The organism is Pseudomonas sp. TE3786 (assembly GCF_054057335.1).
Genome location: NZ_JBSRZF010000012.1, coordinates 1 through 57,440, shown reverse-complemented (window position 1 = coordinate 57,440; position 57,440 = coordinate 1). Strand labels below are relative to the sequence as shown.

General features: G+C 61.1%; 51 protein-coding genes and 1 pseudogene (1 of these 52 running past the window's edge). 17 read left to right on the top strand and 35 right to left on the bottom strand.

Annotated features, from left to right (window positions below):
• From ileS to murJ, 3 genes are all read right to left on the bottom strand, one after another.
• Positions 1-2,115: the 5' portion of an isoleucine--tRNA ligase gene (ileS, locus tag ACVW0Y_RS14415; protein WP_457439004.1), read on the bottom strand. 717 nt of this gene lie to the left of the window's left edge; the window shows 2,115 of its 2,832 coding nt (coding positions 1-2,115); the start codon lies at positions 2,113-2,115; its stop codon lies off the left edge, out of view.
• Between the two features lie 10 nt (positions 2,116-2,125).
• Positions 2,126-3,064 carry a bifunctional riboflavin kinase/FAD synthetase gene (ribF, locus tag ACVW0Y_RS14410; protein ID WP_457439003.1) on the bottom strand — a complete coding sequence of 313 codons (939 nt, stop codon included), beginning with the start codon at positions 3,062-3,064 and terminating at the stop codon, positions 2,126-2,128.
• A gap of 110 nt (positions 3,065-3,174) precedes the next feature.
• Positions 3,175-4,719 (bottom strand): murein biosynthesis integral membrane protein MurJ, encoded by a 1,545-nt coding sequence (murJ, locus tag ACVW0Y_RS14405; protein WP_457439002.1) that lies wholly within the window; start codon positions 4,717-4,719, stop codon positions 3,175-3,177.
• 255 nt (positions 4,720-4,974) lie between these two features.
• Here murJ and rpsT point away from each other — a divergent pair, with 255 nt between their 5' ends.
• Complete coding sequence (gene rpsT / locus ACVW0Y_RS14400) at positions 4,975-5,253, top strand: 30S ribosomal protein S20 (RefSeq protein WP_108098636.1); 279 nt, start codon at positions 4,975-4,977, stop codon at positions 5,251-5,253.
• A 111-nt stretch (positions 5,254-5,364) separates the two neighbouring features.
• Here the strand turns inward: rpsT and ACVW0Y_RS14395 are convergent, their stop codons facing one another.
• The 5 genes from ACVW0Y_RS14395 to rplU form a co-directional block, all read right to left on the bottom strand.
• On the bottom strand, positions 5,365-5,808 hold the full coding sequence (locus tag ACVW0Y_RS14395; RefSeq protein ID WP_457439091.1) for a CreA family protein: 444 nt from the start codon (positions 5,806-5,808) through the stop codon (positions 5,365-5,367).
• A gap of 46 nt (positions 5,809-5,854) precedes the next feature.
• A complete protein-coding gene (gene proB / locus ACVW0Y_RS14390) occupies positions 5,855-6,973 on the bottom strand; it encodes a glutamate 5-kinase (protein ID WP_457439001.1) in 1,119 nt (372 codons plus the stop codon).
• A gap of 91 nt (positions 6,974-7,064) precedes the next feature.
• The gene (gene cgtA / locus ACVW0Y_RS14385) at positions 7,065-8,288 is read right to left on the bottom strand and encodes an Obg family GTPase CgtA (protein WP_457439000.1); all 1,224 of its coding nucleotides are present in this window, start codon (positions 8,286-8,288) and stop codon (positions 7,065-7,067) included.
• A gap of 160 nt (positions 8,289-8,448) precedes the next feature.
• Entirely contained in the window at positions 8,449-8,706 is a 258-nt protein-coding gene (gene rpmA / locus ACVW0Y_RS14380; protein ID WP_122450171.1) for a 50S ribosomal protein L27, read from the bottom strand.
• A 37-nt stretch (positions 8,707-8,743) separates the two neighbouring features.
• The gene (gene rplU / locus ACVW0Y_RS14375; protein ID WP_108098632.1) at positions 8,744-9,055 is read right to left on the bottom strand and encodes a 50S ribosomal protein L21; all 312 of its coding nucleotides are present in this window, start codon (positions 9,053-9,055) and stop codon (positions 8,744-8,746) included.
• Positions 9,056-9,298: 243 nt separating this feature from the next.
• Here rplU and ACVW0Y_RS14370 point away from each other — a divergent pair, with 243 nt between their 5' ends.
• Positions 9,299-10,267, top strand: coding sequence for a polyprenyl synthetase family protein (locus ACVW0Y_RS14370; protein ID WP_457438999.1), 969 nt, complete (start codon positions 9,299-9,301; stop codon positions 10,265-10,267).
• A 142-nt stretch (positions 10,268-10,409) separates the two neighbouring features.
• A complete protein-coding gene (locus tag ACVW0Y_RS14365) occupies positions 10,410-10,652 on the top strand; it encodes a PA4570 family protein (protein ID WP_457438998.1) in 243 nt (80 codons plus the stop codon).
• 92 nt (positions 10,653-10,744) lie between these two features.
• On the opposite strand, the gene ACVW0Y_RS14360 is transcribed toward ACVW0Y_RS14365, so the two are convergent.
• The 4 genes from ACVW0Y_RS14360 to ACVW0Y_RS14345 all read right to left on the bottom strand — a co-directional run bounded on the left by ACVW0Y_RS14360 (position 10,745) and on the right by ACVW0Y_RS14345 (position 15,149).
• Positions 10,745-11,371 carry an FKBP-type peptidyl-prolyl cis-trans isomerase gene (locus ACVW0Y_RS14360; RefSeq protein WP_457438997.1) on the bottom strand — a complete coding sequence of 209 codons (627 nt, stop codon included), beginning with the start codon at positions 11,369-11,371 and terminating at the stop codon, positions 10,745-10,747.
• A gap of 86 nt (positions 11,372-11,457) precedes the next feature.
• Positions 11,458-11,946, bottom strand: a complete 489-nt coding sequence (locus ACVW0Y_RS14355; protein ID WP_457438996.1) for a TIGR00645 family protein — start codon at positions 11,944-11,946, stop codon at positions 11,458-11,460.
• Between the two features lie 224 nt (positions 11,947-12,170).
• Positions 12,171-12,512, bottom strand: coding sequence for a PA4575 family protein (locus ACVW0Y_RS14350; RefSeq protein ID WP_457438995.1), 342 nt, complete (start codon positions 12,510-12,512; stop codon positions 12,171-12,173).
• Positions 12,513-12,701: 189 nt separating this feature from the next.
• Positions 12,702-15,149: a Lon protease family protein gene (locus ACVW0Y_RS14345; protein ID WP_457438994.1), complete on the bottom strand. Its 2,448-nt coding sequence runs from the start codon at positions 15,147-15,149 to the stop codon at positions 12,702-12,704.
• Between the two features lie 143 nt (positions 15,150-15,292).
• Between ACVW0Y_RS14345 and ACVW0Y_RS14340 the strand changes: the two genes are divergently transcribed.
• Both ACVW0Y_RS14340 and ACVW0Y_RS14335 read left to right on the top strand, forming a co-directional pair.
• Positions 15,293-17,146, top strand: coding sequence for a DUF7840 domain-containing protein (locus ACVW0Y_RS14340; protein ID WP_457438993.1), 1,854 nt, complete (start codon positions 15,293-15,295; stop codon positions 17,144-17,146).
• Between the two features lie 174 nt (positions 17,147-17,320).
• Positions 17,321-17,677, top strand: coding sequence for a hypothetical protein (locus ACVW0Y_RS14335; RefSeq protein WP_457438992.1), 357 nt, complete (start codon positions 17,321-17,323; stop codon positions 17,675-17,677).
• Between the two features lie 6 nt (positions 17,678-17,683).
• Here the strand turns inward: ACVW0Y_RS14335 and ACVW0Y_RS14330 are convergent, their stop codons facing one another.
• From ACVW0Y_RS14330 to ACVW0Y_RS14240, 19 genes are all read right to left on the bottom strand, one after another.
• Entirely contained in the window at positions 17,684-18,826 is a 1,143-nt protein-coding gene (locus ACVW0Y_RS14330) for a lipase family protein (protein ID WP_457438991.1), read from the bottom strand.
• Positions 18,827-18,874: 48 nt separating this feature from the next.
• Entirely contained in the window at positions 18,875-19,279 is a 405-nt protein-coding gene (locus tag ACVW0Y_RS14325) for a DUF6795 domain-containing protein (RefSeq protein ID WP_457438990.1), read from the bottom strand.
• A gap of 343 nt (positions 19,280-19,622) precedes the next feature.
• The gene (ettA, locus tag ACVW0Y_RS14320; RefSeq protein WP_271198032.1) at positions 19,623-21,290 is read right to left on the bottom strand and encodes an energy-dependent translational throttle protein EttA; all 1,668 of its coding nucleotides are present in this window, start codon (positions 21,288-21,290) and stop codon (positions 19,623-19,625) included.
• 231 nt (positions 21,291-21,521) lie between these two features.
• Positions 21,522-22,142 (bottom strand): TetR/AcrR family transcriptional regulator, encoded by a 621-nt coding sequence (locus tag ACVW0Y_RS14315; protein ID WP_108098620.1) that lies wholly within the window; start codon positions 22,140-22,142, stop codon positions 21,522-21,524.
• Positions 22,139-22,852, bottom strand: coding sequence for a TetR family transcriptional regulator C-terminal domain-containing protein (locus ACVW0Y_RS14310; RefSeq protein ID WP_457438989.1), 714 nt, complete (start codon positions 22,850-22,852; stop codon positions 22,139-22,141). The genes ACVW0Y_RS14315 and ACVW0Y_RS14310 overlap by 4 nt, the downstream gene beginning before the upstream one ends.
• Positions 22,849-24,171: a TRZ/ATZ family hydrolase gene (locus tag ACVW0Y_RS14305; RefSeq protein ID WP_457438988.1), complete on the bottom strand. Its 1,323-nt coding sequence runs from the start codon at positions 24,169-24,171 to the stop codon at positions 22,849-22,851. The genes ACVW0Y_RS14310 and ACVW0Y_RS14305 overlap by 4 nt, the downstream gene beginning before the upstream one ends.
• 9 nt (positions 24,172-24,180) lie before the next feature.
• Positions 24,181-25,272: an endonuclease/exonuclease/phosphatase family protein gene (locus ACVW0Y_RS14300; protein WP_457438987.1), complete on the bottom strand. Its 1,092-nt coding sequence runs from the start codon at positions 25,270-25,272 to the stop codon at positions 24,181-24,183.
• Positions 25,273-25,351: 79 nt separating this feature from the next.
• A complete protein-coding gene (locus tag ACVW0Y_RS14295; RefSeq protein WP_457438986.1) occupies positions 25,352-26,335 on the bottom strand; it encodes a S1/P1 nuclease in 984 nt (327 codons plus the stop codon).
• A gap of 48 nt (positions 26,336-26,383) precedes the next feature.
• Entirely contained in the window at positions 26,384-27,100 is a 717-nt protein-coding gene (deoD, locus tag ACVW0Y_RS14290; protein WP_457438985.1) for a purine-nucleoside phosphorylase, read from the bottom strand.
• 1 nt (position 27,101) lies between these two features.
• Entirely contained in the window at positions 27,102-28,343 is a 1,242-nt protein-coding gene (locus tag ACVW0Y_RS14285; protein WP_457438984.1) for a phosphopentomutase, read from the bottom strand.
• Entirely contained in the window at positions 28,340-29,662 is a 1,323-nt protein-coding gene (gene deoA / locus ACVW0Y_RS14280; RefSeq protein WP_457438983.1) for a thymidine phosphorylase, read from the bottom strand. The genes ACVW0Y_RS14285 and deoA overlap by 4 nt, the downstream gene beginning before the upstream one ends.
• Positions 29,662-30,438, bottom strand: a complete 777-nt coding sequence (gene deoC / locus ACVW0Y_RS14275) for a deoxyribose-phosphate aldolase (protein ID WP_457438982.1) — start codon at positions 30,436-30,438, stop codon at positions 29,662-29,664. Before deoC ends, deoA begins: the two co-directional genes overlap by 1 nt.
• A gap of 25 nt (positions 30,439-30,463) precedes the next feature.
• On the bottom strand, positions 30,464-31,723 hold the full coding sequence (locus tag ACVW0Y_RS14270) for a NupC/NupG family nucleoside CNT transporter (RefSeq protein ID WP_457438981.1): 1,260 nt from the start codon (positions 31,721-31,723) through the stop codon (positions 30,464-30,466).
• A gap of 76 nt (positions 31,724-31,799) precedes the next feature.
• Positions 31,800-32,219, bottom strand: coding sequence for a cytidine deaminase (locus tag ACVW0Y_RS14265; protein ID WP_457438980.1), 420 nt, complete (start codon positions 32,217-32,219; stop codon positions 31,800-31,802).
• The gene (locus ACVW0Y_RS14260; RefSeq protein ID WP_457438979.1) at positions 32,216-33,937 is read right to left on the bottom strand and encodes a bifunctional metallophosphatase/5'-nucleotidase; all 1,722 of its coding nucleotides are present in this window, start codon (positions 33,935-33,937) and stop codon (positions 32,216-32,218) included. Before ACVW0Y_RS14260 ends, ACVW0Y_RS14265 begins: the two co-directional genes overlap by 4 nt.
• A gap of 17 nt (positions 33,938-33,954) precedes the next feature.
• Complete coding sequence (locus ACVW0Y_RS14255) at positions 33,955-34,596, bottom strand: MotA/TolQ/ExbB proton channel family protein (RefSeq protein WP_457438978.1); 642 nt, start codon at positions 34,594-34,596, stop codon at positions 33,955-33,957.
• A gap of 60 nt (positions 34,597-34,656) precedes the next feature.
• Positions 34,657-36,993 carry a TonB-dependent receptor family protein gene (locus ACVW0Y_RS14250; RefSeq protein ID WP_457438977.1) on the bottom strand — a complete coding sequence of 779 codons (2,337 nt, stop codon included), beginning with the start codon at positions 36,991-36,993 and terminating at the stop codon, positions 34,657-34,659.
• 50 nt (positions 36,994-37,043) lie between these two features.
• Positions 37,044-37,802: an energy transducer TonB family protein gene (locus ACVW0Y_RS14245; protein WP_457438976.1), complete on the bottom strand. Its 759-nt coding sequence runs from the start codon at positions 37,800-37,802 to the stop codon at positions 37,044-37,046.
• 3 nt (positions 37,803-37,805) lie between these two features.
• Positions 37,806-38,213 carry an ExbD/TolR family protein gene (locus tag ACVW0Y_RS14240; protein ID WP_457438975.1) on the bottom strand — a complete coding sequence of 136 codons (408 nt, stop codon included), beginning with the start codon at positions 38,211-38,213 and terminating at the stop codon, positions 37,806-37,808.
• A gap of 433 nt (positions 38,214-38,646) precedes the next feature.
• Between ACVW0Y_RS14240 and aphA the strand changes: the two genes are divergently transcribed.
• On the top strand, positions 38,647-39,288 hold the full coding sequence (gene aphA, locus ACVW0Y_RS14235) for an acid phosphatase AphA (protein WP_457438974.1): 642 nt from the start codon (positions 38,647-38,649) through the stop codon (positions 39,286-39,288).
• Positions 39,289-39,303: 15 nt separating this feature from the next.
• Here aphA and rutR read toward each other — a convergent pair whose 3' ends face one another.
• Positions 39,304-39,978, bottom strand: a complete 675-nt coding sequence (rutR, locus tag ACVW0Y_RS14230; RefSeq protein WP_457438973.1) for an HTH-type transcriptional regulator RutR — start codon at positions 39,976-39,978, stop codon at positions 39,304-39,306.
• A 274-nt stretch (positions 39,979-40,252) separates the two neighbouring features.
• Here rutR and rutA point away from each other — a divergent pair, with 274 nt between their 5' ends.
• The 7 genes from rutA to glyA all read left to right on the top strand — a co-directional run bounded on the left by rutA (position 40,253) and on the right by glyA (position 49,742).
• Positions 40,253-41,344, top strand: a complete 1,092-nt coding sequence (rutA, locus tag ACVW0Y_RS14225; protein ID WP_457438972.1) for a pyrimidine utilization protein A — start codon at positions 40,253-40,255, stop codon at positions 41,342-41,344.
• Complete coding sequence (gene rutB, locus ACVW0Y_RS14220; RefSeq protein ID WP_457438971.1) at positions 41,344-42,078, top strand: pyrimidine utilization protein B; 735 nt, start codon at positions 41,344-41,346, stop codon at positions 42,076-42,078. Before rutA ends, rutB begins: the two co-directional genes overlap by 1 nt.
• Before the next feature lie 2 nt (positions 42,079-42,080).
• Positions 42,081-42,467: a pyrimidine utilization protein C gene (gene rutC, locus ACVW0Y_RS14215; protein ID WP_457438970.1), complete on the top strand. Its 387-nt coding sequence runs from the start codon at positions 42,081-42,083 to the stop codon at positions 42,465-42,467.
• Positions 42,468-42,482: 15 nt separating this feature from the next.
• On the top strand, positions 42,483-43,259 hold the full coding sequence (gene rutD / locus ACVW0Y_RS14210) for a pyrimidine utilization protein D (RefSeq protein WP_457438969.1): 777 nt from the start codon (positions 42,483-42,485) through the stop codon (positions 43,257-43,259).
• 17 nt (positions 43,260-43,276) lie between these two features.
• Positions 43,277-43,789: an NADH-dependent FMN reductase RutF gene (rutF, locus tag ACVW0Y_RS14205; protein ID WP_457438968.1), complete on the top strand. Its 513-nt coding sequence runs from the start codon at positions 43,277-43,279 to the stop codon at positions 43,787-43,789.
• A 278-nt stretch (positions 43,790-44,067) separates the two neighbouring features.
• Entirely contained in the window at positions 44,068-48,303 is a 4,236-nt protein-coding gene (locus ACVW0Y_RS14200) for a bifunctional diguanylate cyclase/phosphodiesterase (protein ID WP_457438967.1), read from the top strand.
• 185 nt (positions 48,304-48,488) lie between these two features.
• Entirely contained in the window at positions 48,489-49,742 is a 1,254-nt protein-coding gene (gene glyA / locus ACVW0Y_RS14195; RefSeq protein WP_457438966.1) for a serine hydroxymethyltransferase, read from the top strand.
• Between the two features lie 195 nt (positions 49,743-49,937).
• Here glyA and yjiA read toward each other — a convergent pair whose 3' ends face one another.
• From yjiA to ACVW0Y_RS14180, 3 genes are all read right to left on the bottom strand, one after another.
• Positions 49,938-50,915 (bottom strand): GTPase, encoded by a 978-nt coding sequence (yjiA, locus tag ACVW0Y_RS14190; protein WP_457438965.1) that lies wholly within the window; start codon positions 50,913-50,915, stop codon positions 49,938-49,940.
• 75 nt (positions 50,916-50,990) lie between these two features.
• Positions 50,991-51,194 (bottom strand): YbdD/YjiX family protein, encoded by a 204-nt coding sequence (locus tag ACVW0Y_RS14185; RefSeq protein ID WP_271196936.1) that lies wholly within the window; start codon positions 51,192-51,194, stop codon positions 50,991-50,993.
• A 63-nt stretch (positions 51,195-51,257) separates the two neighbouring features.
• Positions 51,258-53,324 (bottom strand): carbon starvation CstA family protein, encoded by a 2,067-nt coding sequence (locus tag ACVW0Y_RS14180; RefSeq protein ID WP_457438964.1) that lies wholly within the window; start codon positions 53,322-53,324, stop codon positions 51,258-51,260.
• Between the two features lie 648 nt (positions 53,325-53,972).
• Between ACVW0Y_RS14180 and ACVW0Y_RS14175 the strand changes: the two genes are divergently transcribed.
• The 4 genes and pseudogenes from ACVW0Y_RS14175 to ACVW0Y_RS14160 form a co-directional block, all read left to right on the top strand.
• Positions 53,973-55,541: a ShlB/FhaC/HecB family hemolysin secretion/activation protein gene (locus tag ACVW0Y_RS14175; RefSeq protein WP_457438963.1), complete on the top strand. Its 1,569-nt coding sequence runs from the start codon at positions 53,973-53,975 to the stop codon at positions 55,539-55,541.
• Between the two features lie 36 nt (positions 55,542-55,577).
• A pseudogene (locus ACVW0Y_RS14170) lies at positions 55,578-55,709 on the top strand (ESPR domain-containing protein); the annotation flags it as partial.
• Between the two features lie 24 nt (positions 55,710-55,733).
• On the top strand, positions 55,734-56,102 hold the full coding sequence (locus tag ACVW0Y_RS14165; RefSeq protein ID WP_457439090.1) for a two-partner secretion domain-containing protein: 369 nt from the start codon (positions 55,734-55,736) through the stop codon (positions 56,100-56,102).
• Between the two features lie 26 nt (positions 56,103-56,128).
• The coding region (locus ACVW0Y_RS14160) for a hemagglutinin repeat-containing protein (RefSeq protein ID WP_457438962.1) at positions 56,129-57,440 on the top strand (1,312 nt) is incomplete at its 3' end.

Genomic DNA, 57,440 nt, shown 5'->3' with positions numbered 1-57,440 from the left:
CAGCTCGTTTTGCAGCAGCAGGGCACGGTCTACCGCCCAACGGTCCAGGGCCAGCATGTCTTCAGCGGGCAACAGATCGGTGGCCGGGTTGAAGCCGCTCAGGTTGGAGAGCAGGAAGCGGGCGGTGTTGCGGATACGGCGATAGGCATCGGCGCTGCGCTGCAGAATCTGCTCGGAAACGGCCATTTCGCCGGAGTAGTCGGTGGCCGAAACCCACAGACGCATGATGTCGGCACCCAGGGTGTCGTTGACCTTTTGCGGGGCGATGACGTTGCCGAGCGACTTGGACATCTTGCGACCGCTCTCGTCCACGGTGAAGCCGTGGGTCAGCAGTTCGCGGTACGGGGCGTGGTCGTCCAGCATGCAGCCGGTGAGCAAGGAAGAATGGAACCAACCGCGGTGCTGGTCGGAGCCTTCCAGGTACAGGTCGGCACGCGGGCCGCTTTCGTGGCCCATCGGGTGCGAGCCACGCAGCACGTGCCAGTGGGTGGTACCGGAGTCGAACCACACATCCAGGGTGTCGCTGATTTTGTCGTAATTGCCGGCTTCGTCACCGAGCAGCTCGGCGGCGTCGAGTTTGAACCAGGCTTCGATGCCTTCCTGTTCAACGCGTTTGGCCACTTCTTCCATCAGCTCGACGGTGCGCGGGTGCAACTCGCCGGTGGCTTTGTCGAGGAAGAATGGGATTGGCACGCCCCAGTTGCGCTGACGGGAGATGCACCAGTCCGGGCGGTTGGCGATCATCGAATGCAGACGCGCCTGGCCCCAGGCTGGCACGAACTGGGTGTCTTCAATGGCTTTTACCGCGCGCTGACGCAGGGTGTTGCCGGTGCTTGGCTGCTTGTCCATGCCGACGAACCACTGCGCGGTGGCGCGGTAGATCAGCGGGGTTTTATGACGCCAGCAGTGCATATAGCTGTGGCTGATGGTTTCGGTGTGCATCAGCGCGCCGACTTCGCTGAGCTTCTCAACGATGGCCGGGTTGGCTTTCCAGATGAACTGGCCGCCGAAGAATGGCAGCGATTCGACGTACACACCGTTGCTCTGTACCGGGGTGAGGATGTCGTCGTTGACCATGCCGTAGCGCTTGCAGGTGACGAAGTCGTCCTCGCCGTAGGCTGGTGCGGAGTGCACCACGCCGGTACCCGCGCCCAGCTCGACGTACTCGGCCAGGTACACCGGCGAGAGACGGTCGTAGAACGGGTGACGGAAGTTGATCAGGTCCAGCGCCGCGCCTTGGGCAGTGGCGATGACCGAGCCTTGCAGGCCGTAACGGGTCAGACAGGCTTCTACCAGCTCTTCAGCCAGGATCAGCAGCTTGTCGCCGACGTCGACCAAGGCATAAGTGAATTCCGGGTGAACGTTAAGCGCCTGGTTGGCCGGGATGGTCCACGGGGTGGTGGTCCAGATCACGATGGCAGCAGGCTTGCTCAGCGACGGCAGACCGAAGGCGGCGGCCAGTTTGGCTTCGTCGGCAATCGGGAAGGCGACGTCAATGGTCGAGGACTTCTTGTCCTGGTATTCGACTTCGGCTTCAGCCAGGGCCGAGCCACAGTCGAAGCACCAGTTAACCGGCTTCAGACCTTTGAAGACGAAACCGCCTTTGACCATTTCGGCCAGGGCGCGGATCTCGCCGGCTTCGTTGGCAAAATCCATGGTTTTGTACGGGTTGGACCAGTCGCCGAGCACGCCCAGGCGGATGAACTCGACCTTCTGCCCTTCCACCTGCTCGGCAGCATAGGCGCGGCACAGCTCGCGGGTTTTGTCGGCGGGCAGGTTCTTGCCATGGGTGACTTCGACCTTGTGCTCGATCGGCAGACCGTGGCAGTCCCAACCCGGCACGTACGGCGCGTCGAACCCGGAGAGGGTTTTCGAGCGCACGATCATGTCTTTGAGAATCTTGTTTACCGCGTGACCGATGTGAATATTGCCGTTGGCATAGGGCGGGCCGTCGTGCAGCACGAACTTGGGCCGATCCTTACCAATCTCGCGCAGCTTCTGATACAGGCCAATGCTGTCCCAGCGCTGCAGAATCTGCGGTTCGCGCTGTGGCAGGCCGGCCTTCATTGGGAAGGCTGTATCGGGAAGGTTCAGCGTGGCTTTGTAGTCGGTCATCTCAGGCTCTTCACTTAAGCGGTTGACCCTGCCATAGGGCACGGGCGGCGGCGACATCCGCGTGTATCGCCGTCTTCAGCGCCTCCAGGGAGGCGAAACGCTGCTCATCGCGCAGCTTGTGGTGGAATGCCACCGTCAAACGTCGGCCATACAGATCGCCGACAAAATCTAAAAGATGCACTTCCAGGTGTGCGCTACCGTCGCCCTGCACCGTCGGCCGCACGCCAATATTGGCGACGCCGGGCCAGGGTTGGCCATCGAGTTCGACGCTGACCAGGTAGACCCCGGTGAGCGGCACACGACGGCGCTTGAGTTGTACGTTGGCCGTCGGCGTACCGAACTGGCGGGCCAGCTTCTGCCCGTGCAAAACCCGTCCGGAAATCCGGAAGGGTCGTCCCAGCAGACGCTCGGCCAGTGGGAAGTCGGCGGCTGCCAGCGACTCACGAACCCGGGTACTGCTTACCCGCAGGCCGTCGATTTCAACGGTGCTGGCCGCTTCCAGGGTAAAACCTTCGACCACCGCAGCTTGCTGCAGAAAGGCGAAATCACCGGCCCGGTCACAACCGAAGCGGAAATCGTCGCCGACTTCCAGATGCTGCACACCGAGGCCTTGCAGCAGTACCGTGTGGACGAACTCGGCAGCGCTGAGCTCACGCAAACGGCGATTGAAGGACAGACACAACACACGATCCACGCCGGCAGCGGCGAACAAGGCGAGCTTGTCGCGCAACCGCGTCAAGCGCGGCGGCGCGGTATCAGGACCAAAGAATTCACGCGGTTGCGGCTCGAAAATAACCACACAGCTGGGCACGCCCAATTCGTCCGCACGCTCGCGCAGCCGCGCCAGGATGGCCTGGTGGCCACGGTGCACGCCGTCAAAATTGCCGATAGTGGCAACGCAGCCCCGATGCTGGGGCCGCAAGTTTTGAAGCCCTCGAACCAGCTGCATAGGACGCTTCTTGCTCACAAAGTGGCCGATTATACGCACACCCGACGCCGGACAACAGGCGACAGCCGTCGTGTATGTAGCGGTTAAAAAATGATCGACTTCGCCCGCGATCAGGCCAACGAACGGCGAGCGAAATCACGCAAGCGAAAGCCCAACATCAACAGCACACCGAAATAGGCGGCAATGCCCACCGCTACCAACGCGCCCAGACGCAGCAGACGAATCAACATGCCACCCTGATCCCAGGCCGGCATCACATACATCAGGCCCAGCAACACCGCCGCCATTACCAATACCGCCACCACCAGCTTGGCGAGAAACACGCCCCAGCCCGGTTGCGGGGTGAACAGCTGTTGCTTGCGCAATTGCCAGAACAGCAAACCGGCGTTTAGGCAGGCCGCCAGGCCGATGGACAGCGCCAGGCCCGCGTGGGGGTATGGCAGGGTAAAAAAGAACAGCAGGTTCATCAGCTGAGTAGCGGCCAGGGTTATCAGGGCGATGCGCACCGGCGTGGAAATGTTCTGCCGCGCATAGAAGCCCGGCGCCAGCACCTTGACCAGGATGATGCCGAGCAGGCCGACCGTGTAGGCGATCAAAGCGAACTGGGTCATTTGCGCGTCATGGGCGCTGAATTTGCCGTACTGGAACAACGACACCGTCAACGGCTCGGAAATGATCGCCAGGGCCAGTGCGCAAGGCAGTGCCAGCAGGAAGCACAGGCGCAGCCCCCAGTCCATCAGGCGTGAATACTCTTCGGTGTTTTTGCTCGAAAAACTGCGCGACAGCGCTGGCAGCAAAATCGTGCCCAAAGCTACACCCAGCACGCCGGACGGCAACTCCATCAAACGGTCGGCGTAGTACATCCAGGACACCGAGCCAGCCACCAGGAACGAGGCGAAGATGGTGTTGATGATCAGCGAAATCTGGCTAACCGAAACACCGAGAATCGCCGGGCCCATCTGCTTCATTACCCGCCACACGCCAGCGTCGCGCAGGTTCAGGCGCGGCAGCACGAGCATGCCGATCTTCTTCAGATGCGGCAGCTGATAGAGCAATTGCAACAGGCCGCCGACCAACACAGCCCAGCCGAGCGCCATCACCGGAGGGTTGAAGTAAGGCGTAAGGAATAGTGCGAAGACGATCATGCTGATATTCAGCAACGTCGGCACAAAGGCCGGCACCGAGAAGCGGTTCCAGGTGTTGAGAATTGCGCCGGCCAGTGAGGCAAGCGAGATCAGCAATATATAAGGAAAGGTCACCCGCAATAGGGACGAGGTCAGCTCGAACTTTTCCGGCGAATCGGCAAAGCCTGGCGCCGTGACCCAGATCACCCAGGGCGCGGCAATCATGCCCAGGGCCGTCACCACCGCCAACACCAAGGTCAGCAGCCCAGCTACGTAAGCCACGAAGGTACGGGTCGCCTCCTCGCCTTGCTGGGTTTTGTATTCCGCCAGAATTGGCACAAAGGCCTGGGAGAACGCGCCCTCAGCAAAGATCCGACGCAGCAGGTTGGGCAGTTTGAAGGCGACGAAAAACGCGTCGGTGGCCATACCAGCACCGAAGATGCGCGCCACGATGGTATCGCGGACAAAGCCCAGGACCCGGGACAACATGGTCATCGAGCTGACCGCAGCCAGCGACTTGAGTAAATTCATAACGCTCGTTTCTACCGCATGAAGTATGCTGCGCCACCGCAATCACGGCACCGCGCTGTAGGCCGCAAGGCAAAGGCGGCGAGTGTAGAACCGGCTGGCAAATAAATCACCCACACGAGTTGGGTACGCTGGTCGGACTGCTGGTCGATCTATCGCCAGCAAGGCGGAACCGCGCTTGACAAGCCATCGTCACATCGGCATGATTCGCGGCCTTATTTGTTTAGTCATTTCCTCAAAGTTTCAAGGAGCTCGACGGTGGCCAATACACCTTCTGCCAAAAAACGCGCTAAACAGGCTGAGAAGCGTCGTAGCCATAACGCCAGCCTGCGCTCCATGGTTCGTACCTATATCAAGAACGTGGTCAAGGCTATCGACGCCAAAGACCTCGAACTTGCTCAGAAAGCGTACGTTCTGGCTGTGCCTGTAATCGACCGTATGGCCGACAAAGGCATCATCCACAAGAACAAAGCAGCTCGTCATAAGAGCCGCCTGAACGGTCACATCAAGGATCTCAGCCAAGCGGCTGCAGCCTAAGTGTGATGCGTTGAAAAGACCGGCCCAAGGGCCGGTTTTTTATTGCCCGCAAAAAAGCCGCCGACAAAAAAGGCGAATCTCGCGACTCGCCTTTTTAGCTTTTACTTGAAGCTACTGATGCCAGGGCAGGATCGGAATGGCGGTCACCGCATTCTGCGGACTGCCCTCGATCACGCGGTCGCTATAGACCAGGTACACCAGGGTATTGCGCTTCTTGTCGAAGAACCGCACCACCTGCATGGTCTTGAACACCAGCGAGGTGCGCTCCTTGAACACCTCCTCTCCATCTTTCAGATTCTCGGGCACCTGGATCGGACCCACCTGACGACAGGCAATCGACGCCTCGGCGCGATCCTCCGCCAAACCCAACCCACCTTTGACGCCGCCAGTTTTGGCGCGCGACAGGTAGCAGGTCACGCCCTCCACTTTCGGATCATCGAAAGCCTCGACGACGATCTTGTCGTTTGGCCCCACCCACTTGAAAACCGTCGACACCTGACCGATTTCTTCGGCCGATGCCGCCATCGCCAAGGGCAGCAATAACGCACCCAACATCCCTTTGATTACTCGCACAGCATCCCCTTGCCGCCCGCAGGCGCGCTTACACCAGAATCAGGTTGTCGCGATGCACCAACTCAGGCTCATCGACATAGCCCAGCAAACGCTCGATGGCATCCGAGGGCTGGCCGACGATCTTCTGCGCCTCAGCAGCGCTGTAGTTGGCCAGACCACGAGCAATCTCTCGCCCGTCCGGATCGACGCAGACCACCATCTCGCCACGACGGAAATTGCCCTGCACGCTTTTTACCCCAACCGGCAGCAGGCTCTTGTGGCTTTGCAGCAGCGCCTTCACCGCACCCGCATCCAACTGCAGGGTACCGCGGGTTTGCAGATGCCCCGCCAACCACTGCTTGCGCGCCGCCAGCAGACCACGCTCAGGAGCGAGCAAGGTACCCAAACGCTCACCCGCCTTGAGGCGCGCCAACACTTGCTCGATAGCGCCACCGACGATCACCGTGTGCGCACCGGAACGTGCGGCCAGCCGCGCCGCGCGCAGCTTGGTTTGCATACCGCCACGTCCCAAGGCCCCGCCGACACCACCTGCAACGGCATCCAGCGCAGGATCATCGGCACGCGCCTCGTAAATCAATTGAGCACCGGGATTGTGGCGCGGATCAGCATCAAACATACCGTCGCGATCGGTGAGAATGACCAGCAGATCAGCCTCCACCAGGTTGGCCACCAGGGCCGCCAGGGTGTCGTTGTCGCCAAAACGGATTTCGTCAGTGACCACGGTGTCGTTTTCGTTGATCACCGGGATCGCCCCCAGATCCACCAGGGTACGCAGAGTGCTACGGGCATTCAGGTAGCGCTTGCGATCCGACAGGTCGTCATGGGTCAGCAAAATTTGCGCAGTATGCCGGCCATGCTGAGCAAAGCTGGACTCCCAAGCCTGCACCAAGCCCATCTGCCCCACCGCAGCAGCCGCCTGCAGCTCATGGATGGCGCTCGGGCGCGAGGCCCAGCCCAGACGACTCATGCCCGCCGCAACAGCGCCCGAAGACACTAGCACCAGCTCGACGCCCGCCTCGCGCAACGCCACCATCTGCTCAACCCAGATCGCCATCGCCCCGCGATCCAGGCCACGCCCATCTGCAGTCAGCAATGCACTACCAATTTTCACCACCCAGCGCTGCGCGCCAGTCACCTTGTCCCGCATCGTCATCCAACCTTGGCCAGAAGAGCGGCGCTGCGCCGCTCGTGCGAATTAGTCAGCACAACGCCGCTAATTAGCGGCGTTGTGGTTTTACTCAGTCTCTGACGTAGATGATCTCTGGACCATCATCGTCATCTTCTTCATCCCAGAAGCCGTCATCGTTATCCTCGCTGCCGGCCACCTTGACGCCAGCGCGGCGCAATGCGCGCTTGTCGTCCAGTGCCTGCAGCTGGGCGCGGGCCTCGTCTTCGATACGGCGATCCAGCTCCGCTAGCTCAGCCGCGTACTGCGGCTCTTCGGCGATACGCAGGGAGCGCTCCTCGAGGTACTTCATGATATCGAAGCAGAGCTTTTCTGTGCCTTCTTTACCAATGGCCGAAATCACATAAACCGGACCCGTCCACTCCAGGCGATCAGTAATCTCCTTGATGCGAGCCTCTTGTTCTTCCTCAAGGATCTGGTCGGACTTGTTCAGCACCAACCAACGATCACGCTCAGCCAGCGACGGACTGAATTTGCCCAGCTCGGTCACAATGGTTTCAGCCGCCTCAGCCGGATCGGTTAGATCCAGCGGCGCCATATCGACGAGGTGCAACAGCAGACGGGTACGCGCCAAGTGTTTGAGGAAGCGGATACCCAGACCGGCACCATCGGAGGCACCTTCGATCAGACCCGGAATGTCGGCGACTACAAAGCTCTTGTAACGATCAACGCTGACCACACCCAGGTTCGGCACCAGGGTGGTGAACGGGTAGTCCGCCACTTTTGGCTTGGCCGCAGAGACCGAGCGGATAAAGGTACTCTTGCCCGCGTTTGGCAGGCCTAGCAGACCAACGTCCGCCAGCACCTTCAGCTCCAGCTTGAGGTCGCGCGAGTCACCCGGTTTACCCAGGGTGGTCTGACGCGGCGCACGGTTGGTACTGGATTTGAAACGGGTGTTGCCCAGACCATGCCAGCCACCATGGGCAACCATGATGCGCTGACCGTCTTTGGTCAGGTCACCGATGATGTCCTGGGTAGCCGCATCAATGATGGTGGTACCTACCGGTACACGCAGCACGGTGTCTTCACCCTTGCGACCGGTGCAGTCAGCGCTGCCACCGTTGGAACCACGCTCTGCGTCGAAACGACGGGTGTAGCGGTAATCCACCAAGGTGTTGAGGTTTTCATCGGCAACCATGTACACATGGCCACCGTCGCCGCCATCGCCACCGTTCGGCCCACCGTTTTCGATGAACTTCTCGCGACGGAAGCTCATGCAACCGTTACCACCATCACCTGCTTTTACAAAAATCGATACTTCATCGACGAATTTCATCGGCACGCCTCCCGCCGCAATAGCGGGCTAGATAACACAAGAAACATAAGACTTTTGCAAAACCCAGCGAAACAGCTCCCGGATGATTTTGCAAAAGCCTCAAACGTTCAGAAACAAAAAAGCCCCGTCGCGAGACAGGGCTTTTCCAGCTACATCGCAATTAAGCCGCGATGACGCTCACGTAACGACGACCGAAGGCGCCCTTAACTTCAAACTTGATCACGCCTTCGACTTTAGCGAACAGAGTGTGATCTTTACCCATGCCAACGCCGTAGCCAGCGTGGAATTGGGTACCGCGCTGACGCACGATGATGTTGCCTGCTTTGATAGCCTGGCCGCCGTACATCTTCACGCCAAGGCGTTTAGATTCTGAGTCGCGACCGTTGCGGGTACTACCGCCAGCTTTTTTGTGTGCCATGAGTCAATACTCCTAATTAGGATTCGGGCCGAAAAGATTAGGCCGAAATACCAGTGATTTTGATCTCAGTGAACCACTGACGGTGGCCCTGACGCTTCATGTGGTGCTTACGACGGCGGAACTTGATGATGGTCACTTTGTCGTGGCGGCCTTGTGCAATCACTTCGGCTACAACTTTGGCGCCTTCAACAACTGGTGCGCCGATGGTGACGTCGTCACCATTGCCGATCAGCAGGACGCGATCGAAAGTTACGGCTTCGCCAGTGGCGATTTCGAGCTTTTCGATCTTGAGGTATTCACCTTCGGCGACTTTGTATTGCTTGCCACCGGTAACAATTACTGCGTACATAATTTTGCTCCGTTAAATCCTGCTCACCCAGCGCTTTATAGGAATAGTCGTCGGCTGGCATGGCTGCTTGGGGCCGGAAGGACGCCCTTGCAATTGCGTAAGGCAGGTGCTGCCCAGGGAAGTTCAGGGGCCGCGATTGTACGCAAGCCTTTGCCCCCGCGCAAGCACCCGTAGTGCTTGCCTTGACAGCCTCCACCCTGCCCCCTAGCATGCCGCGCAACCTTCGAGGAGCACTTGTCACTGATGCAACCACAGGCCTTCTATAACGTGGTGGCGGATGATTTTACCGCCGTCGATGGCATTATCAGACGACAACTGGTCTCCCGCGTTCCTCTAGTAGAGAAAATAGGCGACTACATCATCTCCGCCGGTGGCAAGCGCTTGCGCCCGCTGCTGGTGTTGCTCTGCGGCAAAGCGCTGGGCGGTCAGGGTGATGATCTGCGTCTGTTGGCTGCCACCATCGAATTCCTGCATACCGCCACCCTGCTGCATGACGACGTCGTCGACATGTCCGGCATGCGTCGTGGCCGCTCGACCGCCAACGCCCTGTGGGGCAACGCGCCAAGTGTGCTGGTGGGCGACTTCCTGTATTCGCGCTCGTTCGAAATGATGGTCGAACTCGGCTCGCTGCCGGTGATGCAGATTCTTTCCCGCGCCACCCGCGTGATTGCCGAAGGCGAAGTGCTGCAGCTGTCGAAAGTGCGCGATGCAAGCACCACCGAAGAAATCTATATGGAAGTCATCCGCGGCAAGACCGCGATGCTCTTCGAGGCCTCAACCCACAGCGCCGCTGCATTGATCGGCGCCAGTGAAGAGCAGTCCGCCGCCCTGCAGGCGTTTGGTGACAACCTCGGCGTGGCCTTCCAACTGGTGGACGACCTGCTCGACTACCGTGGCGACGCGGAAACCCTCGGCAAGAACGTCGGCGACGACCTCGCCGAAGGCAAACCAACCCTGCCGCTGATCTACACCATGCGCGAAGGCACGGCGGAACAGGCCAGCCTGGTCCGTACAGCCATTCAGAAAGGCGGCCTAGAGGACCTGGAAAGCATCCGTGCTGCGGTGGAAGCGTCCGGTGCCCTGGACTACACCGCCAACCAGGCCCGTGCCTTCGCCGCCCGCGCCATTGCCTGCCTGGATGTGCTGCCAGCCAGTGAATATAAAGATGCACTGGTCGAACTCAGCGAATTCGCTGTAGCCCGCACCCACTGACATCCCACGCAACACCCAAAAGCCCGCCCATCGGCGGGCTTTTTATTGCCACCGATCAACCCGCCGTACAGACGGACAAACTAGCCCTTGCTATTATACCAATAGGAATTATTCTCATCAAACCAAGACAAGGAGATGAGCCATGACCTATTTGATTGATGCCTGGCTGGACCGCCCACATCCGTACCTACGTATTTTGCATCGCGATACCGGCAAGGTTTGCGCCGTGCTTGAAGAAGACGCCCTGGACGAACTGCGCGAACAAGGTGACCTGGACCTCACAGGCCTGAACTCCAGCGAACCCACCGTGCTCAAGGAGCTGGTGCGCAATCTGTTCCTGTTCTGCTACTCCCGCGCCCTGCGCCCCTCCTCTGAACTGCACTGATCGGGGAAGCCAACCCTTGAAGCCGCCAAAATGCAAAAGGCCGAGAGCTCACACTCTCGGCCTTTTGCGTTTAACCCTTGGCGTCTGGATACTTAGAGGATTTCCAGCAGCTCTACGTCAAACACCAAAACACTGTGCGGCGGGATGCTGCCGACAGCCTGGCCGCCATAGGCCAGTTCGCTTGGCACGTAGAGGCGCCATTTGCTGCCAGTACCCATCAGTTGCAGGGCTTCGGTCCAGCCGGCGATCACGCCGCCAACCGGGAATTCAGCTGGCTGGCCACGCTCGTAGGAGCTATCGAACACAGTGCCGTCAACCAGGGTGCCGTGGTAGTGGGTACGCACGGTGCTTTCGCGGGTTGGCTTGGTGCCTTCACCGGCGGTCAGCACTTCGTATTGCAGACCGGAATCCAGGGTCACGATGCCAGCGCGCTGCGCGTTTTCGGCCAGGAAGGCGCGACCTTCGCCAGCAGCCGCTTCAGCTTTGGCAGCCTGCTCGGCTTGCATGATTTCGCGGATCACTTTGAAGCTGGCGGACATGTCTTCCTGGCTAACGCGGCTGGCGTTGCCACGGAAGGCGTCGGTCAGGCCAACCAGGATGGCGTCCAGGCTCACGCCCGGTGGCGGGTTGTCGCGCAGTTGGTCGCCGAGCTGACGGCCGATGCCGTAGCTGACGCGGGACTCATCGGTGGTAAAGGTGTCGATATTCTGTTCGGACATGGCGCTAACTCCGCTGAGGCCAAAAAAAGGGCGGCCAGCCTAGCACAGAAGCGCTGGCAGGCCGATGCACAGGCCAGCTGTGCAGATCAGTGCTTGGTGACTTTATCCAGGTAACCCATGGCAAAAGCCGAAACCACGAAGGTCATGTGGATGATCACGTACCACATCAGGTAATCAGGCTTGGTGTTTTGCGCATCCATAAACACCCGCAGCAGGTGAATGGATGAAATGGCCACGATGGAAGCGGCCACTTTCATCTTCAGCGAGCTGGAGTCCATCTTGCCCAGCCAGCTGAGCTTCTCCTTGCCTTCGTCGATATCCAGTTGCGAGACGAAATTCTCATAGCCAGAAATCATCACCATCACCAGCAGACCGCCAACCAGAGCCATGTCGATCAGCGACAGCAGCACCAGAATCAGCTCGGACTCAGCCATGGCAAACACATTCGGCAGGATGTGGATAATTTCCTGAAAGAACTTCAGCGCCAGGGCCAGCAAACCCAGCGACAGACCAAAGTAGATTGGCGCCAGTAGCCAGCGAGAGGCGTACATCGCGTTTTCAATAATGCGTTCCATGGTCACTCACAGCAGGTAAAAAGTGAGCGCGAGTATACCCAGCGAGTCTGACGAGACAAACCGCACGCCGTAGTGCATCGGACAAAAAACAACCAGGATTTGTAGCCGTTTGTTTATCTACAGGATCTGTGGATAACCTTGTGGACGGCCTCCGGATAGACCGCGCCAGCAAGCGCAGCGCCAGGCTTTGCGGGGATCGTTCAAAAGCTGAGCAATGCTGACTTCTAGGTTTCCGGACGGAACTGGTAATCGCCCAGATGGCGACCGCGCTCAGCATTTACCCGGCGCAATTCGGCCTGCAGATGCAGGCACCAGATCGCCGGATCATCACTTTGGTCATAGCCCAGTTCAGCCAGGTTATCGGCTATCGCGGACAACACCTCTTCAGCCACAAAAGGCCCGTGGAATGGGCCCTGCGTCTTGATTGCGGAAGGTTGGGAGGCGGCCATGCCGGCACCGCAGATTAGAACCCAGAGGCCATTTTCGCCTGCCAGCGGGCGGATCACACATTCGATACGGGTGATCAGGCCCAAGCATTGACGGGTAAGGCAGAGGCTGCGCGGCATGACGGCGGCACTCGCGAGGTCCGGCGTTCAGACTACACCCCGCCAAGCCGTTCAGGGAAGCCTCAAGGTTATCCCCGGCAGCTGTGGATAACTCTGTGGATGGACCGTGCGCAAGCGGGCCCAGCCACCATCCGCCGGGGCCGCGAGGAAACTGCTCAATGACTGACCAGCCATCGAGCAGTCACACGCTTATTTCCCGTCGGCTTTTGACTCCGCTTTGCCGGTCAACAACGCCGCGGCCTCGACACCCTTCTCTTCTTCCTCTTCCATGCCGATCTCGGCGATCTCACGCAAACGCTCGACCACCCGCGCGTTGACGCTGCCTTCAGGGAACTCGCCCTCCTCATCCGGCGCGCCCACCGGCTCGCCAACCAGCAAGCTCAGCGCCTCATCGACCTGACGTACGGCGTAGACGTTAAACAAACCCGCACGCACCGCCTGCAGCACGCGCTCATCGAGCATCAGCGTGGCAACGTTGGCGTGCGGAATGATCGCGCCTTGCTCGCCGGTCAGACCGCGTGCCTCGCACAGGCGGAAGAAGCCTTCGATCTTCTCGTTGACCCCACCCACCGCCTGCACTTCACCGAACTGGTTGATCGAGCCGGTAATCGCATAGCACTGTTTTAGCGGCGTGCGGGACAACGCCGAAATCAGCGTGCACACCTCACCCAGCGAAGCACTGTCGCCATCCACATAGCCGTAGGACTGTTCCAGGGCGATGCTGGCAGAGATCGCCAGAGGGAATTCCTGGGCATAACGGCTACCCAGGTATCCGGTAAGGATCATCACGCCCTTGGAGTGAATCGGCTGCCCCAGGTTGACCTCGCGCTCGATATCCACAATGCCGCTGTTGCCCGGGTACACAGTGGCAGAAATCCGCGCTGGCACACCAAAGGCCGAATCACCCACCTCCAGCACCGTCAGGCCGTTGCACTTACCCACAGCGGCACCAGCGGTGTCGATCAGAATGATGCCGGCCAGCATGTCATCGAGAATCCGCGCCGATACGCGGCCGGTACGGGTGGCCTTGGCTTTCAGTGCGCGCTCGATATGGCCGGCGTCGGTGACGGTGTCGTTGGCCAGCTGGCGAATAAAGTCCGCCTCACTGACCAGTTGGAACAGGTCGCCAATGCGCGCCGACAAGCGCCCCTGATGCTCCGCCAGCCGTGCGCTGTAGGTCGCCAGGCGCGCCACCGCATCGGCGGTCAGCGGTGCCATGCCCTCCTCAGAGGTACGGGTTTTCAGCAGCTGGGCGAACTGCTCCAGGCTGTCGTCATGCAGGGCGATGTCTTCATCGAAGTCGACCAGCACGCGGAACATCTCCTGGAAGTCCGGATCGTTGTCCTGCAGCGCGTAATACAGCTGGCGCGAGCCAATGATGATGATCTTGATGCCGAGCGGAATAACCTGCGGCGTCAGGGTAACGGTGGCCAGACGGCCCAACTCGCCCAACGGCGATTCCATCTTCAGCTTGCGTTGTTGCAGGGCGCGCTTGAGCGCTTCCCACACGAACGGCTCGCCGAGCATCTTCTCCGCCTCCAGTACCAGAAAGCCGCCGTTGGCGCGGTGCAAGGCACCGGGGCGCAGTTGCCGGTAGCTGGTGTAGAGCGCGCCCTGATCGGTGCTGTATTCGATACGGCCGAACAGGTTGTCGTAGGTCGGGTGCGACTCGAACACCACCGGTGCGCCGCCGCTGGCGTGATGGCCAACCACCAGGCTCGGGCAGTACTGCTCTTGGAGGAATTTGCGCGCCTCGGCGTCAACTTTATCCACATCCACCAACTGCTCGACCACGGTCTTCAGCAGATTGACCTGCACCGCTTGCAGATAAGCGCAGACACCAGCGTTCTCCGCGTATTTTTCCGACAGTGGCCCCAGCAGCGGCTGCAAACCGAGGGTGATGGTTTCCTCGTTGAGCTGACGCAACTGGTTGCTCGACTCGCGCTTCCACTGCGGCAGGCTGGCCAGTTCTTCGTTCAGACGCTCTTCCAGCGCCGAGATATCCGCGTGATAACGCTCGCGCTCGGCTTCCGGCAACTGGGCGAATTCGGCTTCGTCCAGGGCCTTGCCTTCTTTCATCGGGGTGAAGGCGATATTGGTGCTGTCGCGGTACAGGGCGATTTCTTTTTCCAGCGACAGACGCTCGATCACATCCAGGGCGCGGTCATAACGCTGGTTGAAAGCGCGGTCGATGGCGCTCTTCTTCTGCTGATAGGCCGGGTGCTCGAACACCGCCGGAAAGGTCGCCATCAGATTGTCGATCAGTACTTCGATAGCGGCGATAAAGGCCGTCGCCGTACCCGGCGGCAGCTCCAGCGCGCGGGGCTCGCGGGTTTCATCGAAGTGGTTGACGTACACCCAGTCCGACGGCGTATCCAGGCGTTTGCCTTCGGCTTTCAGATAACGCTTAACAAAGGAGAAGCGACCGGTACCCGGCTCGCCCATGACAAACACGTTGTAGCCGGGGCGCGGCATGGCCACGCCAAACTGCAGGGCCTCCACCGCGCGCTCTTGGCCGAGCACACCGCGAAAGGGCTCCAGATCATCGGTGATGGTGAACTTGAACTGACTAGGATCGAAGGGACGGGTTAGCGCGTCGGGCGCCAAGCGAAGGCCATTGGCAACGGGATCAGGCATCGAAAATCCTTAGTTCGGATGGGCAGTCATCGTTCGCGGTCATTCTGGCGCTGGCCGATTCTGTCTGGCAAGGCGTTCCTGCCTTGACACCTTCGCCGGTCACTACAAAGCTCCCAGCACGCTATAGAAGAAGAACAATCACCTTGAAACGGACTTTATTCGCTCTGGCCTTAAGCATCGCCGGTCTGGCCCACGCCGCGCCCACAGTCCCTCAAGCTCGCCTGCAGGCGCTAGCCTTCGATCCTTACTGGATCGCCCTCAACCACTATGAAACCGGCAAGCTCGGTGGCTGGCGCAGCTATGTGGACGACCCACGCTTCTTCCTTGCCCAAGATGGCGAGAGCCACCCCGACGCCGAACTGGCCGCCACCCTCAAAGCCATCTACGCCCCGGCCGACAGCGGCGACAAACATGCCCAATGCGTGTACCCGGCACGCACCCGCTGGCTGCGCGAGCAACTGCAACTCAGCGACCTGCCCACCACCGACTGCAGCGAATTCAGGGCCTGGTTCAAGGACATCGCCCCCCACAGCGCCGTACTGATCTTTCCAGCCGCCTATCTGAACAGTCCGTCCTCAATGTTCGGCCACACCCTGCTGCGCATCGACCAGGCCGATATCGACAGCGACAACACCGCCCTGCTCAGTTACGCGCTGAACTTCGGTGCCTTTATCGAGGGTATGGACAACAGCATTCTGTATGCCTGGAAAGGCCTGATGGGCGGCTACCCCGGGCTGTTCGCCCTGGTGCCCTACCGGGAGAAACTGGCCGAATACCGCAGCCTGGAAAACCGCGACCTGTGGGAATACCGCCTGAATCTCAGCCCAGAAGAAACCGCGCGCATGGTCGAGCATGTGTGGGAGCTCAAGCAGATCCGCTTCGACTATTTCTTCTTCGACGAAAACTGCTCGTTCCGCCTGCTGGAACTGTTGGAAATCGCCCGCCCCGGCCTGGAGCTGACCGAACACTTCCCGATCACCGCCATCCCCACCGATACCGTGCGGGCGGTGAAAGACGCGGGCCTGGTCAGCGCTATCGACTATCGGCCCTCCCGTGAACGGGAACTGCTGGCGCGCGCCAAACCGCTAAGCCGCACGGAGCAACACTGGGCCCTGCAACTGACCGACGACCCGGCCCAGCTGCAAAGCCCTGAATTTCTAAAACTGGACCGCGACCGCCAGGCCCTGATTCAGGACGCCGCCTTTCGCCTGCAACGCTACCGCAGCGCCGCTGGCGAGCGGGACAGCGCCAGCGCCCAGCGCAGCTATGCCCTGCTGAAAAGCATCAACCGCAATCCACCGCCGGCGCTGGCCGTCGAACGGCCTGGCCTGCCGGAACAAGGCCACGAATCGCGCACCTGGCAACTGGGTGCCGGTAGCCATGACGATCGTGCCTTCGCCGAATACGGCCTGCGCATGGCCTACCACGACCTTAACGACAACCTCTATGGCTTTCCCCTGGGCGCGCAGATCGAAATCCTCCAGCTCAAACTGCGCCAATACGAAGGCAATCACTGGCAACTGCAAAACCTCGACCTGGCCAATATCCGCTCGCTGACACCACGCAACGAGCTGCTGCAGCCCTGGTCCTGGCAGGTAGCGAGTGGGCTGGAGCGAGTCTTGGGCAAAGACGGCGACGAACGTCTGGTGACTCATTTGAATGGCGGCGTCGGCGGCACCTGGGCGCTGACGGATGACCTGCTGGGCTTCACCCTCGGCACCGTGCGCATCGAACACAACAGCGATTTTGCCGCTTTCATTACACCGGCTGCCGGCTTCAACAGCGGTCTGCTCTGGCATAACCCGCTGGGCAACCTGAGCCTGGAAGCGCGCGGCGACTACTTCACCAGTGGCGAAGTACGGCGCAGCCTGAGCCTCAATCAGCAGTGGGAAATCGCCACCAACCTGGGGCTGCGGCTATCGGCCAAACGGGAATTCAGCCAGCTGGCATCGCCTGAGAACGAGGTGAGCCTGGAGCTGAAGTGGTACCACTATTGAGCGTAAGAATTACCCCGTAGGAGCGGCTTCAGCCGCGATGTTCTTGAAGAGCATCGCGGCTGAAGCCGCTCCTACAGGAGAGTGCATTTACCCAACACCCGCGTTACACCAATTTGACGTTTTTCTCACAACAGCCCGCGCACACTTTCTCCATCCGCCACCCGGAGATAACCCGTGCGCCCGTTTCTGTTGTTAATCCCCATCCTCGCCCTGCTTGCTGCCTGCCAAAGCAGTTATGAGTACCTGGTTGCCCAGGGCTACCCGGAACCCTTCGCCGCCGGTTACACAGATGGTTGCGGCAGCGGGCGTCAGGCGGCTGGAGCAATGGCCGGCAGCTTCAAAAAAGACGTGCCGCGCTACCTGAAAGACGCCCAATACGCCGAAGGCTGGAGCGACGGTTTCCGTCAATGCCAGGCCGAGATGGAAAGTGCCCAGCTGCGCACCTACCAAGAGCAGCGCAACAGCGACCGCGATGAGAAGTGGGAGCACGACACCGACCAGGCCATGGCCAAGGCGCTGCGCTCCCGCTAGTTCGCCTTACAGGCGCATGCCGACGTCGATAGCACGACGCGCCAGATTGATCACCGTAGTGCTTAACAACTCCAGCACCCAGCGCAGGAAGGCGACCGTCAGGTTGGCCGCGCTGGGCAGTGGGCGACCGAGAAAGCGGAATATCTGCACAATCAGGCTGTTCAACGAATCACCCAGCGCCTTGCAGGCATTCGCGCCGCTGACCAACAAACCGGCAATCTGGTCCAGCACCGTCATCCCCGCTGTTACCACCGTCCCCGCCGCCACGCCCAGGGCTTTGCCCAGCAAGTACTGCATGGCCTTGGAGATCATCTGCAAGGAGGTCGCCGAGAGCATCAATACACTGCCGTTGGCGTTTTTCAGCCAGGCCTGAACATCTCGCTCCAGCGAGGTCTGCTGCACCCGGCGCAGCCCGGTCCAGCTGGCGTCGCCGATGGATTGCCGGTAGTTGGCCATCTTGTGGGCGTCGAAGGAAAACGAGCTGCCCCAGGGCAACTGGCAGACCGGGCCATCGTCCGGCGCGTGGGCAAAGGGGAAGATCGGCACCATGCTGACCGGGTCGGCCAGGTGGTACACCCGGTGGATGTTCTCCACCCCGAGCTTGCTGGTCAGGTTGCGGGCGAACCCGGCGACGCCGACGCGCGGCGAGCCAAAGGTGTAGAGCTTGACCCCACCGACCCCGGCCTGACTGAGATGGTCCGCCGCCAAGGTCGCCAGCGCACCGCCCAGGCTATGGCCGACGCAGTGGATGATGCTGGGCTTGCGCCCGCGCATATAGCGGTCAAGGTCTTCGCGGAACGACTTGAAGGTTTCATTGAAACCGGCATGCACCAGCCAGGCGCTCGGGCCCTGCTGCACACCGCAGTTACCATCGGTGAGCCAGTCCTGCAGGATGTCGGTGCCGCGAAACGCCAGCACCACCTCACCCTGGCGAGTGCCCATGCCTTCGGCCCCGTAGGTGAAGCCGGTGGTTTTCCGGGCGATGGCACCGCTGGTGCCGGTGGCCAGTTGTGCGGTTTTGAAATCGAACACACCGTTGAGGCCCATACCGTCTGCACTCAATTGCAGAACGTCGGGGGCGACCATGTCGCGGGCGGTGTAAACGTGGGTGGCAATGGCTGCCGCTTGTTTAGGCGATAAAGAACTCAAACCTGATTCCCTTCTGGCTCTGAAACTCTGTGGGTAAAAACAGCGCGATTACTTTTGCAGCACACAGATACCGGAACTGCCTATTTCCGGGTGCGGCGCGGGCTCATCATTCAGATCGCACACCAGGTTGAGCGGCCGGCCATTCAACTCGCCGAGGTCGTCATAGTTGTGCTTGGACTGATACCAACCCTGGTATTCCTTACCCTGGTAATACAGGCGCATCCGCTGCTCGACGACAGGCTCGTGTGGTAGCGCAGCGGTGAGGGATTTGCCGGTGATCAGCGGGAAATGGAAGCGCCCTTGGGCGTCGGTGGTGGTGACGCGTCTGGCCTTCTCATCCTTCCAATGCCAGTGGTACTCCTGATCAACTTCGACCCCTTGCACGGGTTTGCCATCGAGCAGAACGATGCCGTTCACCTCTGAAAACAGATACAGCGTTTTGGAAAATGCCATTGCGTGTCCCTGTACCAATAGTCCCAATAGAAGCAGTGCCAACGGAGTTGCCATGCGACTCATGTGTAGATCCCTCTCGACCGTGCCGGCGGCGGCACGCAAACGCCTCTGACCACACACACGGCAAAACGATCCGGCGCGCAGGCAGGCCCGGAGTATATCCAAGGGTTAAAGCGGGTTCGTGCCGGGGCGATGAACAGATCGCCAGAGTTGGACCTGCGTCATGTTTCAACCCTGCATACGTTGATCGCGTATGTCGTTTCCAGGGTTCGCGACCAAGGTCGCTCCTACGCAATAAAAAACGGAGCCCTGAGGCTCCATTTTTTTTACTTCAAACCAACGCTTATTGCGCCAGTTTCTTGTGCCGTACGCGGTGCGGCTGGGCGGCTGCATCGCCGAGGCGTTTCTTACGATCCGCTTCGTATTCGGTGTAGTTGCCTTCGAAGAACACCGCTTGCGAGTCGTCTTCGTACGCCAGGATGTGCGTGGCCACGCGGTCCAGGAACCACCGATCGTGGGAGATCACAATGGCGGCACCAGGGAAGTCCAGCAGGGCTTCTTCCAGCGAACGCAGGGTTTCCACGTCGAGGTCGTTGGACGGTTCGTCCAGCAGCAGCACGTTGGCACCCTCTTTCAAGGTCAACGCCAGGTGCAGACGGCCACGCTCACCACCGGAAAGGTCTTTGACGAACTTCTGTTGGTCGCCGCCTTTGAAGTTGAAGCGGCCTACGTAGGTACGCGATGGCACCTCGTAGTTGCCGATCTTGATCATGTCGGAGCCGTCGGAAACCATTTCCCATACGGTTTTGTTGCCGTCCAGGTCGTCGCGGCTCTGGTCGACGCAGGCCAGTTTCACGGTTTCGCCGACTTCGATGCTGCCGGAGTCCGGGGTTTCCTTGCCCATCAGCATGCGGAACAGGGTCGATTTACCGGCACCGTTACCACCGATCACGCCGACGATGGCCCCCTTGGGCATGCTGAACGACAGGTTGTCGATCAGCGCGCGGTCGCCATAGCCCTTGCTGACGTTGACGAAGTCGATGACTTTGTCGCCCAGACGCGGGCCGGCCGGGATATAGATTTCGTTGGTTTCGCTGCGCTTCTGGAATTCCTGCGATTGCATTTCTTCGAAGCGTTGCAGACGGGCCTTGGATTTCGACTGGCGGGCTTTGGCACCTTTGCGCACCCATTCCAGTTCTTCTTTCATGGCCTTCTCATGGGCCGACTGCTGCTTGGATTCTTGCGCCAAGCGGTCGGATTTGGCTTCCAGCCAGCCGGAGTAGTTGCCTTCGTACGGGATACCCGCACCGCGGTCGAGTTCCAGAATCCAGCCGGCGACGTTGTCGAGGAAGTACCGGTCGTGGGTGATCGCTACCACGGTGCCCGGGAAGTCGTGCAGGAAGTGCTCCAGCCAGGCCACCGAGTCGGCGTCCAGGTGGTTGGTGGGTTCGTCGAGCAACAGCATGTCCGGGGCGGACAGCAGCAGACGGCAGAGGGCCACGCGGCGTTTTTCACCACCGGAGAGGTGCACCACTTTGGCGTCCCAGGCCGGCAGACGCAGGGCGTCGGCGGCGACTTCCAGCTGGCGCTCCAGGTTGTGGCCGTCGGCGGCTTGCAGAATGGCTTCCAGCTTGCCTTGCTCGGCAGCCAGGGCGTCGAAGTCGGCGTCCGGTTCGGCGTAGGCGGCGTACACCTCGTCCAGGCGCGCCTGGGCGTTTTTGATCACGCTAACGGCTTCTTCCACCACTTCGCGCACGGTCTTTTCCGGGTCCAGTTGCGGTTCCTGCGGCAGGTAGCCGATGTTCAGGTCCGGCATGGCGCGGGCTTCGCCGTTGAACTCGGTGTCAACGCCGGCCATGATTTTCAGCAAGGTGGATTTACCCGAACCGTTCAGGCCGAGTACGCCGATCTTGGCGCCAGGGAAGAAAGACAGAGAGATGTTTTTCAGGATTTCCCGCTTCGGCGGCACTACTTTGCCCAGCCGATGCATGGTGTAGACGTATTGAGCCATGAGGAACCCAGCTTCTATAGAAAGATGACTTGATAAGGGAGGCCTACGCCGATGGACGTAGGCACAGCGGTGAGTAGCTCAGCTTAGTCACTGAACATCGGCACTGCTTGGGCGGGCACCAAGCCCCGGACAATGCGTTGAGGCAAATTGCCGGCAGGGGTGCCACGCGCGTGCGGCAAAGCTACCGGAATGTGCCTGGCAGGGCAAACCCGCAGACGCGCAAACCGTGGCCTAAGGCTCCAGGCCGATACCGCGCAGCACCACGGCGGTGATGGTCTGTACCGCCTGTTCGAACTGCTGGTCACTGAGGGGCTGGTGACCGTTCAACGCGGTTACCTGGTAATCGAAGTCAGCGTAGTGCTGGGTCGAGGCCCAGATCAGGTAGAGCAGCGCGAAGGGCTCGACCGGGCGGATCTTCTTTTCTTCAACCCACTGGCGAATCTTGTTCTCTTTGAACTTGGCACCGGCAAACAGGTGCTCATCCAGGATGTCGCGGAACAGAGGGGCGCCGTGCATGATTTCGTTGGCCCACAGTTTCGAGCCGTGCGGCCGGGTGCGCGAGTGGGTCATTTTCTCGCGTACATAGCTGGTCAGTACCACACGCGGGTCGTCGAAGTGCACAAAACACGCGCCCTCCAGCTCCCACACGCTAAGCAGGTTGACCAGTACCTCGCGGTACAGCTCGTCTTTGGTAGTGAAGTAATAGTGCAGGTTGGAACGCGGTAGATCGGCGCGTTTGGCGATATCGGACATGGACGTACCGGCATGGCCTTGCTCGGCAAATACTTGCTCGGCTGCCAGCAGGATTTTCTCGACGTTTTTACGTCGGATCTTGATCTTGTGGTTAGTCATTCCATTCTCAGCCTAGCCCCATTGGCGGCAAGATTACTCGAAAAACGGCTTGGATTGGCCAGCCTCTGACGCGCGCTGGCGGCCTGTACGCCACAGCCTTTCAAGATAATTGCCGTGAGGTTCGCGCAAACGGCATCCATACCCTGCCCCTGCGGGTTGCGCTGACGGAGCATACCGCCTATTTGCGCGGCGAAGTCGGCGTAATGGCGGGTGCTCGACCAGAGCAGGAAGGTCAGCGGCAGCGGATCGACCTCGGCCATTTTTCCCGCCGCCGACCAGGCCTGGAAAACCGCGGCGCGGCCAGCGAACCAGTCACGGAAATCGTTGTTGATAAGGGCTTCGAGGCACGCGCCGCCACTGACCAGCTCCAGAGCGAAGACCTTGGCGGCGATGGGATTGCGCCAGGAAAAATCCAGTTCGTCGCGGATATAGCGTGCCAGCGCCTCCGCTGGTTCGTCCTCGGCGCTGAAGCGCTCGAAGCTGTCTTGCCAGAGTTGCAGAATGCGCCCGAGCACCGCCTTGTAGAGCGCCTGCTTGCTGCCGAAGTAATAGTGCAGGTTGGCCTTGGGCAGCCCGGCGCGCTGGGCGATGATGCCCATGCTCGCGCCCTTGAAGCCGTATTCGGCGAAGCTCGCTTCGGCAGCCAGCAGAATCAGCGCCTCGTTGTTCTGACGCACCCGCCCACCACCGCGCTGCGTCAGGGCGTTCATGACGCAGGTGCCAGGCGCGCTTGCCAGGTGTGGGCGCTGGCCAGCAATTGCGCTTCGTCCTGGCGTAACAGACGGCGGTCTTCCAGCAGTTGCTCACCCGCCACCCAGGCATGCCGCACACAGTCGCGGCTGCTGGCATAGATCAGTTGCGACACCGGGTCATACAGCGGCTGCTGCGCCAGCCCGGACAGGTCGAACGCCACCAGATCGGCCGCCTTGCCGACTTCCAGCGATCCCACTTCATCGCCCATGCCCAGGGCGCGTGCGCCATTGAGGGTGGCCATTCGCAAGGCGTTATGGGCGCTCAAGGCGGTGGCCGAGCCCGCCACAGCTTTGGCCAGCAATGCAGCGGTACGGGTTTCGCCCAGCAGGTCGAGGTCGTTGTTGCTGGCGGCACCGTCGGTGCCGATGGCGACGTTGACCCCGGCCTGCCACAACTGCTCCACCGGGCAGAAGCCGCTGGCCAGTTTCAGGTTGGACTCCGGGCAATGCAGTACATGGGCACCACTGGCCTGCAGCAAGGCGATGTCGCTGGCGTCGATCTGGGTCATATGCACGGCCTGGAAGTGCGGGCCCAGCAGGCCAAGCCGCGCGATACGGGCCAGCGGCCGTTCACCAGTTCCCTGCACCGCGGCACTGACCTCGGCCGCTGTTTCGTGCACATGCATCTGGATGCCGGCACCGAACTCCCTGGCCAGGTCGCGCACCCGCAACATGCTGGCATCACCCACCGTGTAAGGCGCATGCGGGCCGAAGGCCATGCGGATGCGCGGGTGGTGGCGCAGTTGCTCGAACAACGGCAGACCCTCGCACAGGGCAGCGTCGATATCGACGGCACCCGGCACCGGGAAGTCCAGCAGCGGAATGGTGATCTGCGCGCGCATGCCGGTTTCTTCCACCAGTTCGGCGACCACTTCCGGGTAGAAGTACATATCGGAGAAACAGGTGATGCCGCCCTTCAGTTGCTCGGCAATCGCCAGCGCGGTGCCGTCACGCACAAAGTCGGCGTCGACCCAGGCTTTCTCCGCCGGCCAGATATGGTCGTGCAGCCAGGTATCCAGCTGCAGGTCATCGGCCATACCACGGAACAGGCTCATCGCCGCATGGCCATGGGTGTTGATCAGCCCTGGTGCCAGCAACATACCGGGCAGCTCACGCACTTCGGTGGCGGCCAGGCCGAGCAATTCCTCGCGCGGGGCGATACGGGCAATCCGCCCGTCGCGAATCGCCAGGCCGTGGCCCTGCAGCACCACCCCGGCGGGCTCCACCGGCACCAGCCAGGTCGGCAACAGAATGAGCTGGTAAAGGTCATCGCTCATGGCGTTCTCCTAGGGGTGACTGAGGTAAATTTCCGCGTACAGCGGCCAGTGGTCGGACACACCGTCGGGGTACTTGCCGTCTTCAAAACGCGCCGGCGAACCCCATTTGTTCACCTGATAGCGGCTCTGGTGGGCCAGACGGATGCTCGCTGGGTCGACTTTCCAACCGTTGAAGCCGCCCTCGGTCATCTCCTGCGGGAACAGCAGAATGTCGAAGAACGACCACTGGCGAAGCTGGTGGTAGTAGTAACTGCCTTTGCAGTCGGCGCAGCCGATCAGGTGTGAAACGCTCCAGTCGTTGGCGAGGATGTTGGCGATATAGCCGTGCTCTTTTTCTTCGCCAGCATTGATATTGAAATCGCCGCCAACAATCGGCAGCACATCGCTGGGCAACTCGGCCTTGAGCACGGCGAGGTACTCCGCCGCCTGGCGCCGCAGGTAGCCGGGGCCGCCGCCGGAGGGCAGATGTACGGCGAAAATCGAGGCTTTCTGGCCATCAGGCAGCAGCAGGCGTACTTCGAGAATGCCGCGGGTTTTGCCGGTCTTGTCGGAGCTGTCGCCGTTTTCGTTGTGGTACGGCACTTTGTGCAGAATCGGTTTATCCCACTGCGGCAAACGGCTCAGCACGGCGGTGTCGATACCGCGCTCGTCAAAGCCTTCGAGCAGCACCCGGGTCTGGTAATCGGACTTGGGCAGACGGGCGTTGAGCATCTCGATGGCGTGGCGGTTTTCCACCTCGTCGAGCAGCAGAATGTCCGGACCACGACCGTCGTTGATCTGACCGATCACGTCCGCCAGGCGGGTGAGTTTTTCGTCCAGCTTGGCGTCGGTCCAGTCGGTTTTCTCGCACTCGTCACGCCAGGCCGGCACGCTGATCCTGGCGCAGGTGGCGAGGTATTCCGGGTGGGCCTTTTTCACTGCCAGCGGCAGGTAGGCGAAGTCGTCCTTGCCCTGGTCATGGACGGTGTCGAACAGGTTCTCGACGTTGTAGGTCAGCAGCGATACCCGTTGCTCGCTGACGATGGGTGTAGGGGCAGACATGCAGCCGGCCAGCCCAAGGGCAACCAGCAACGGCAGGGAACGCAGGCAGGTGGAGTTCATTGCGGCTCACTTTCAGCGGGCAAAATGGGGGTAACCCGGCCGGGGAAACGCCGGCCGGCGTGCAGGGGTTATGAATGGCTTACTGCGCCGGGCGACCGGCCACCAGCGCGGCGTTAAGCAGCGCGGCCAGACGCACCGACGCCAGCTCGACCTGCTGCTCGGCAACCGGCGCGAAGGTCTTTATGTACTCGGCATCGATGCCACCGCTACCGTTGCCTTTGCCGGTTTTCTGACCATCGTCGACCAGCTTGTCGCCACGGCTGTAGTCCTTGCCGGTGCGGTTGTATTCCAGGTTTTTCGCCTGGTAGTCGACACCGCCATCGTCTTCATCGTCGCCCAGCGATTTCTTGTTCGGCAGCTTGCGCTTGGCCGCCGCTTTTTCCGGGTAGATGCCGCCATCGCGGACGATCAGGCAGGCCTGTTGCGACCACTGCGCCGGCTTGTCGGAGTCCAGCGCCGGCAGGTCTTTGTGCAGTTTGTCGGCATAGGCTTTGACGCTCAGCTTGGCGTCGCCGAGCAGGAAGTCATCCCACACCTGGCGCAGGTTGAAGGTCTTGCCGCCGGCTTTGACGGCGAAGTCATAGCCGCCCTGGTCGTCCTTGAAGCTGTTGTTCAGCGGCGAGCTGGCGTCGGATGCGTGGTGAAGCAGAAACAGCAGCGCCATCAGGCGGGCCTGGTTCGGTGCCTTGGGGTCGGCCAGTGCGGCGCGATTACGCTCGATGGCGGCCACGGTGCACACGCCGTCCGGGCAATCCCGTGGCGGCTGGTAGGCGCAGTCGTCGGCTTTGTAGATCACCAGGCGTTCGTTCTTGGTTTTCTCCCAGAGCGGCTGAGTTTGTGGATTCTGATCAAGGTTGCCGGCCCAGTTGGCCACGACCGAAAACTCGCTCTGCTTGATCAGGCCCAGCAAGCGCCCGGCCTCGGCCTTGGCGTCCGGGGTCAGTTGACGCTGCGCCAGTTCACCGACCAGTGCGGTGCCCTGTTGGCCCCAGGCCAATACCTGGCCCGCCCACAGACCGGCTACCAGCAGCAGGCCATTGCGTAGGGTTTTGCTTGCATTCATTTGCACAATCTCCTTGGTGGCGGCACGTCTCTGGCCGCCGTGCCGTAATCAGTGGGTGGCCGGGCAGAGCGCGTTCAGCGTCAGCCGCAGCATGTCGTGGAAGTCTTCCTGGCGTTGTTCTGCCGTAAGCTTTTCGCCGGTGAGGATATGGTCGCTGACGGTCAGCACGGTGAGCGCCTGCTTGCCCAGTTCGGCAGCCACGCCATACAAGCCGGCGGCTTCCATTTCCACGGCGAGGATGCCCATTCGGGTCATCCGCTCGAACAGTGCCGGGTCTGGCTCGTAGAACAGGTCGGCGGAAAACACATTGCCAACATGCACCGATTGGCCGCTGGCATCGGCGCTCTGCACCACGCGTTCGAGCAGGCGGTAATCGGCGATGGCGGCGAAATCGAACCCGCCCAGGCGCTTGCGATTGACCGCCGAGTCGGTGCTGGCACCCATGCCGATCACCAGATCCCGTAACTTGACGTGGGGCTGGGTGGCACCGCAGCTGCCGACGCGAATGATCCGTTCGACGCCGTACTGGCTGAACAGCTCGTGGGCGTAGATCGACACCGAGGGAATGCCCATGCCCGAGCCCATCACCGAGATGCGCTGGCCCTGGTACAGGCCGGTGTAGCCGAGCATGTTGCGCACGCCATTAACCTGCTGCACGTCGCTCAGGTAGGTATCGGCGAGCATCTTGGCGCGCAGCGGGTCGCCCGGCATCAGCACGGTTTCGGCAAAATCGCCCGGCTGGGCGGCGATATGGGGAGTAGGCATTTCAGGTACGTCCACTGAAAGAAGGGGAAAGAAAAGACCGTCCGTGGGAGCACGACGGCAGCCCGAAAAACTCGGCCAGGGACTGGCCGATATCGGCAAAGGTTTCGCGCTCGCCGAGGCTGCCGGCAGTTACGCCATGGCCCCAGGCGAGTACCGGAATATGTTCACGGGTATGGTCACTGCCCGGGGTGCTGGGGTCGCAGCCGTGGTCGGCGGCGAGCATCAGCAGATCGCCCGGCTGCATCTGCGCCAGCAGCTCCGGCAGGCGCAGGTCGAAGGCTTCGAGGGCGGCGGCATAGCCGGCGATATCGCGGCGATGGCCGTAGAGCATGTCGAAGTCGACGAAGTTGCTGAACACCAGGGTATTGGTCGGCGCGTCCTGCAGGGCCTGCAAGGTGGCGTCGAACAGGGCGTGGTTGCCGTCGGCCTTGTACAGCTTGCTGATGCCCTGGTGGGCGAAGATGTCGCCGATCTTGCCGACGGCAAACACCTGGCCGCCGGCCTCGCACAGACGGTCGAGCAAGGTCGGTGCCGGCGGCGGCACGGCGTAGTCGCGGCGGTTGCCGGTGCGCGCATAGGTAGCCGGGCCGTCGCCACGGAACGGGCGGGCGATCACCCGTCCGATGTTGTACGGGTCGCACAGGTCGCGGGCCAACTCGCACAGGGCCAGCAGGCGCGCCAGGCCGAAGTGTTCTTCGTGCGCGGCGATCTGCAGCACGCTGTCGGCCGAGGTGTAGAGAATCGGTTTGCCGCTGTGCACATGCTCGTCGCCCAACTGTTCGAGAATGGTGGTACCCGAGGCATGGCAGTTGCCGAGAATGCCCGGCAGCTGGCCACGCTCAATCAGCGCCGCCAGCAGTTCCGGGGGAAAGCTGTTCTCCCGCGCAGCGAAATAACCCCAGTCGAACAACACCGGCACGCCGGCCATTTCCCAGTGGCCGGAGGGGGTGTCCTTGCCGCTGGATAATTCGCGAGCATAGCCATAGGCACCGTCTACCAGCGTGTCGGCACTAAAGCCCGGCGGCAGCGTTCCGCCGCTGAGGGCCGCGGCATGGCCAAGGCCAAGGCGCGCCAGATTGGGCAGATGCAACGGGCCATGGCGTTGCGCGTTATCGGCTTCGCCACGGGCACAGGCTTCGGCGATATGCAGCAGGGTGTTGGCCCCGGTATCACCAAAGCGCTCGGCGTCGGCGCTGGCACCAATGCCGAACGAGTCGAGTACCAGCAACAAGGCACGTTTCATGCGGGCTCCAGGCACAGGCCAGAGAACAGCGGCGCGGCGACGCTGGGTTCGCTGGCAATCACATAGGCGGCCTGCACGGCTGCCGCCGCTTGCTCGGCTTGGGTCAGGTCGCGGGCATGCACCAGCGCCAAAGGCCGATTCGGCCCCACTGTTTCACCCACAAAAGTCAGCTGGCTGAGGCCCACTGCCGGGTCGATGGTGTCTTGCGGGCCGCGCCGGCCGCCGCCCAGGCTCACCACGGCCAGGCCGATGGCGCGGGTATCGATGCTCTGCACAATGCCGTCAAACGGCGCATACACCGGCATCACCACAGGTGCGGCCGGCAGGTAGTTGTCCGGGCGCTCGACCAGATCGGCCGGGCCACCGAGGGCTGTGACCATCTCGGCAAAACGCTGCAACGCCGCGCCGCTCTGCCAGGCGCTGAGCACCTGCTCACGAGCCAGCTCGGCGCTGCTGGCCAGACCGGCACACAGCAGGGTTTGCTCGGCCAGGGCCAGGGTCACTTCCCACAGACGCGGGCTGCGCACCTCGCCCTGCAGCAGGGCGATGGCTTCTTCCACTTCCAGGGCATTGCCCGCCGAGCGCGCCAGGGGCTGGCTCATATCGGTGATCAGGGCGCGGGTGCGCACCCCGGCGCCATTGGCCACCGCCACAATGCTGTCGGCCAGGGCCGCTGCATCGCTGGCCTGGGCCATAAAGGCGCCGTTACCAACCTTGACGTCGATCAGCAGCACATCAAGGCCGGCGGCCAGTTTCTTGCTGAGGATCGAGGCGACGATCAGGTCGATGGATTCCACCGTAGCCGTGACGTCGCGGATCGCGTACAGACGTTTGTCCGCCGGGGCCAGGTCTTTGGTCTGGCCGATGATGGCGCAGCCGACACTGGCCACCACCTCATACAGCTTGGCCATGCTCGGCTGGCTGTCGTAACCGGGGATGCTGTCGAGTTTGTCCAGGGTGCCGCCGGTATGCCCCAGGCCGCGCCCGGAGATCATCGGCACATAGCAGCCACAGGCGGCCAACAGCGGCGCCAGGGGCAAGCTGACCAGATCGCCGATGCCGCCGGTGGAGTGCTTGTCTACCACCGGCCCCGGCAGGTTCCAGCTCAATACCCGACCGGAGTCGCGCATGGCCGCAGCCAGGGCGATGCGCTCGTCGACATTCATGCCCTTGAGCAACACGGCCATGGCAAATGCCGCGGCCTGGCCTTCGCTGACGCTGAAGTCGGTAATGCCCGCGACAAAGCGTTGAATATCCGCCTCGCTGAGGGTCTTGCCGTCCCGTTTACGGCGAATCACTTCCTGCGGTAACCAGCCCATCAATACGCCCCTTCCATGGTGGCAGCAGGTTCTGCGCCAAGCCGACGCAGCAAATCGTTAAGCAGACTCGAGGCACCAAAACGCAGGTGCCGTGGCGACACCCAGTCGCTGCCATTGATGCGCTCGCCCAGCCACAGATACACCAGCGCCTCGGGCAAGGTTTTCATCCCGCCGGCCGGCTTGAAGCCGACCTCCATGCCCGAGTCGGCAATGCAGGTAAGCATGATCTCGGCCGCCTCGGCGGTGGCATTGACCTTGACCTTGCCGGTGCTGGTCTTGATGAAGTCGGCACCGGCGGCAATCGCGTCCTGACTGGCCCGACGGATCAGCAACGGGTCCGCCAGTTCGCCGGTTTCCAGAATCACTTTGAGCAGCGCACGCCCCGCGCACAGCGCCTTGCACGACTTGACCAGCGCCACACCGCTGGCGGCATCACCGGCCAGCAGCGCGCGGTACGGATACACCACGTCGATTTCGTCGGCACCGTCGTCCAGGGCCTGGCGGGTTTGCAGCAAGACTTTCTCCAGCGGCTCGGCACCGGAGGGGAAGTTGGTCACGGTGGCGACCTGTACCTGTTGCCCACCGAGGGCGTCGAGGGTGTTACGGGCCAGGGCGACAAAACGCGGGTATACACAGACGGCCGCCACCGGGCCAACCGGGGTCATGGCTTTATGGCAAAGCTCAACAATACGAGCGTCGTCGTCATCGTCGTTGAGAGAAGTCAGATCAAGCAGCGCAATCACTCTGCGCGCAAAGCTTTCATCGTTATCGGTCATTTCTTATTCACACGAATCAGTAAATTCAGATCGCTACAAACACACCAGCGATCGCCGCACTCATCAGATTAGATAGGGTTCCCGCTGCCACTGCTTTCAAGCCCAGACGAGCCAGGTCCTGGCGACGATTGGGCGCCATCACGCCCAGACCGCCAAGCAGAATGCCGATCGACGAGAGGTTGGCAAAACCACACAACGCGAAGGTAATGATCACCTGCGTATGGGCGGACAAAACCTCGACGCCCTTCGCCGCGGCCTGCACCGGATCGATGTGGGCGGCAAAGTCGACGTAGGCAACGAATTCGTTGAGCACCAGCTTTTCGCCGATAAAGCCGCCGGCAGTCACTGCCTCGGCCCATGGCACGCCAAGGACAAAGGCCAGCGGTGCCAGCAGATAGCCCAGGATCAATTGCAGGTTGAGGTTCGGGTAGCCGACCCAACCGCCGGCCCAACCGAGAATGCCATTGAGCAATGCGATCAAGGCAATGAATGCCAGCAGCATGGCACCCACGTTCAGGGCCAACTGCAAACCGCTGGAAGCGCCCAGGGCGGCGGCATCGATGACGTTGGCCGGCTTGTCCTCGCCTTCGTCTTGCAGGTCGTTCGGATCGTCATGGGGTGTTTCAGTTTCCGGCTCCATCAGCTTGGCCATCAGCAAGCCGCCAGGGGCTGCCATGAAGCTGGCGGCGATCAGGTACTTGAGTTCGACACCCAGGCTGGCATAACCAATCAACACCGAACCCGCCACCGACGCCAGGCCGCCCACCATCACGGCGAACAGCTCGGAACGGGTCATGCGTGCCAGAAACGGACGGATCACCATTGGCGCTTCGGTCTGCCCAACAAAGATATTGGCCGTGGCCGACATCGACTCAGTACGGCTGGTGCCCAGCAAACGCTGCAACGCGCCACCGATCACGCGAATGATCAGGTTCATCACCCCCAGGTGATACAGCACGGCAATAAAGGCACTAAAGAACACAATCAATGGCAGCACGCGAATGGCGAAGACGAAGCCGCTGTTGCCAAACACTTCAAACATCTTGGCGCTGCTCAGACCGCCGAACAGAAAGCTGATGCCCTGATTGGCGTAGCCTTGCAGCGACGACACCGAGTCGGAAACGCTGCTCAGCACGTCTTGCCCCCACGGCACGTAGAGGGCAAAAGCGCCCAACCCGGCCTGAATCAGAAAAGCCCCGGCCACGGTACGAATACGGATTGCCTTGCGGTTACTCGACCACGCCGCCGCCAGCAACAACAACACCACAATACCGATGAGACCCATCGATAACTCCCCAGAAAAAGACTCAGCAGAATTAACGGAATGCCCCCGGCATCTGCGGCCGGTTAGGCGTGTGCTCTCAGAATTCGCTGAAGGCGCCGGGAAGCAGTAGCTCTACCGTCCAGTCACGCGCGGCCGACTGATCGGCACCCACACAAAAAACCGGACAGTCTTGACGCATCAACTCGACCATCACCTGGCGGCATGCGCCGCAGGGTGAAATCAGCGCCACCTTGGGCGCGTACACCAACATCGCCTGGAAGCTCTTCGGCTTCTCCCCCTGGCAAATCGCGCTGAACAACGCGGTGCGCTCGGCACAGTTGGTCAATCCATAGGACACGTTCTCGACGTTGCAGCCCTGAATCACCGCGCCATCGGCGGTGAGCAGGGCGGCACCGACGGGAAACTGCGAGTGCGGGCACCAGGCTTGCTGCGAGGCCGCGATGGCCTCGGGCAGCAGGCGCTCGAACAGGGCTTGCAGTTCTGCACTGCGGCTCATTGATCGCTCCCGGCCAGGCTGGCACCCACTTTCTGCATACGTTGCTCGGCCTGCGCCAACCCTGCCGGCTGCCCGGCCTGGTCACGCACTTGCAGGTAGTTGATCAGCGCTTCGAGGTCGTTGAGGCCGGTATCCAGACGATGGCTGGCCTGCTTGAGCACGGTGAAGTTGTCGCCGCCTTCGGCCAGAAAGGAGTTGAGGGTAATGCGGTAATCCTGCTCGGGCTGAACCACCTGGCCATCGACCATCAGGCTTTCGGCAAGAACCCGCTGGCCCTGCGGCCGCGTGGCGTCCCAGCGATAGCTCAGCGAATCCGAGGGCTGCAGCGGGTAGAAAGCCATGCTGCCGTCCTGCCATTGCTGCTCCAGCAACTGGCGCAGTTGCGCGCCGGTCAGGGTGACGATATTCAGGGTGTTGTTGAACGGCTGCACGCTGGCAACCTGCCCGTAATTGACCTGTTCCTGCCCCTCTTCCAGGGCGATATCGGTACGCATGCCACCGAGGTTCATCAGCGCCACTTGCGCGCCCAGGGAACGGGTAGCGGCCAGCTGCGAATCGGCGATCAGATCGCCCATCGCCGACTCACCGGCGTCATTGATTTCCCGGTTTACCTGACGAGAACCCAGGCGGGCCAGCGGCTGGCCGAGCTGCGCCTGGCTGCGGCTTTCCACCTGCGCCTGCAAGGCGGCAACGTCCGGGGTGGCGTGATAGCGCTGGGCATCCACCACCAGGTTCTGCGCGCTGACGCTCAGCAACTGATGTTTATCGATGTCGATGCTCAGGGTCAGCTGGGTCAGCAGACGGCCGAACGACGCGCCCTGGGTGACCAGCTTGTCGCCTACCCGGCACAGGTAGCCCTGGTGCGTATGGGCGGTGATCGCCACTTTGATCTGCGGGTCGAGACGCTTGACCACCTCGACCACGTCGCCACTCAACTGGCTGCAGTCCTGCTGGTCAAAACGCTCCGGGGTTTCGCCGCCCTGGTGGATAACCGCAATCACCGCATCGACCTTTTGCTGGTTCAGTTCCGGCAGCAGCGCGTTGATGGCATCTGCTTCATCGATGGTCGACAAACCGTCCATGGATTTGCTGCTGACAAAAGCGTTGACGTTGCGCAGCGTGGCACCGACAAAGGCGATTTTCGCCCCGTGGGCCTGCTCGATACGGTACGGCTGGAACAGCGGTTTGCCGGTCTGGGTGTCCATCAGGTTGGCGGAGATATAGGGAAAGCTCGCCCCCTTGTAGGCCTTGTCGAACTGACAGGCTTTGTCCGGCCGGGTCGACTCGCAGCCACCGCGGATCTGCCGCAGCAGTTCGGCCTTGCCCTGGTCCAGCTCATGGTTGCCAACCACCGAAAACTTCAGGCCCAAAAGGTCCAGCGCATCCACGCTCGGCTCATCGGCCCACATCGAGGAAATGGGCGGACTGCCGCCGACCATATCGCCGGCACCAATCAGCAGCAGCTCGGCATCCTTGGCGCGCAACTCGGCGAGCAAACCACTGAGCGCCGCGATCCCGCCCGCTTTGAGTTTGACTTCGCCACCGGCTGCGGCTGCATCCGGATATTTGAACGGGTTGCTCAACAGGTTGCCGTGGAAGTCGTTGATGGCCGCGACATTGACCTCAACCGGCGCCGTGGCTTTCTGGCAGCCGCTGGCCAGCAGCATGGCGGCCAGCAGCACAGACACGGGGCGTACAGCGGTACTCGGGTACGACATGAAGATCCCCAGACGCGTTAGGCGTGTTGCAGGTTGGCAGCAGGAGCGGCAGCCGGTTTGGCGGCATACGCAGTACCCATGCCGGCACGCAGCAGGAGCATTTTCAGGTGGTCGTTGATCAGTTCCAGACGGTCTTGCAGATGGCTGTTGAACACCAGGCCGACCAGGGCGATGGAGATACCCAGCGCGGTGGCGTAGAGCGCGGTACCGATGCCACGGGACACTTCGCCCGGATCGGAAACGCCGGCTTCAGCGAGCGCCTTGAAGGTGTCGATGATGCCCAGAATGGTGCCGAGCAGACCGAGCAGCGGCGCACCGGCGACCACGGCTTCGAGAATCCACAAACTGTGATTGAGCTTGCCGCGCATGGAGATGTAGATCGCCTGGCCAAGGTCTTCCAGTTCGTTATGGGAGTGCAGGCCGACACGGCCTTCGTACAGTTCACGCACCAGCTGCAAGGGCAGGCTGTCGCGCTTGCGCAGCTCTTCCGGCAGCTCGTCGAAGCTGCGTACTTTCTTGTGCAAGGCGAGTTCCAGCTTGCGCGCCTTGCTCAGGTTGTAAGCGAAGAAAATGCAGCGCTCCACCACCACGAATGCGGCCAGGGCTGCCGCGCCGTACATGATGTAGAAGGTAATGTCGTGGAGTAGATCCATGTTCATGTTCAGATACCTCGGGCTGGAATGCCGGAGCGTTTGACCGCTCCGGACTTGGGGGGAGCGTTAGAACGAACCTTCGAAAGAAACCGAAACCGTGCGCTCTTCACCGATGGTGTAGTACGGGTCGGCGTTGACGTAGGCGGTGGTTGGGTCGTAGTCAACAGAGGAGAACTGGGTGGTTTTCACGCCGCTCAGGTAGTCCTTGTCGAACAGGTTGGTCACCGACAGACGGATGGCCGCAGACTTCATCAGGTTCTTGTTCACCGGCAGGTGCACACCCAGGTTCAGGTCGGCGATGGCGTAGTCCGGGATGCTCTGGTCGTTGGTCATATCGCCGTACTGCTTGCCGACGTATTTACCCACGATGTTCGAGTAGTACCGACCGTTATCCCAACCCAGGCTGGCGTTGAACATGTTGCGCGGTACACCCGCCACGTCCTTGCCTTCAGTCGGCATATCGATACCGCGGTACAGCAAGGTGTCCTGCTGCTCGGACTTGGTGTAGGTGTACGAGGCGTAGTAGTTGAAGTCATGCGGCAACAGACCGCTCAACTCCAGTTCCACACCCTTGTTGATCACCGTACCGACGTTGAGCATCTCGTAGTCGCCTTCGGCAACGTTGTAGCTGGAGATCTGGCGGTCTTTGAACTGCAGGTAGAACAGGGTCGCGCTCAGGGCTACCTCATCGGTAGCGAAACGCCAGCCCAGCTCCTGGTTCCAGCTCAGCTCCGGTTTCAGGCTGATGGATTCACCCTTGTTGTAGAGCACATAGTTCGGCGGGGTACGCATATTGCGGGTCAGGTTGTAGAACGCCTGGTTCTCTTCGTTGACCTGGTATGCCGCACTGAAGCTCGGCAGGAACTCGTGGTAGGTCTGGTTACGCTTTTCCTTTTTCGCGGTCAGGCTGCCTTTGTTCTCGCCCTCGCGCTCGGAGTAGTCGTAGGCAATACCGGCAGTCAGGCTCAGGTCCGGCGTTACGCTCCACACGTCCTGGGCGAACAGTTTCTGCGCCGGGGTGACGGTGAAGTAATTACGGCCCTGAATCACGTTGCCATTGGCATCGACAATGGCGTTGCCGTCGTCATAGCCCGGCGACACATCAACGGGTTTGCCCGACTCGGTCAGACGGATATACGGCTGGCTCTGACGTTGGCGCGCACGCTCATACCAGTAGCCGGTGCTAAAGGTGTGTTCGTCGTTGATATCCCATTTGAGGCTGGTGTTGATCCCCGGACGCCAGGTTTCGGTGATCGAGGGCCGGTAGTACAAGCCGCTGTTGGGCGTGCCATCGGCGTTATAGGTGCCCGACGGGAGCAAGTTGCCCAGGTTGTAATTGCCGCCCGTGTTGGTGCTGGTACGGTTCAACGAATACGGCCCGCTGAAGTTGCTGAAGCTGCCACCGTTGGCCCAGTAGTAGTACGGCGCCACGGTGAGCAACAGGTCATCGCGCAACTGGAAGCGGCCGGTCAGGGATGCGGTGACGTTTTCGAACGGGTTGCGCATCAGCACCGAATAACCGGTGCCACGGTAGACACCGTTGACGCTGGTGCCGCTGCCCGTACGGATCTTGCCGTTGGCGTTGTAGCTTGGGCTATCCAGGTAGTCGAAGTCGCGGCCGTAGGTTTTGTACTGGGCCAGACTCGGGTTGGAATAGTTGTAGTTGTCCTGCTGGTGGTAGTTGATGATGGCATTGACCGAGTTGCCTTCGTGATCATCGAACAGGCTGTTCAAGGTCACCTTGTCAGCCCGCAGCACACCCTCACCGCGCCACTTGTCACCCTCGGTATGGGACGCCGAGATGTAGTTGCTCAGGCCGTTGTATTCGCCGGTGTTCAGGCGCACAAAGGTTTTGCGCAGGTTGTTGCTACCCACGGTTTGCTTACCGAACACACCGAAGTCTTTTTCCGGACGCAGGGTAACCAGACCGATGTTGCCACCTGAGGAGCCAATGTGCGGCGCGTCGATTTCCGAAGAACCCTGGGTGGCGAATACTTCGCCGAGGTTTTCCGGATCGCCCAGCAGGTTCGGGTACAGGTTGTAGTTACCCGAGTCGTTCACCGGAATGCCGTCGAGCGAAACGCCGACCTGGTCGGAGCTCATGCCGCGCATGGTGAAGTTGAAGCCGCTGAGACCCGTGGAGTCGTCACTGGACACGTTGATGCCCGGGGTGTACTTCAGCTTGTCGATGGCGTTGCCAGTCGGTGCCATCTTTTCCAGCGCTTCCTTGGTCACGGTAGAGCGCGCTTTCGGCGCCTCTTCCTTGACCATCTGGCCATTGCCCAGGGTTTGCCCGGTAACTTCAACATCACCGACATCGACCGTGTCTTCGGCCAGTGCAGCCGCCGTCCAGCCCCCAAGGCCGGCTGCAATGAACATCGCAAAAATTGGATTGAGTTTCACGTATTAACTCCTGAAATTTCTTTGGCAGGTGTCTGTTTTAGTTATGGTTTCTAGTTTTCTACGTTGTAAACAAAGGTGGCGGTGAAGCGGTATCTGTCCTTGCCCCCGAAGGCCTCCTGAGGAAACGGAGTGACCTTCTCCAAACGCCGCAAACTGGTTTGAGCCGCTTTGTTGAGCAGCATGTTTGTGGCTTTGGTCTCGATACCGGAGTCCACAACATTCCCGCTGCGGTCCACCACCAACCACACCACGACATCGCCCTCAGGGTGCTGAAGCGAGGCTTCACGACCCGTGGGGTATTTCTTGTAACGCTCTAAATCCGCGCGTAACGCCGCGGTGTAACGACCTTCAATGGCTGCTGCATCAACCCGCGGTGCCGCTGGCGGGGCCGGTGCAGCAACGGGTGCAGCGACCGGAGCTGCCTTCGCTACCACCGCTTGTGGCGGCGTGGGCGTTGGCGTAGCTGCTGGTGCGGGCTTGGCCACCTGCGGCTTGGGCTTCGGTGGCTGCGGCTTGGGCTCCGGCGGTTTCGGCTTGGGCTTGGGCGGCGGCTCGGGTAACTCCACCACCGGTTCCGGGTCCGGCTCAGGTGGTGGTTCGGGCAACGGCTCAGGCTCAGGCGGCGGTGGTGGCGGAATCGGTTCCGGCTGCAACTCGGCCGGTTCGATCAACGCCACCTCGACGGTGCTGTCGTCGTACTTCGGGGTGATTTTCAGGTCCGCCTTCAAGGCGCTCTGAACGGCCACCGCGAGCAGACAGATAGCCGGCAGACAGGCGAGTGCTTTGCGGGATTTGAAGAAGAGCGACATGGCTTACAGCTTTCTCGTGGCGATGGAGACGCTGGAGAAACCGTTGCTTTTCAGCAGGTCCATGACCGCGACCAGGCGACCGACTTCCACCCCTTCATCGCTGTTGAGGATGATCACCAGCTTCTGGTCAACGTTTTCCAAGGTCTTCAGTTGCGCAACGATGGCGTCTTCTGCCATGTCCTGGCCGTCGAGTTGCAGACGGTCATTCAGGCCCAGGGTGATCACCGCCTTGTTCTGCGGTTTCAACTGCTGGGCATGGGCCGCACCCGGCAACTGGGTCTTGATACCCAGGGCCGGAATCACGTTCAGGCTGATCAGTACAAAAAACACCAGCAGGAACATCATCACGTCGATCATCGGGATGATCTCGATATGCACGCGCTTCTTTTTCGGTTCTTCCCAACTACGCATTGCTTGCACTCCACCTTTTCTTCGCCAGCCCCGCTGCAACCGCAGCGCGACTACCTCGACATCGTTGCGAGAGCTTCAGCACATTGCATGCCAAAACTGTCACAGGCGTCAGGAATACAATAGAAGGAGGAGGTTACAGTTTAATTAAGTGGGCTTTGCGGCAGCGATGGAGCGGGGAAAGGTACGAAATGGTTACTTTCAATGCTGGGTCTAAAACCGGAGTTAAGCCCCATAAACGCTCATTAAATGATCATTTGTGCACCGATATCGCCCTTCTGGTCGCGCTCAAGCCTTAAAGCGGCGTAATCGAAACATAATTGACATACGTGACAGGTATTAAGGGCGGGCCCGCTGGATTTTGTCGCCACTGCCAGCATTCCCGGCATGCCGCTTGCTGACGGCACTGGCTCACTTTCCAGATAACGAGGTTGTCGTGCGTATTCCCCACTTATCCCTGGCTGCTGTTTTCTCCCTGCTGCTGCTTGGCTGTGCCAGCCAAGCACCGCAATCGGCTATCCACTGGATCACTCTCGAGCGGCTGGCTGCGAGCATCCAGAAGGACGCGCCGATGGCGGTCGGTTTCGATATAGATGACACCGTGCTGTTCTCCAGCCCGTGCTTCTATGCCGGGCAGCAGAAGTACTCGCCGGGTAGCAACGACTACTTGAAGAACAGCGAGTTCTGGAAGGAAACCAATGGCGGCTGCGACCGCTATTCGCTGCCCAAGGAGGCGGCGCGCGCGTTGATTGCACTGCACCAGCGCCGTGGCGACAGCATCTACTTTATTACCGGGCGGCCACACACCGAAGGCGAGCAACTGAGCGCAATCCTGCAGCAGACCTTCGCCATCAAGAATATGCAGCCAGTGGTATTCACTTCCGGGCCGGAGAAGACCCGCTTTATTCACGACCGCGGCCTGCACCTGTACTACGGCGACTCGGATGCCGATATCACCTCGGCCCAGGCCGCCGGTGCCCGCGCCATCCGCGTGATGCGCGCGGCCAACTCCACCTACCAGCCGCTACCGGTCAACGGCGCGCTGGGCGAAGAGGTGCTGGTGGACTCGACGCACTAAAGCTCCAAGCGGGCCTTAGCGCGGGCGGATGCCGTCAATGATCAGGGCCTGCAGACTGCCCAGCACCTGCTCGAAGAAGGCCGGGTCGTCCAGGGTGCGGCCGGTGATGGACTCCACCTGCACGCGGAAGTCGGCGTAGTGCTGGGTGGTCGCCCAGAGGGAAAAGATCAGGTGATAAGGATCGACCGGTGCCAGCCGGCCGGACTCGCTCCAACTGCGGATCACCTCGGTCTTACTGTGCACCAGGTCGCGCAGCTCGTGTTGCAACTCGCCACGCAGCAGCGGCGCGCCCTGGATGATTTCCAGACAGAACAAGCGTGACGCCGCCGGCTCGTCACGGGACAGTTCGAGCTTCAGGCGCAGGTACTCACTGATCGCCGCCAGCGGTTCCATCTCCACGCTCAGCGCCCGCAGCGGTGCCAGCCAGACACTCATCAACTGATGCAGCACCGCCAGGTACAGCTCTTCCTTGCTGCCGAAGTAATACAGCAGGTTGGTCTTCGACACATCGGCGCGCACCGCCACCTGATCCAGGCTGGTGCCATGCAGGCCGAACTGGGAAAACAAGTCGATGGCGGCAGCGCTGATGGCCGCGCGCTTGCTTTCCATTTGCCGTTCACGCCGAGCCAGCGTCGCCGCACTAGGGATGCGCACGGCCTTGCCGGCACTCGGTGGATCTTGCTCGGCCATACAGCCTCCTTGTTGAACCCGCGCCACGATAGCCAAAACGGCTGAAGCTGTCAGTGCGCACGCCTCTTTTGCGGGCAGCGTGCACAAACCAGGCGCTCTAAAGCAGACCAACTGGTCTGCGCTAAGACTTCGCAAAACCCCAAGCCGCTGTTTTCCCTGCAATTTTCATTTTTGGCACAGTCCGTGCTCTTTCCCCTGCGACCTCACGCCGCACCAACGTGCCGCGATCATGCGGGCATTGCCCCGTAAAAAGCGCAATCAGGGAGCTATCTCTATGAAAGTTGGCGTCTTTATTCCCATCGGCAACAACGGCTGGCTGATCTCCGAGACCGCCCCGCAGTACATGCCGACCTTCGAACTGAACAAACAGGTGGTGCAGCGTGCCGAGCACTACGGTTTCGACTTCGCCCTGTCGATGATCAAGCTGCGTGGCTTTGGCGGCAAAACCGAGTTCTGGGAACACAACCTCGAGTCGTTCACCCTGATGGCGGGCCTGGCGGCGGTCACCAGCAAGATCCAGTTGTTCGCCACGGCGGCCACCCTGACCCTGCCGCCAGCCATCGTCGCGCGCATGGCCTCGACCATCGACTCGATCTCCAACGGCCGCTTCGGCATCAACCTGGTCACCGGCTGGCAGCGCCCGGAATACTCGCAAATGGGCCTGTGGCCGGGCGATGAATTTTTCGCCACCCGCTACGCCTACCTCGCCGAATACGCCCAGGTGCTGCGTGACCTGTGGACCACCGGGCACAGCGACCTCAAGGGCGACTACTTCACCATGGACGATTGCCGTGTCAGCCCGCGCCCGCAGGCCGATATGAAGATTATCTGCGCCGGCTCCAGCGATGCCGGCATGGCCTTCTCGGCGCAATACGCCGACTACAACTTCTGCTTCGGCAAAGGCGTGAACACCCCGGCCGCCTTTGCACCGACCACCGAACGGCTGCGTCTGGCCACTGAGAAAACCGGGCGCGCGGTGAACTCCTGCGTGCTGTTTATGCTGATTGCCGAAGAAACCGAGGCAGCCGCCCGCGCCAAGTGGGAGCTGTACAAAGACGGTGCCGATCAGGCCGCGTTGCAGTGGCTGGGCGACCAGGCCGCGGTGGATACCCGCTCGGGTAGCGATACCAATGTGCGGCAGATGTCCGACCCCACCTCGGCGGTGAATATCAATATGGGTACCCTGGTGGGCTCGTTCGAACAGGTGGCCGCCATGCTCGATGAAGTGGCGGCGGTGCCCGGCACCGAAGGGGTGATGCTGACCTTTGACGACTTCGTCGAGGGCATCGAGAAATTTGGGCAGCGTATCCAACCGCTGATGAAGTGCCGTATCGACATCAACGAAGCCGTGAAGGAGATCGCTTGATGAGCGCGACCACCGTATCCAGCTACGCCCTGCCGGTTGATGCCAGCACCCCGCTGACCTTGCCCGCGCGCCCCGAGCCGCTGCAACTGCGCGCCAGCCAGACCGCGTTGATCGTGGTCGATATGCAGAACGCCTACTCCACCCTCGGCGGCTACCTCGACCTGGCCGGTTTCGACGTATCGTCCACCGGCCCGGTGATCGAGAAAATTCAGGTCGCCCTCGCCGCCGCCCGCAAAGCCGGGGTGCAGGTGATCTTTTTCCAGAATGGCTGGGACTCGAATTACGTCGAAGCGGGTGGTCCGGGCTCGCCGAACTGGCACAAGTCCAACGCCCTGAAAACCATGCGCAAGCGCCCCGAACTGCAGGGCACCCTGCTGGCCAAGGGCGGCTGGGACTATGAGCTGGTGGATGAGCTGCAACCGCAGCCCGGCGATATCGTCATGCCCAAACCGCGTTACAGCGGCTTCTTCAACACCCCGCTGGACAGCATCCTGCGCGCCCGCGGCATCAAGAACCTGGTGTTTACCGGCATCGCCACCAATGTCTGCGTGGAGTCGACCCTGCGCGATGGCTTCTTTCTCGAGTACTTCGGCGTGGTGTTGGCCGATGCCACTCACCAGGCCGGCCCGCCCTCCGCCCAGGAAGCGGCGCTGTTCAATATCGAAACCTTCTTCGGCTGGGTGTCTTCGGTCGATGACTTCTGCACCACCTTTCGCCCCTCACAGGAAGCCTGATCATGCCCAAGCAATCGATTATTCCGCCGGGTACCGGCAAACCGCTGGCCCCTTACGTACCGGGTTCGCTGGCCGATGGCGTGCTCTATGTCGCGGGCACATTGCCCTTGGATAAAGACGCCAATGTGGTGCATGTCGGCAATGCCACCGAGCAGACCCGCCATGTGCTGGAAACCATCAAGGGGGTGGTCGAGGCCGCTGGCGGCACGATGGACGACGTCACCTTCAATATGATCATGCTCAAGGACTGGGCCGACTATGCGGCCATCAATGCGGTATACGCCGAGTATTTTGCCGGTGAGAAGCCGGCGCGTTACTGCATCCAGTGCGGCTTGGTAAAACCCGAAGCGCTGATCGAAATCGCCTCCATCGCCCACGTCGGCAAATAACCGGGAGGCGTCGGCATGCACTACGAAATCCACGGCAATCCGGGAGCCAGCCAGACCCTGGTGCTGTGCTCCGGGCTGGGCGGTTCGGCCGGCTACTGGACGCCGCACCTGCCGGCCCTCAGCGAGACACTGCGGGTAATCAGCTACGACCAGCGCGGCACCGGACGCAGCCCGGCGGCGTTGGCCGAAGGCTATTCGATTGCCGATATGGCCGATGAACTGCTGGCCCTACTCGAACGCCTGGACGTGCAGCGCTGCGCCTTTATCGGTCACGCCCTCGGCGGCCTGGTCGGCCTGCAGATCGCCCTGCAACGGCCCGAACTGCTCCAGCGTCTGCTGCTGATCAATGCCTGGGCGGCACCCAATGCCCACAGCGCACGCTGCTTCGAGACGCGCATCCAATTGCTCAAGCACTGCGGCGCGGCAGCCTATGTCGCGGCGCAGCCGCTGTTCCTTTACCCACCGACCTGGATTGTGGCCAATGGCGAACGCCTGGAAGCGGACCTCGCCCATGCCCTGGCGCACTTTCCCGGCGAGGCCAACACCCTGGCGCGCATCGCCGCCCTGCGGGCCTTCGATATCAGCGCCCGGCTAGGTGAAATCCGCGTGCCCACCCTGGTTATGGCCAGCCGCGACGACAGCCTGGTGCCGTGGACGCAGTCGCTACAGCTGGCTGAAGGGCTGGCCGACGCCCGCCTGGAGGTCCTCGATTTCGGCGGCCATGCCTGCAACCTGACCGAACAGGCGGCCTTCGAAACCAGCGTGCTGGATTTTCTCCAGCCACCTGCCTGAACCGCCCGGAGAACAGCATGCGCCCTGCCCTGGAAACCCCCGAGCCGCCTTGCGTGCTCAAACACGATTACCGCGATGCCATGGCCCGCCTGGGCGCGGCGGTGAATGTGATCACCACCGACGGCCCCGGCGGGCGTGCCGGCTTTACCGCCTCGGCGGTGTGCAGTGTGACCGACGAGCCGCCGACTCTGCTGGTCTGCCTCAACCGGGGTGCCTCGGTGTACGACAGCTTCCGCGCCAATGGCGTGGTGGCGGTGAATGTTCTCGCCCACGGCCAGCAGGCGCTGTCCAATCTGTTCGGTGGCAAAACCCCAATCGACGAACGCTTTGCCGCCGGCCAATGGCATCAGCAGGTAACCGGTGCCCCGCTGCTGGATGGCGCACTGGTGGCCTTCGACTGCCGGGTGATAAATAGCAGCCCGGTCGGCACCCACGACATTCTGTTCTGCGAAGTGCTCGCCATCCGCCACGGCGAGCAGGGCAAAGGCTTGATGTACTTCGAACGCGCCTATCACCCACTCGGTGCCTGAACGGGCGGCAATCCCCCCTCCAGCAGAGGAACCCAGCCTTGCGGACAACTGTCTGGATAAAGGCGGCACCTGCTGGATTTACTGCGCAGGTCAACCGGGTCGCGGCCTGGAGCGGCGCATGAGCGGTGCAAAAGGGCCAGCCAGGGCAATTGTCGACATAGCTGGCACTTTGCCACGTAACTAGGCATTCTTAATCGCTTTTACCCGTAGCTCGTGCGCGTCTGCTAGCGTCCTAGTAGCTGCCCCCTTTCTCTATATAAGCCGTCAGAGCAGGACTCTTGCCCGTGCCCCGATTGTTCACCCACCAGCGCGCACCCGGCGACTCACTCGCCACCACCCTGCCCAATTCGGTCAAGGGTGCATTGGTGGTGCTTGTGGTGATGATGCTCGGCCTGCTGTTCTGGCAGCTGTATCAGGAACTCAATCAGGGCGAAGAAACCCGCCAGAAGCGCGAGCAGGAATACGGCCAGCAACTGGCCGAACATATGGGCCTGAGCGTCGAAATGCGCGCCCACGCCGCCCTCGCCCTGCTCACGCAAACCGCACCACAACCGCCAGCTGCGGATAAAAGCCAGCCACTGCTGGACAGCATGCGCGGCATCTTCCCGGCGCTGAGCAGCCTGGTCTGGCTCGACCGTGACGGCCGCGTGCTGGCCGACACCCAGCCCGACTCCCATGATCAGGCCTTTATCAGCAGCCTGTTCCAGCGTCATCAGAATCAGCCCTATCAGTACCTGTTCAACCCCGACGGCGACGGGCAGATCTACGCCTTTCTGCCCAAGGGCAAGGGCGACGGCTTCTGGGTACTGCGCATGGGCCTTACCCACCTGCGCCGCAGCATCCGTGAGTTCTACCGCAGCGACCACCGCTGGCAACTGGAAGACCGCCTGAGCCAGCAGGTGATTGCCACTCAGCCAGCCGAGGCCGATGAGCACGTGCGCCCGGTCAGCGCCTTCGAACGGGCCAACACCGTGCAAGTGGTGGCCCTGCCCGGCACCGAGCTGATGGTGCGCAGCGTGCTGGACAAGCATCGCGCCTGGACCGACCAGCTGTCAGCGGTTACCGGCAAGTTCCTGCTGTTTATGGCCTGCGCCCTGCTCACCCTGCTGGCGTTGTTCCGCCTGCTGCGCGAACAGAGTCGTCTGCGCGACATGACCACCGCCTCGCGGCGCGAACTGCGCGATGCCGCCACGGCACTGGGAGCCATCGAGGAGCGGGTGATAGTCACCGACGTGCGCGGCCATGTGCGCTACCTCAATCCGCAGGCCGCGCAGTTGTTCGGCCTGTCCGGCGCCGACGCGCGCGGCCGCCATCTGCTCGACCTGCTGCCCAGCCTCGACCCGCTGCTGATGCAAGACAGCGAACCGCACGACGACTTCAGCCCGGTGTGGATCGAACTCGACCAGCATCAGCAGCAACGGGTGTTCAGCGTGACCCGCAGGCTGTTCAAAGATGGCAAGGAACACAGTCAGCCCGGGCACGTCTGGGTGCTGCGCGATGCCACCGAACAGCAGCAGGCCCTGCATATTCTCGAAGACACCCGGCGTCGCTATCAGGATATTTTCGAAGGCAGCGGCGTCGCCCACTGCGTGCTCGACCTGGCGGACCTGCGCAGCTACCTGCATGTGCATGACATCGAAACCCTCGACCAATTCGACCACTGGCTGCAGATGCACCCGCAGCTGCACGACGAGCTGATCCAGCACCTGCACATCACCGAAATCAACCAGGTGGCGCAGCAACTGCTGGGCGTGGAGTCGACTCAGGAGCTGTGGAACCACCTGGTCGACGTCGGCCCGATTACCCCGGAAAACGTGCGTTACCAGTTGATCGGGGCGGTGCTGAGCAAGCAGCGGCAGATCGAGCTGGAAAGCCAGATCGTTACCCCCCAGGGCCACGAGCGCCATCTGTGGCTGGTACTGCGTCTGCCAGAGCAGAACGACGACTTCCATGCCGTGACCGTAAGCATGAACGACATCACCAGCCGCAAACGCATCGAACTGTCGCTGATCGAGCGCGAGCGTTTCTGGTCCGATGTGGTCCGCGCCGTGCCCGACACCCTGTACGTGCACGACATGACCAACCGCCGGGTGCTGTTCAGCAACAACCGCCTTGGCCAGCAGTTGGGCTACAGCGGCAAAGAACTGCGGGAGATGGCCGGGCACTTCTGGGAGGTGGTGCTGCACCCTGACGACGCCGAGCAGTACGCGCGCATGCGCACCCTGCAACAGGTGGTCAGCGACGGCCAACTGCTGCAGTGCCACCTGCGCTGGCGCCACCGCGACGGCAGCTGGCACTGGTTCGACATCCGCGAACAGGCCCTGAGCCGCACCGCCGACGGCCGCGTGCACCGGCTGATCGGCGTGGCCAAAGACGTGACCGAACAGATCGAAGCCAGCGAGCTGTTGCGCAACAACGAACGGCGCTACCGCCTGCTGGCGGAAAACATCAGCGACGTGATTTTCACCACCAACGACAGCCTGCAGCTGGACTACGTCAGCCCCTCGGCCATGGCCATGTTCGGTTACTCGCCGGAGTGGATCATTGCCAACGGCTTCCATCCCCTGGCTGCCAACCCCAATCAGTTGTCGGATGTCGACCAGCTACTGATCCGCGTACGCGGTGCCCTAAACGACCCGCAGAAACTACGCGAGCTGCGCCAGCAGTTGGCGACTCGCCTGTATATAGTCGATTGCGTGCGCGCCGATGGCCACAAACTGCCCACCGAGCTGCGCATGACCCTGATGTGGGATCAGGACGGGCGCTTCGAAGGTTTGCTCGGCGTGGGCCGCAATATCAGCCAGCAGCGCCGCGCGGAAAAAGACCTGCGCATGGCGGCCACGGTATTCGAGCATTCGACGGCGGCGATTCTGGTCACCGACCCGGCGGGCTATATCGTCCAGGTCAACGAGGCGTTCAGCCGGGTCAGCGGTTATTCCAGCCCCCAGGTGCTCGACCAGCAGCCGGGCATGCTGATGGCCGACCGCCAACAGACCAGCCACCAGGCCTATATCCTCAGCCAGCTGGCGCAGAACGGCAGCTGGGAAGGCGAGGTGTGGCTGAAACGGCGCAACCAGGAAAACTTCCCGGCCTGGGTCGGCATTACCGCTGTGCATGACGACGAGGGCGACCTGGTCAGTTACGTCAGCTTCTTCAGCGATATCAGCGAACGCAAAGCCAGCGAACAGCGCATTCACCGCCTGGCCTATTACGACGCGCTGACCAACCTGCCCAACCGCACCCTGTTCCAGGACCGTCTGCACACCGCCCTGCAGCATGCCGAGCGGCATCTGGAGTGGGTGGTGCTGATGTTCCTCGACCTCGACCGCTTCAAGCCGATCAACGATTCCCTCGGCCATGCCGCCGGCGACCGCATGCTCAAGGATGTGGCCCAGCGTCTGGCCGCTTGCGTGGAAGTGGAAGACACCGTGGCGCGCATGGGCGGTGACGAATTCACCCTGCTGCTGCAAGCCCGCGACACCCGCGACGGTGCCCTGACGCGGGCCATTCATGTCGCCGAGCAGATTCTCGCCAGCCTGGCGCAGCCGTTTATTCTCGAAGGCCGCGAGTTCTTCGTCACCGCCAGTATCGGCATTGCCCTCAGCCCGCAGGATGGCGAAGAGCTGAGCCAACTGATGAAGAACGCCGACACCGCCATGTACCACGCCAAGGAACGCGGCAAGAACAACTTCCAGTTCTACCAAGCGGCTATGAACGCCACGGCCCTGGAGCGTCTGGAGCTGGAAAGCGACCTGCGCCACGCCCTCGACCAGCAACAGTTCGTGCTCTATTACCAGCCTCAGTTCAGCGCCAACGGCCAGCGTCTGATCGGTGCCGAGGCCCTGCTGCGCTGGCAACATCCACGCCGCGGTCTGATCGCGCCGAACGAGTTTATTCCGGTGCTGGAAGAGCTCGGCCTGGTGGTGGACGTCGGCGACTGGGTGCTGGTGGAAGCCTGCCGGCAGATGAACGCCTGGCAGGCTGCCGGTGTGCGGGTGCCCAAAGTCTCGGTCAACCTGTCCGCCCGACAATTCGCCGAAGGCCAGTTGGGCCAGCGCATTGCCAACATTCTGCACAGCAGCGGCCTGAGCCCGAGCAGCCTGGAGCTGGAGCTGACCGAAAGCATCCTGATGCACGACGTGGAAGAAACCATGCAAGTGCTCAAAGGCTTTAAACAGCTGGGCCTGAGCATCGCCGTCGACGACTTCGGCACTGGCTATTCCTCGCTCAACTACCTCAAGCAATTCCCCATCGACGTGCTGAAGATCGACCGCAGCTTCGTCGACGGCCTGCCCAGCGGCGAACAGGACGCGCAGATTGCCCGCGCCATCATCGCCATGGCCCACAGCCTGAACCTGGCGGTGATCGCCGAGGGCGTGGAAACCCAGGAACAGCTCGACTTCCTGCGTGAACACGGCTGCGACGAAGTGCAGGGTTACCTGCTCGGCAAGCCGATGACCGCCCATCAACTGGCGGCGCAGTTCAGCGGCAATGCGCTGTTTATGCTGAGCTGAAGCGTCTACGCCGGCACTTTTCAACATAATGAGCGGCACTTGTCCGGCACATGACCGACTGTCATGTGCCAGAAAACGACCTTTGGGGTAGAATCCGCGCCTTCTTCGGGTTCGCCTTTGTTGTTCTGGGCACGCCCACAAAGCGTTTGATCAAATCTTGCCCAGCTCACTCTTAGGAGACAGCCATGTTTAGTCGCTCGACCACTATCGCCAACTACGACGCCGAACTTTTTGCCGCCATGGAGCAAGAAGCTCAGCGCCAGGAAGAGCACATCGAGCTGATCGCCTCGGAGAACTACACCAGCCCGGCGGTGATGGAAGCCCAGGGCTCGGTACTGACCAACAAGTACGCCGAAGGCTACCCGGGCAAGCGTTACTACGGCGGCTGCGAATACGTCGACGTGGTTGAGCAGCTTGCAATCGATAGAGCCAAAGAACTGTTCGGCGCCGACTACGCCAACGTCCAGCCGCACGCCGGCTCGCAAGCCAACAGCGCGGTGTACCTGGCCCTGCTCAACGCTGGCGACACCATCCTGGGCATGAGCCTGGCCCACGGTGGTCATCTGACCCACGGTGCCAGCGTTTCCTCCTCGGGCAAGCTGTACAACGCCGTGCAGTACGGCATCGACGGCAATGGCCTGATCGACTACGACGAAGTCGAGCGTCTGGCCGTTGAGCACAAACCAAAAATGATCGTCGCCGGTTTCTCGGCTTACTCCCAGGTTCTGGACTTCCCGCGCTTCCGCGCCATTGCCGACAAAGTAGGCGCTTACCTGTTCGTCGACATGGCTCACGTAGCCGGTCTGGTTGCCGCTGGCGTGTACCCGAACCCGGTGCCGTTCGCCGACGTGGTCACCACTACCACCCACAAAACCCTGCGCGGCCCGCGCGGCGGCCTGATCCTCGCCAAGGCCAACGCCGAGATCGAGAAGAAGCTCAACTCCGCCGTATTCCCGGGTGCCCAGGGCGGCCCGCTGGAACACGTGATCGCCGCCAAGGCCATCTGCTTCAAAGAAGCGCTGCAGCCTGAGTTCAAGGTTTACCAGCAGCAAGTGATCAAGAACGCCCAGGCCATGGCCAGCGTATTTATCGAGCGCGGCTTCGACGTGGTTTCCGGCGGTACGCAGAACCACCTGTTCCTGCTGTCGCTGATCAAGCAGGACATCACCGGTAAAGACGCCGACGCCGCACTGGGTCGCGCCTTTATCACCGTGAACAAGAACTCGGTGCCTAACGATCCGAAATCGCCGTTTGTGACCTCCGGTCTGCGTATCGGCAGCCCGGCTGTCACCACCCGTGGTTTCAAAGAAGCCGAATGCCGCGAACTGGCTGGCTGGATCTGCGACATCCTCGCCGACCTGAGCAACGACGCGGTGATCGACGCCGTGCGTGAGAAAGTCAAAGCGGTCTGCGCCAAGCTGCCTGTGTATGGCAAATAAAAGCGGTAAGTAAGCTTTCGCAGAAACGAAAAGCCCGGCCATGTGCCGGGCTTTTTTGTGGGTTGGTTTTTTTAGGAGCGGCTTCAGCCGCGATTGGCCGGACCTGAAAAAGACGCCTAGGGCATATGACCCGAGCTCAAAAACTCGCGGCTGAAGCCGCTCCTACCGGTGTACGGGGTTGCATGTGAGATCGCCTCAGCCGGCCACCAGCTCGGCAAACCCCGCGCGAATCTGCTCTTCCGGCAATTGATCACCAATAAACACAATCACGCTTTCGCGCACACCGTCTGCCTCCCACGCACGATCCCAATCAAACCCATACAGACGCAGCACGCCCTGGAACACCATGCGTCGGTCTTCCCCGGCAATACTCAGCACGCCTTTGTAGCGCAGCAACGAATTGCCGTGCTCCTCCAGCAGGGTTTCCATAAAGGCGCTGAGCTTGTCGATATCCAGAGGCTCGGCGCTTTTCAACACCAGAGTGCCGATGCGGTCCGGGCTGGCCGCTGGGGTCAGGGGCCGCAGGCTGATGCCGGCGGGAATATCGTCGTTGAGGTTGAAGCCGCGTACATCCAGCAGCTCGGCCAGATCGATACGGCCATGCTCCACCACGCGGATCGGTGCCCGGCGGTTGATCCGCCCCAGGCGCTGCACCAGCGCTTGGTAATGGGCGTCGTCCACCAGGTCGCGCTTGCTCACCAGAATGCGGTCAGCGAAGCCGACTTGCGCCTGGGCAATCGGCTCGGCCAGGTGGCGCTCGGCATTGGCGGCGTCCACCAGGGTGATGATGCCGTCCAGCACATAGCGCTCGCACAACTCCTCTTCGGCGAAGAAGGTCTGCGCCACTGGTGCCGGGTCGGCCAGACCGGTGCACTCGATCACCAGCCGGTCAAACGCCAGCTCGCCGCTATCGAGGCGGTCCAGCAGCAGGTACAGGGCCTTTTCCAGCTCGACATGAATGGAGCAGCAGACACAGCCATTGGCCAGGGTCATCACCTGCACCGGCTCACTGCCGAGCAATTGCCCGTCGATGGGGGTGTCGCTGAACTCGTTTTCGATCACGGCGATTTTCAGGCCATGCTCGGCCTTGAGGATATGCCGCAGCAGGGTGGTCTTGCCGGCACCGAGAAAACCGCTGAGCACGGTGACGGGAATGGGTTGGGTGGTGGCCATAAAGAAACCTTGAAGTCTGGGTACCGAAAATAAACGCGCCACGACTAGCGTGGCGCGAAGGTAATGCCCGGAGGCTCAGCAGCAGCGAATCGGCCGCCCTTTGCCGCCACCGTAACGGGCTTCCTGACGCTCGCGGAAAAACTCCTCGTAGGTCATTGGCGGTGTGTCCGGGTGCTTGTTGGCCATGTGCTCGACGTAGTTGTCGTAGTCGGGCATGCCTACCAGCATGCGCGCGGCCTGCCCCAGGTATTTGCCCATGCGACTCAGGTCATTGAACATGGTCTGTCCTCAATTAGGCGGACCGGCATAACACCGGCCCGCAGCCACATCAGATATGGCGCTTTATAGGTGGGGAATAGGTTCGAACGGGGTTTCCTTGTCGCTGCGCTCCGGACGAACCCAGGCTTCACGACCCACCTTGATGGCATAGAACAGCACGCTGAATACCACGAACAGGAACAGCACCGTAAGGGTGGCGTTGGTGTAGGCGTTGAAGATCACGTGCTGCATCTGCTCGGCGTCCTTGGCCGGCGCAATCACCTGGCCGGCGGCCAGGGCGTCGCTGTACTTGCGACCCAGGGCGACAAAGCCCACTGCCGGGTTGCTGTCGAACAGCTTGATCAGGCCGGCGGTGGTGGTGCAAATCAGCAGCCAGGCCGCTGGCAGCATGGTGACCCACACGTACTGCTGACGCTTCATTTTGATCAGCACCACGGTACCCAGCATCAGCGCGATACCGGCGAGCATCTGGTTGGAAATACCGAACAGCGGCCACAGGGTGTTGATACCCCCCAACGGATCGACCACCCCCTGGTACAGCAACCAGCCCCACATCGCTACGCAGCCACCGGTACCGATGATATTGGCACCCCAGGAATCGGTCTTGCGCAGCGCCGGCACAAAGTTACCCAGCAGGTCCTGCAGCATAAAGCGTCCGGCACGGGTACCGGCGTCCACGGCGGTGAGGATAAACAGCGCCTCGAACAGGATCGCGAAGTGGTACCAGAAGGCCATGGTGTTTTCACCCGGCAGCACCTGGTGGAGGATCTGCGCGATACCGACCGCCAGGGTCGGCGCACCACCGGCACGAGCCAGGATGGTGGTTTCGCCGATATCACGGGCGGTGGCTTCCAGCGCCTCCGGCGTGATCAAAAAGCCCCAGCTGCTGACGGTGGCAGCCACCGACGCCACATCCGCACCGACCACGGCGGGCGGGCTGTTCATGGCGAAGTACACGCCCGGCTCGATCACCGAAGCCGCAACCATGGCCATGATCGCCACGAAGGATTCCATCAGCATGCCGCCGTAACCGATGTAGCGGGCGTGGGACTCACTGGCCAGCAGCTTCGGCGTGGTGCCGGACGAGATCAGCGCGTGGAAGCCCGAGACTGCGCCGCAGGCGATGGTGATAAACAGGAACGGGAACAGACCGCCCTTCCACACCGGGCCGGTGCCATCGACGAACTGGGTCAGCGCCGGCATTTTCAGCTCCGGCATCACGAACAGGATGCCCAGCGCCAAGGCGATGATGGTGCCGATTTTCAGGAAGGTGGACAGGTAATCCCGGGGTGCCAACAGCAGCCAGACCGGTAGTACCGAAGCCACAGCACCGTAGCCGATCAACATCCAGGTGATCTGAAGGCCGGTAAAGGTGAATACCGGAGCCCACTCGGGGCTGGCAGCAACCTGGCCGCCCATCCAGATGGAACCGAGCAGCAGCACCAGGCCAACCACCGAGATCTCACCAATGCGGCCCGGGCGTACATAGCGCATGTACAGGCCCATCAGCATGGCGATAGGAATGGTCGCCATCACCGTGAACATGCCCCATGGGCTGGAAGCCAGGGCTTTCACCACGATCAGCGCGAGTACCGCGAGGATGATGATCATGATCAGGAAGGCACCGAACAAGGCGATGGTGCCGGGCACCTGGCCCATTTCCTCGCGCACCAGCTCGCCCAGGGAGCGGCCGTTACGGCGGGTGGAAATGAACAGCACCATAAAGTCCTGCACCGCACCGGCGAGGATTACCCCGGCGATCAGCCAGAGGGTGCCGGGCAGGTAGCCCATTTGCGCCGCAAGCACCGGTCCGACCAGAGGGCCGGCACCAGCGATGGCCGCAAAGTGGTGACCGAAGAGGATGTGTTTGTTGGTCGGCACATAGTCCAGACCGTCGTTGTTAAGTACAGCAGGGGTTGCGCGGTTAGGGTCCAGCTGCATCACCTTGTTGGCGATAAACAGGCTGTAGTAGCGGTACGCAACCAGATAGAGGGCCACAGCGGCCACCACTATCCACAAGGCATTGATGGCTTCACCGCGGCGCAAGGCCACGACACCCAAGGCACCGGCGCCCACTACTGCCAGCACTGCCCAGGGCAGATGGCGTAAGACGCTATTGTTATTGTTCATGGAAAACTCCGAATGGATGGACGTACAAGCGGCCTTTCGAGTTTAGACGCTTCTGTGCCGCACGGTATCCGACGTTGGTCTAGACGGATTGGCCACAGGCACTTGCCCCGCCTGTAAGCACCTCTATTCAACTGCGCTAATTAGTGTGGGCAACTGCCTACGGCAACTTTACCGGACAGCTCACCCGCCAACTTAATAGCAAAGTCGCTCGCGCGCCTATTCAGGCGTTAATCAACACGTACCAAATGCCGTTGATTACTCGCCAACTGAGTTTTTTCATCTCTATAAGCCACAAATATACAAGACGAAACCCACGCTCCTGCGCGATGCATATTCTATTTAAGTCCTCCCTTCAGATTGAAAATCGCCGCTCATTTCAATGCATCAATCTGATCAAAAACTTTCCCCATGAAGCCAAGATCCAAACTCTGCGTATCTGATCAAAGCCACTCCCCCCGCCCCCACTCCGGCACATTAAATAAATGGCTCTGTATAGGCCTGATCAGCCAACTACTAAGCACGGCCTTATATGCAGCTGATTTTCCGCAACCGGTAACTCCGGTCGACAGGGAACTCGACTTACAGAACAAACTGCGCCAGCAGGAAGAAATAAACCGAAAGCTGGATAAAAACCGCCGCGGCTCGGTATTGCAACAATTACCCGAACCCGTGGTGCCGCCTGAGCCATTCCCCGCCGATAGCGGGCCTAAGTTTCTGATCCACACCATAACCATCGATACCGGGGAGTTCTCCGCCCTGGCCGTGGATGTCAGTGACATATTGCCGCGCTATCAGGAGCGTGAACTGGGCAATATCGAACTGTTTGCGCTGATTCGTGATGTAACCAACCGCTATGCGGAGCAAGGTTACGCCACCACCACCATTGGCCTGATACCGAAAAACATCAAACAGGGCACCGTTGCCCTGCAGGTCAATTGGGGCTGTGTGGATGGCTGGCTGATCAATGGCCAGCCGCCGCAAGGTATCCAGGAACAACTGATTACCGCCACGGCAATGCCCGGCGTGGTTGGCAAGCCGCTGAATATCCACCAGGTCGACCAGATGGTGGAAAACCTCAACAACGCGGCGAAAACGGCACGCGTCGATATCCAGCCGTCCCCCCGCGTGGGTTACTCCTATTTGAATCTGATCACCGAAGGCAAAGGCCTGCCAACGGTGAGCTTGCGTGGCGACAACTCCGGGCTGGGCAGCCCGAGCAACGGCCGCTACCGCTATACGGTCGCCACCAGCCTCAGCGATCTGCTGCTGGGTAATGACACCCTGGGCCTGAACCTGAGCTCGCGGCGCTACCTGGTGGTTGAAGACAATTCCGAATACACCGCCGGTGCCAGCTACAGCGTGCCGTTCGGTTACTCAAAAGTCGATCTGCGCTTCAACCACTCGCAGTACGAGAAACTGTTGCCGGGCGGCAGTTACGGCAGTTACAGCAGCAGCGGCAACTCGCAAACCTATTCCAGCAAGTTCACCCAGGTACTGACCCGGGAGAAAACCCAAAAGCTCTCGGCCTCGGTTGAGTTGGTACATAAAAGAAACGTCAACCATCTAGAGACAACCCGCCTGCGCACCAGCAGCGTGCCGTACAGCAGCCTGGCGTTTGGCCTGGAACATGTCACCCAGTTTCTCGGTGGCTCGTTGTACTCCGATATCACCTATAGCAAAGGTCTCTCGGCATGGGGTTCAGCCCAGTCGGCCTATGAAGGCAAAGAAGCGCCCAAGACCGGGGATCGTCAATCCAAGAACTTTCAAAAGATTGCCTTCAATAGTGCCTGGTCACGCCCGTTCAATTGGTTGGAACATGACTTCAACTTCTCCTCGCGGCTTGGCGGCCAATATTCCAAAGACAATCTGCTGACCGCAGAGAAAATCGGCCTCGGCGATGAATTCACCGTACGTGGTTTTCGTGGCCCACCGCTGTGGGGCGATCAGGGTATTTATCTTTCCAATACCGTCACCCTGCCACTCAACTTGCTCGGCGGCACAGTATCGCCATTAATCGGCCTGGACTCCGGTTATGCCCGCGATATTACCTATCAACAAAACAGCGGCGGAATTACCGGCCTTGCCATTGGTGCCAGCGCAAGTTGGCGTTATGGCGGTGCGTCGTTAACGCTCGGCGTACCACTTGCCATGGATGAAGCAATAAAGGACAGCACGGATGCGTCAGTTCTTTACCTGAGTACTTATCTGACTTTCTAGTGCGTTTCTTTATTTCCCACTCCTGGCTCTTTAATAATGAACAAACATTCTTTTCGTCTGATATTCAGTAAAACCCTCGGTTGTCTTATTCCTGTCGCCGAAACAACCCACTCACAACACAAACCTGGACAAACCCGGGGCCCCTCCAGGTCGGCTCCGCGCAGGGCAACACTGGTTTTAAAAAGCCTGCCGATGGCCTTGTTGGCCTTACTACCGCATGCCTTCGCCCAGGTCGTCGTCGAGCCTGGCCAATCCACCACCATTAGCCAGTCCGGCAATTCGGTGCCGGTGGTGGAAATCGCCAACCCCAATAGCAAAGGTCTGTCGCGTAACCGCTTTACCGAATTCAACGTCGATCAGCCCGGCCTGATCTTCAACAACAGCCTGCGCGACGGCGTCAGTCAGATTGGCGAGCAGGTGATGCATAACCCCAACCTGAGCAGCGAAGCCAAGGCCATCCTCGCCGAGGTCACCGGCAACAATCCCAGCACCATCGCCGGCACGCTGGAGGTGTTCGGCGGCCGGGCCGATATCCTTATCGCCAAGGCGATATCGAGCTGAACGGTGTCAACCTGCAGGGCGGCAAGGTGGCGCTGGACTCGGCCGGCAAAATCATTCAGCGCGCCGCGCAAGCCACCAGCAGTTCCAGCTCCAGCAGCGATACCCACCGTGCCGGTATTACCGGTGCCGCCAGCGTCGGCCCCATGGGCGCAGGTATGGGTGCCTCCGTGGGTGCCGACGGTAGCTACGACCGCACCAAATCCAGCGCCACCACCTACAGCAATGGCTTGATCAGTGGTGCCGAGGTCAGCATCAAGGCCAAGGGTGATCACAATATGGAAGGGGCCAATATCAGCGCCGGCCACCTTGATTACGATATTGGCGGTACGCAGAACATCACCAGCAAGCAAAACACCTCGACCATGGAACATGAGCGCGGCAACTGGAGCGCCTCGGCCGGGGTGGCCATCGCTACCACCGGCGGCGTGGTACCGGTTGCCAGTGCCTCCGCCTCGGGCGGCAAGGATTACGACAACAGCAAGCTCACCGGAAAGCAGGCCGGGATAGACGCCGGCTCGATGAACTTCCATGTGGCAGGCGACCAGAACCTGACCGGCGCACATATCGTTTCCACCTCCGGCCAAGGCTCGTACAAGGTGGACGGCAAGACCACCGCCAGCAACCTTGAAGACTCCCGCGACAAAGATGGCGGCTACGGCGGCGGCGGTGGCGGCATGAGCAAATCCGGCATCCCCAGCGTAGTGGTCGAAGCCGGGCGCGTGGATCAAGTGAAGTACAACGCCACACAAAAAAGCACCGTCGATATCGGCAACATGACAATGAATGTGGCGGGCGGCGTCAGCGGCGACCTGAACCGTGACGCCAGCAAACAAGTCGCGGTAAGCAAAGACGAGAAAATTGCCGGCACCGATATCCGTATCGAAATCTCCGCGCCCTCGGTCGCCAAGAAAAGCAAAAAAGGCACTGACGGCGCTGCTGATATCGACGGAGCAACACCGTCACGGCCACGTACACCTGATGCGGATTACTCGGATTCAGGCAGCACCCGTTCCCGTGGCTACGAGACGCAGGAACGCACCATGGACCTCGGTTCGGAAAGCTCCGGTTCCACCCGCTCCCGCGGTTCCGAAACACAGGAACGCACCATGGACCTTAGCTCGGAAAGCTCCGGCTCTACCCGCTCCCGTGGTTCCGAAACACAGGAACGCACCATGGACCTCAGCTCGGAAAGCTCAGGCGGCACCGAAAGAGAGGATATATCTACACGCTTCGGACCAGGAGCCTCTGACCCTATCCCAACCCGCTCGCCGGGCTCCAATAGAGAGGAGATCTCTACTCGCTTCGGACCGGGAAACTCTGACCCTATCCCAACCCGCT

What these genes read in the sequence shown, in the direction of transcription:
- ACVW0Y_RS14345 (WP_457438994.1), bottom strand. Translation starts at nt 15,149, where the DNA reads ATGCCTGATCCCGTTGCCAATGGCCTTCGCTTGGCGCCCGACGCGCTA.
- ACVW0Y_RS14285 (WP_457438984.1), bottom strand. Translation starts at nt 28,343, where the DNA reads ATGAAACGTGCCTTGTTGCTGGTACTCGACTCGTTCGGCATTGGTGCC.
- ACVW0Y_RS14260 (WP_457438979.1), bottom strand. Translation starts at nt 33,937, where the DNA reads ATGTCGTACCCGAGTACCGCTGTACGCCCCGTGTCTGTGCTGCTGGCC.
- ACVW0Y_RS14240 (WP_457438975.1), bottom strand. Translation starts at nt 38,213, where the DNA reads ATGCGTAGTTGGGAAGAACCGAAAAAGAAGCGCGTGCATATCGAGATC.
- ACVW0Y_RS14295 (WP_457438986.1), bottom strand. Translation starts at nt 26,335, where the DNA reads ATGAATGCAAGCAAAACCCTACGCAATGGCCTGCTGCTGGTAGCCGGT.
- rutR (WP_457438973.1), bottom strand. Translation starts at nt 39,978, where the DNA reads ATGGCCGAGCAAGATCCACCGAGTGCCGGCAAGGCCGTGCGCATCCCT.
- rpmA (WP_122450171.1), bottom strand. Translation starts at nt 8,706, where the DNA reads ATGGCACACAAAAAAGCTGGCGGTAGTACCCGCAACGGTCGCGACTCA.
- ACVW0Y_RS14370 (WP_457438999.1), top strand. Translation starts at nt 9,299, where the DNA reads ATGCAACCACAGGCCTTCTATAACGTGGTGGCGGATGATTTTACCGCC.
- ACVW0Y_RS14360 (WP_457438997.1), bottom strand. Translation starts at nt 11,371, where the DNA reads ATGTCCGAACAGAATATCGACACCTTTACCACCGATGAGTCCCGCGTC.
- ACVW0Y_RS14300 (WP_457438987.1), bottom strand. Translation starts at nt 25,272, where the DNA reads ATGAACTCCACCTGCCTGCGTTCCCTGCCGTTGCTGGTTGCCCTTGGG.
- ACVW0Y_RS14310 (WP_457438989.1), bottom strand. Translation starts at nt 22,852, where the DNA reads ATGAACGCCCTGACGCAGCGCGGTGGTGGGCGGGTGCGTCAGAACAAC.
- ACVW0Y_RS14305 (WP_457438988.1), bottom strand. Translation starts at nt 24,171, where the DNA reads ATGAGCGATGACCTTTACCAGCTCATTCTGTTGCCGACCTGGCTGGTG.
- rutB (WP_457438971.1), top strand. Translation starts at nt 41,344, where the DNA reads ATGAGCGCGACCACCGTATCCAGCTACGCCCTGCCGGTTGATGCCAGC.
- ACVW0Y_RS14395 (WP_457439091.1), bottom strand. Translation starts at nt 5,808, where the DNA reads ATGTTGGGTGCGTTATTGCTGCCCTTGGCGATGGCGGCATCGGCCGAA.
- ACVW0Y_RS14325 (WP_457438990.1), bottom strand. Translation starts at nt 19,279, where the DNA reads ATGGCATTTTCCAAAACGCTGTATCTGTTTTCAGAGGTGAACGGCATC.
- rutD (WP_457438969.1), top strand. Translation starts at nt 42,483, where the DNA reads ATGCACTACGAAATCCACGGCAATCCGGGAGCCAGCCAGACCCTGGTG.
- ACVW0Y_RS14245 (WP_457438976.1), bottom strand. Translation starts at nt 37,802, where the DNA reads ATGTCGCTCTTCTTCAAATCCCGCAAAGCACTCGCCTGTCTGCCGGCT.
- ACVW0Y_RS14180 (WP_457438964.1), bottom strand. Translation starts at nt 53,324, where the DNA reads ATGAACAATAACAATAGCGTCTTACGCCATCTGCCCTGGGCAGTGCTG.
- ACVW0Y_RS14185 (WP_271196936.1), bottom strand. Translation starts at nt 51,194, where the DNA reads ATGTTCAATGACCTGAGTCGCATGGGCAAATACCTGGGGCAGGCCGCG.
- glyA (WP_457438966.1), top strand. Translation starts at nt 48,489, where the DNA reads ATGTTTAGTCGCTCGACCACTATCGCCAACTACGACGCCGAACTTTTT.
- deoA (WP_457438983.1), bottom strand. Translation starts at nt 29,662, where the DNA reads ATGGGCTGGTTACCGCAGGAAGTGATTCGCCGTAAACGGGACGGCAAG.
- rplU (WP_108098632.1), bottom strand. Translation starts at nt 9,055, where the DNA reads ATGTACGCAGTAATTGTTACCGGTGGCAAGCAATACAAAGTCGCCGAA.
- yjiA (WP_457438965.1), bottom strand. Translation starts at nt 50,915, where the DNA reads ATGGCCACCACCCAACCCATTCCCGTCACCGTGCTCAGCGGTTTTCTC.
- proB (WP_457439001.1), bottom strand. Translation starts at nt 6,973, where the DNA reads ATGCGGGACAAGGTGACTGGCGCGCAGCGCTGGGTGGTGAAAATTGGT.
- rutF (WP_457438968.1), top strand. Translation starts at nt 43,277, where the DNA reads ATGCGCCCTGCCCTGGAAACCCCCGAGCCGCCTTGCGTGCTCAAACAC.
- ACVW0Y_RS14255 (WP_457438978.1), bottom strand. Translation starts at nt 34,596, where the DNA reads ATGAACATGGATCTACTCCACGACATTACCTTCTACATCATGTACGGC.
- cgtA (WP_457439000.1), bottom strand. Translation starts at nt 8,288, where the DNA reads ATGAAATTCGTCGATGAAGTATCGATTTTTGTAAAAGCAGGTGATGGT.
- deoD (WP_457438985.1), bottom strand. Translation starts at nt 27,100, where the DNA reads ATGCCTACTCCCCATATCGCCGCCCAGCCGGGCGATTTTGCCGAAACC.
- ribF (WP_457439003.1), bottom strand. Translation starts at nt 3,064, where the DNA reads ATGCAGCTGGTTCGAGGGCTTCAAAACTTGCGGCCCCAGCATCGGGGC.
- ACVW0Y_RS14315 (WP_108098620.1), bottom strand. Translation starts at nt 22,142, where the DNA reads ATGACTAACCACAAGATCAAGATCCGACGTAAAAACGTCGAGAAAATC.
- rutC (WP_457438970.1), top strand. Translation starts at nt 42,081, where the DNA reads ATGCCCAAGCAATCGATTATTCCGCCGGGTACCGGCAAACCGCTGGCC.
- ettA (WP_271198032.1), bottom strand. Translation starts at nt 21,290, where the DNA reads ATGGCTCAATACGTCTACACCATGCATCGGCTGGGCAAAGTAGTGCCG.
- ACVW0Y_RS14350 (WP_457438995.1), bottom strand. Translation starts at nt 12,512, where the DNA reads ATGCCGCGCAGCCTCTGCCTTACCCGTCAATGCTTGGGCCTGATCACC.
- ACVW0Y_RS14265 (WP_457438980.1), bottom strand. Translation starts at nt 32,219, where the DNA reads ATGAGCCGCAGTGCAGAACTGCAAGCCCTGTTCGAGCGCCTGCTGCCC.
- ACVW0Y_RS14270 (WP_457438981.1), bottom strand. Translation starts at nt 31,723, where the DNA reads ATGGGTCTCATCGGTATTGTGGTGTTGTTGTTGCTGGCGGCGGCGTGG.
- rutA (WP_457438972.1), top strand. Translation starts at nt 40,253, where the DNA reads ATGAAAGTTGGCGTCTTTATTCCCATCGGCAACAACGGCTGGCTGATC.
- deoC (WP_457438982.1), bottom strand. Translation starts at nt 30,438, where the DNA reads ATGACCGATAACGATGAAAGCTTTGCGCGCAGAGTGATTGCGCTGCTT.
- ACVW0Y_RS14355 (WP_457438996.1), bottom strand. Translation starts at nt 11,946, where the DNA reads ATGGAACGCATTATTGAAAACGCGATGTACGCCTCTCGCTGGCTACTG.
- murJ (WP_457439002.1), bottom strand. Translation starts at nt 4,719, where the DNA reads ATGAATTTACTCAAGTCGCTGGCTGCGGTCAGCTCGATGACCATGTTG.
- ACVW0Y_RS14365 (WP_457438998.1), top strand. Translation starts at nt 10,410, where the DNA reads ATGACCTATTTGATTGATGCCTGGCTGGACCGCCCACATCCGTACCTA.
- ACVW0Y_RS14165 (WP_457439090.1), top strand. Translation starts at nt 55,734, where the DNA reads ATGGCCTTGTTGGCCTTACTACCGCATGCCTTCGCCCAGGTCGTCGTC.